Origin of the sequence: Candidimonas sp. SYP-B2681, assembly GCF_003971065.1 — a bacterium.
Classification (GTDB): Bacteria; Pseudomonadota; Gammaproteobacteria; order Burkholderiales; family Burkholderiaceae_B; genus Pollutimonas.
This window is the reverse complement of sequence record NZ_RYDV01000002.1, coordinates 115344-172172: the sequence shown is the minus strand read 5'-3', so window position 1 is coordinate 172172 and position 56829 is coordinate 115344. Positions and strand designations below refer to the sequence as shown.

Below are 56829 nucleotides of genomic sequence, written 5' to 3'. Positions count from 1 at the left end.
GTGGACAAGGCGGGCTTCAATTACGGCACTGTGTGGAATATGTTCAAGCGGATTACCGCTGGCAGTTCGCCTGATGAAAAAAAGTCGATTTTCAGCGGGACTGCCAAGCGCATTTATCGCATTTGATTGAGTTTGCGACCGTGATGCGCCCGTCTCAATTACCCGTCGTAGAAAGGTGCCGGCTGAACGTCGCATCAACGCCACGGCTGGTTCCGATGAATGAAACCAATGCTATTTAATAAAACTTTGTGGTATGATCGTGTCATGCTTATCGTTACGCGTGTTTAGAGCGCAAGAATAGACAGCCTGTCGAGAACCATAAGCGAACCCGTACATAAAAAGCACTTTGGAGGTTTACCCATGATTTACACACGCAGCGGTGCCGATGCGCTTGCGAAGCGCGTCGAGATTACGTCGCCAGGAACCGGCAACCAGCATTGGGGCACCGTGTTCTTTGGCCCGCGCTCGTCGTCGACCCAGGCACCCGGTCCGCAAGCCACCATGTCGGAACTTAACTGCAACGAAGCCATCGTTCCGCACTTTCATGGCGTGTCCATGTTCCAGCTGTTCATCGCCGGTTACGGAACCATTGGCAATCGTGGGCAGGAACTCAAGCCATTGACCGTCCAGTTCAAAGACCACCATACTGCTTACGGTCCTATTGTGGCGGGCCCGCTAGGGCTGACCTTCGTGGCCCTACGCATTTTCACCGCCAACTCCGAACCCATCTACCTAAGCGAGCCCAACTACCGCGAAAAGCTGAAACCCAGCAAACGCCGGAACCTCACATCCGAACCTGTGTCGTTTTCGATTGAACCCATTCTGAAGGCCCGTAAAGAAGTCATCTGGGAACCACTTCTCAAGGGCGACGACGAAATGCAAGCCCGGATTGTGCGCCTCGGCGCCAACATGAAGGTCAACGGGCCGGACCCCAAGGCGTCGGGTGGCTATTACATTTTCGTCGGCAATGGCAACGTGGTTCACGAAGGCGAAGTGCTACCAAAATGGTCGATGATCGTAGTCGAAAACAATGAGTCCGAATTCGTCATCCAGGCGGGCGACGAAGGCCTTGAAGCTTTAGTTCTCGAATACCCCAAGTCCGACCTCGACTAGATTGGCCGGCTTTAAATGGGTAAACAGGCCGTTGCATAGAAACTGAGGCTGGCATTGCGCCAGCCTCAGTTCGTTAATAATCCGCCATGCGGCCCGTATACCGGCCTGAAGACCGGGCGGGCACGTTCTAACCGGTCAAAATAATGACCCCACCATCCCCCCGTCTACACGCACTGTCGAACCGGTCACAAATCCGGCCTGCACGGACGCCAGAAATGCCACGACTGCGCAAAGCTCTTCTTGGTACCCCATCCTGCCGAGCACGGTCATCTTCTTACGGGCCTCGGCTTGCTCCGGCGTATAGGCGACCGCCCCCGTTCGATGTGGGGTTTCTATGAGCGCAGGCGCCACACAGTTGACAGTAACACCGCTGGTTCCAACCTCGTTGGCGAGGTGTTTCATATACGCCGTCACGCCCGCCCGAAAAACAGTAGACAGAGCATGATGCGGCATGGGCTGCGCGACAGAAGCGGAGGTGATGGCAATGATGCGGCCCCAGCCCGCCTTTTCCATGACGGGATGCACGCGCTGCGCGACCTGGATCGTGCTCCAGAGTTGCGTATTGAAGGACTCGAGCCATCGGGCTTCATCGGTTTCATTGACGGTCGAGCGTAATGGCGCGGGCGGCCGCCCCGAATTGAGGACAGCGATGTCGAGTGAATCGAATTCTTTTTCAATATTGGAGACGAGCCGATCAATATCGACCGCCTCTTTCATGTCTCCCGGAACTGCAAGCGCGCGTACCCCATAGTGTTGCTCGATTTCATCGGCCACCGACTGGAGCTTGTCTTGCGAACGCGCAAAAAGCACGATATTGGCGCCCTCCGCCGCCAGCGTGGACGCAATGTTTTTTCCCATGCCGCCACTCGACGCGGTGACCAAGGCTACTTTCCCTCTAATTCCAAGATCCATCGAAAAGCCCCATTAGTAAATCTTTACAAACAAAAGGGGCTATCGCGCCCCGGTTTCGCTACGGCGTTTACCAAGGCGTCATACTACGACGTCACCACAACTTCGTCGCCCACGACTTCAAAACTATGAGGCATATCGACCGAAGCCCACTCCATGTAGTCGACGACCTCCGAAAATCTGGGATCATCCGACTGCAACACCTCTGGTCGGTAGAGCTTGTCGAACCGCATCGGCAGAAATGAAACTTGCTGAATCCCGCCCTTCCCGACGGTCGCCTTGACAAGAAGACTTATGGTGCAGTCCTTACCATAGGGCATAAATGGGTATTCCGGATCCAAGTCCAAATGGTTTCTGACGGATCCGTGTGCCCATGCCGGTTCGCTCCAGGCCGGAGCGGCAAATGGTTTGGTCATCGCAAAGACGCCAATGCTGTAGAAAATCGCTTTTCCTTTATAGACCTCGATCGCTTTGGGTATGTGGGGTGCGTGGCCGACCACCATGTCGGCGCCGGCGTCTATCGCCGCATGCGCTACGGTCACCTGATAGTCCGATACGATGCGGGGAAGTCGTATCGCGCCAGAATGAAACGCAAGAATAATGACATCAACCTGGCTGCGCAAAAGTTTAATGTCTTCGACCAATCGAGCTAGCGCTTGTGCCTCGGGTTCTGTGCGAACGCGAACAGGAGCGTGCGGGCCGTGGCCTTCGAACGACGTGCGGACCTGAATATTATTGACGCCGGGCTTGTCTTCCGCCGCGTCGCTACCCACGGCGCCGACCGAGGTATAGCCAAGGTAAGCCACTTTGATGTCGTTTTTCTCGATAATCACAGGTTTGCGCGCTTCAGCCAGATTGCGGCCAGCGCCCGTCACTTGAATTCCCCGCGAATTGAACAGAGATATCGTTTCAAGCATCGCCTCTGGGCCGCAGTCGTAAGTGTGATTGTTAGCCATGGTCACACCGTCGAAGCCGCCATTGGTATACAAGTCAGCCATGATTACCGGCTGTGCCACCTGCGGCGCCGAGGTTTCAACATTAGTTCGGTCTGTATAGGTGCGCATGCAGTTCACAAAACGCATATCCGCGTTCTTTAAAATCGGAAGCACGAGTTCGGTATAGCGCTCTATGGGAACCCCCCTGTCTGGCCCGTGGGCTGGACCGCAGTCCCCTCCAATCAACACTGTCGCAAGATCAGCCATCTTCGTTTCCTTTTTTATGCAATTTGCTAAACACTGTTCCGACTGACGAAACTATGACTATTAGATGAAACTATTATACTATCATACGGGTACACGAAGAGTAAGCGTTCGCCAGCACGACGGCGCCCCTCGCAGTACAGCGCAACGATATCGGTGGTCATCAAGACGATTCCAATGGCGCCTGTGTTGTGTTTGTGTCAAGACAACGTAAAGATCACCCGGTAAACAGTCAATATGGAGATAGCATGATGGTAGCGTCTGATGAAAACGATGGTTGGACAGCAGGTAAACGGCTCGATGGCAAGACGGCAGTGGTAATAGGAGCGGGCCAAAGCCCCGGTCATGGGGTAGGGAACGGCCGCGCGGCCGCCATGCGGTTCGCACGGGAAGGCGCGCGGGTGCTTGTCGTCGATCGCCACATCGACTCGGCGGAAGAAACGGCAACGTTGATTCGTGACGAGGGATTCGACGCCGCCGCATTCGTGGCCGACGTGACGAACGAACAAACCTTGCACGCGGCAATGTCAGAGGCGAAGCGCCGCTGGGGCTCGCTCGATATTTTGCACAATAACGTCGGCGTAAGCCTCGGCGGCGGGGACTCCGACCTGATGGAGATCGACGAAGAACGGTTTGACTTCATTTGCCGGGTCAATTTGCGCGGCATCGTCTTTGCGTGCAAACATGCGGTGGCCATTATGCGTGAACAGCAGTCCGGCGTAATTGTAAATATCGCGTCTGCGGCCGGGCCAGGACTGTATCCCTACGTAGCATACAAAGCATCGAAAGCGGGCGTCATCGCGTTCACAGAACAGCTCGCACTGCAGAATGCTCGCTATGGCATCCGTGCGAACTCTATTCTGCCTGGCCTCATCGCCACCCCCATGGCGGTGGACACTCGCATGAATCGCGGAAACCTGTCGAGAGAGGATGTTGAGGCTGAACGCGTCGCCAAAGTGCCCCTGAAGCGCCAGGGCACCGGATGGGACGTTGCCAATGCCGCCCTGTTTCTGGCGTCGGACGAAGCCCAGTTTATTACAGGTGTTTCGTTACTGGTCGACGGCGGACGTATTTTGAATCGTATCTGACGATTGCAGACCTAACAGGGCGGGCCGTTGTATTCGGCCCGCCCTGCGTCACCTTACCTTGCGGTGTATAAAAGCTCGACTATTGCTTTGCAATTTTCAGATCGCTTACGAGCGCTGCGGTTTCCGCTGCCTCCTTATTTATATACCGCGTGAACTCTTCAGGCGACGCATTCCACAACTCGCCGCCATCGGCGCGAACACGATCGCGCACTTCAGCTGACTGCGTTGCATACTGAACCGCGTCCGAAAGACGCTGAACCACCGTGTCAGGAGTACCGGTAGGCGCCAGCAGCCCCACCCAGTAGTAATAAGAAAAATCCACCCCTTGCTCTTTGAAAGTCGGAACGTCAGGCGCGGCTGCCAGCCGTCTATCGCTGGTTACACCTAAGACGCGCAGTTTGCCCGACTGTATATAAGGGATGGCCCCTGCATAGCCGGACAGCATCATCGAGACACGCCCCGCCGCCACGTCGGGCATTGCTGCCGCCGATCCCTTGTAAGGAATGTGTATGGAATCCAATTTTTCGCCACGTAGGAACCTGGCCGCACTAAGATGAAGCGTACTTCCCGATCCGGCGGAACCGTACGAAAGCGTGCTCCCCTTGGCATGACTGATAAAGTCCTTGAGGTTCGCCGACTGTTGTTCACCACTGACAATCATGACCTTCGGCGCGCGCAGCATAGGCCCCACCCCGATGAAGTCCCGAGCCAAGTCAAATCCTGGATCAGCTTGCATTGCCGGCAAGGCGGTCAGAGTACTGGTATGGGCCAGCAAGGTATAACCGTCTGGCCGTGCTCTTTTCACGGCGCGCGTACCTATCAGCGAATTCGCGCCGGAGAGATTTTCGACGACGATCGGCTGACCGAGCTTTTCGCTCATTTTTTCGACTACAACCCGTGTCGCCAGGTCCAGTGCACCACCGGGCTCGGACGGTACGACCACCCGTATCTGTTTCGAGGGAAAGCTGTCCGCCCAAGCAGGGCTCGTCACATTGAGGGCAAGGCCCACCAGCCCATATAAAAATGTCTTCATAACCTTGTCTCCATAGATCTTATAAATCTTCCAATCACTAACGGTGGCACCTCACAATGCTCAATGCGGCTGCCACCGGCTGTACAAGTGTCGCTATTTACAACAGGAAAACCGCCTTCCCGGTTGTTTGCGTATCAAAGAGCTTGTAGGCTTCTTCCGCCTGATCCAGACGCCAATAGTCCGTAAACACGGCATCGACATCCACTTTTCTGTCGGCGATGAAACGAGCGCACTCTGACTGAATCACCGTCGAAAACGTCCAGGACCCCATGACAGTCGCCTGACGGCGCAACAGATCTGAACTGACGTCTATCTTTACGTCGCCCCCCTCGCCAACGAAACACGTCTTTCCCCAGGTTCTCAGGCAACGTATGGCTGCAATCCGACCTTGCGACGAACCAGAGCTATCCAAAGAGACGTCAGCGCCGTGGCCGTGCGTAAGTTGCTTGATAATGTCGATCTCATCCTCTTCTAGTGGATTGATGACATGGTCTGCCCCAAAGGCCGCGGCGCGTGCGAGCCGATCCGCGCTGATATCAAGCGCGATCACTCGTGCACCCATGGCTTTGGCCAATTGCGTACCCGCCAAGCCTACGGGGCCCTGGCCAAATATCGCGATCGTCTCAGTGCCCAAGAGTCCCAGGCGGCGCAATGCCCCGTACGCCGTGCCCGTACCGCACGAGATAGCGGCCCCGGCGGCGAATGACAGCTCGTCGGGCAGGGGCACAAGAGTCATGGCCGGCACCTTGAAGTACGGAGCATGTGAACCATGATCATTGTTGCCATAGGTACGACTGGGCACTTCCTGGCAGAGCTGCTGCCACCCTACGCGGCAGTGGTTGCACGTGGCGCAACCCGAGTAATGATGCACCATGACGCGATCACCAATACGGCCTAGCGACTCCGGTACACCAGCGCCAATAGCAGCAATAATTCCACTGGGTTCATGACCGGCGATGACCGGTCCGGACTGGTACTGGTGCTTGCCGCTCATGGGCGTGCCTTGCGGCCTGCGATAGTAATGCAGGTCGCTTCCGCACAATCCCGATGCCTTCATTTCGATCACCACCTCGCCGGGGCCAGGCGTCGGGTCAGGAAAATCGACAAACTCGGTTTGTCGGTCCCCGGGAAACGTCAACGCTAACATAACAATAAACTCCTCTTGCAACTTGTATGCGTACTCTGAAACTGCGTTTTTTAATAAAGACCTGCGGCGGCGGGCTCGCTTCCCATCTCGTCTCAGACGCGAACCGTTTTCTGCAGCACCGATTTCGATACCGTGTACGCGTCGAGACTCGTCAAGCCTCCTTCGCGACCAATACCGCTTTCTTTGGTTCCGCCAAAGGGCATATCTGCGCCCGGCGCGCCAAAATGGTTAATGGACAACACGCCGCAATCGAGCTCCCGGCTAATGCGCTCGGCGTCGTGCAACGAGTTGGTAAAGGCGTAAGCAGCCAAACCGACTGACAAACTATTGGACAGCGCCAGGGCCTCATCCAGGCTGGCCACCGACACACATGCCGCCAAGGGGCCGAATGGCTCTGAGGTCATTGCATCGGCCTCCAGCGGTACATCCGCCAGCACAGTAGGCGCGAAGAAGTATCCTTGCGTGCCGACACGAAAGCCCCCCGCCGCCACTCGCGCGCCGCGGCATTTTGCGTCCTGAACGAATCCTTCCATTGCGGCAAGGCGCCGCGCCGTGGCAACAGGCCCCATTTGAGTGGCAGGGTCGAGACCGTCTCCTACTTTGATCTCGTTGATTGCACTGGCAAACGCCGATACGAAATCGGCGTATACATTTTGGTGCACGATGAAACGCGAAGGAGAGGCGCATATCTGACCTGTAACCCGCGTTTTTGCGGTGGCTGCCATACGGCCTAGGTCGGCGGCATCGACGTCGTCGCCGATGAGTACCGGCGCGTGGCCACCGAGCTCCATCAAGACCGGCTTCATGGCCTCCGCAGCCAGTTTGGTCAACACTTTTCCAACTTGGACCGACCCGGTCAAAGTCACCATCCGGATCACCGGCGATGAAATCAACTGCGATGAGATGCGCGCAGGATCGCCAAAAACCAGATTCAATACACCGGCCGGCAATCCCGCGTCGACGAAGCACTGGACAAGGGCACACGCCGCTCCGGGCGTCTCTTCAGCCGCCTTGAGGACGATGGAGCAGCCGGCCGACAGAGCGGCGCTAGTCTTGCGTGCGGGGGAGCTGAGCGGGACATTCCAGGGCGTGAACGCCGCGACGGGGCCAATGGGCTGTCGCAGAATAAGCTTTTGCATCTGCGGCTCGGAAGGAACGATCGTTCCATAGTTGCGCAGAAGCTCGGCGGTGTCCCAATCGAAAAAGTTGGCGGAACGCTCAACCTCGGCCTTTGCCTGGGCCAGCGGCTTACCATTTTCAAGCGTAATGATGTGCGCGATTTGCTCGGCGCGCTCTCTCAGCAAGCCTGCGGCACGTCGGATTACCTGGACGCGTACTTCGGGTGGCGTATTACGCCAGACCTGGAAGCCGCGACTGGCTGCGGCGAGCGCGCTTGCCAGGTCCTCATCGGAAGCGCGCGGCAGGACGCCCAGCACCGTTTCGTCGCTGGGGTTCAAGACTTCCTGGTAAACCTCGCGATCATAAATCCATTGACCATTGATGAAGAGACCAATGTCTGGGTAAGAGGTGCATGCTGGTTTTTCTGCTAATACCGTATTTGAATGCAACATTTCTAGAACCTTAAATTGATAAGAAAAACGAGGTCTTCATCATATAACAATCATATTCCGATGAACAGTATGCATTCTAGTGTATGAAACTTACGAGACGTGAATCGAGGAACTACTCGAAAGGACCGCCGACGTCTACCGAACAGCTCTGGTGCTGTCCAATTCGGCAGGCCTGAAAAATGCGGCGCGCGCCGTCCATTAGCGTGTTCACTGCCTCATTCGTAATCTATGCATTGATTTACATGGTATAGAAACGGCGATACACAAACACACGGTCCTATCATAGCAGCCATCAAGCAAAAACGGCACACATTTCATCCATCGAAACGAAAATAGAAGCAGTGCTACTGCAATTCTGCTTTGAAACGGCAGCTGCCATTGAAGATTCGCCGCTGTCTGCATCTGTACCGAGAACTGGTAACTCCGGAGCGTTTCACCATTGCAGAGCAAACACGTTGCCGCATGAACTCAACCGCATAGATTTCAATGATCAAAACTAATTCCGAAAAATTGACATCTAGTGATGCGGTGGGTAGAATTTCGTTCAAGCAGCGCTCACAGTACCGGATCGAGGCGCGAGCGTAAAACCGTATCCAAAGGTCCACTTATAGAACCGCCTCAAATGGCAGGAGACTCCAGTATGTTGAAACCTATACGGCGCCTGACGCGCCTCTGTATATTTGGTCTTGCCGCCGCGACCACCTGTGCCATCGCACAGCCGGCAAGCTATCCCGAAAGACCAATACGACTGATCGTCGGTGTGCCGCCTGGTGGCGGGGCAGACATGATTGCGCGCTTACTTGCTGATAACCTTCAAGGCATGGTCGGGCAGCCCGTGATTGTCGAGAATCGACCCGGCGCGGCCGGCAACATAGCCGCCAGTGAGGTCGCGCGTGCCAAACCCGACGGTTATACATTGCTGTTGGCGAACTCAAGTCACGCAGTCAATTCGAGCCTCTACAAAAATCTGAGGTTCGATCCGCTAAAAGATTTCGCACCAATCTCGCAACTGACGGCAAACTACTTTTTTCTTACAGTTAAATCCGATCTACCAGTGAAGACGCTCGGCGAACTCGTACAGTATGCCAAGAGCCGCAAAGAGCCGTTATCGTACGCGTCGGCAGGCATTGGACAAGGAGCTCACTTGGGCATGGCGATGTTTCTGTCGCGCGCAGGCATAGAAGGAACCCACGTACCCTACGCCGGCATGGCCCCATCGGCTCAGGCGCTGTTGGGCGGGCATGTCGACATGGTGCTGCTGACTCCGCCTGCGGCACTGCCGCACGCCACTAGCGGCAAAATCCGCATGTTGGCCGCCACATCCCCAAAGCGGGTCGACTCGATGCCCGACTTGCCGACGTTTGCCGAATTGGGCTACCAAGGATTCGAGGTCAATAACTGGCAGGGCTTGCTGGCACCCACCGGTACCCCGCCAGAAATCATAGAAAAGTTGAACCGCGCTACAGCCGAAGCACTGAAAAAACCGGCGGTTGTAAAGCAACTCGAAACAAGTGGCACAGACGCGGTACCTTCCTCCCCCCAGGACTTCGGCAACTTCCTGAAAGCAGAAACCGAAAAATGGGCCGAAGTTGTCGTGCAGTCAGGCGCCAAGGTCGACTGACCCCGTTTAACTCCATAGAAAAGGAATACGACTATGACCGGGTTCGGTCTAGAGACTCGACACTATGCCGAGCCCATTGGTTTCATCGGGCTGGGAGCGATGGGCGGCCCCATCGTCGGGCACCTGCTGCGTCAAGGCCACGCCGTAGTGGTTCATGACCTGAACGTCGAAGCTGTGCTCGCGGCCGAACAGGCCGGCGCCCGCGTGGCGCCGGACCCGGTCTCGGTTGCTCAACAGGCCAAGCTGATTTTTGTCTGCCTGCCTTCACTTGAAGCGCTGCGCGCCGTACTACTGGGCGCTACAGGTATCGCGCGGTGCGAAGGCGCTCATGTAGTGGTTGACCTATCCACCACCGGCCCGGCATTTGCACGAGAAATCCGTGCCAAGCTCGACACCTACGGCGTCATGTATCTTGACGCTCCAATCACCGGCAATGTCACGACCGCGGGTAACGGTAAATTAGGAGTGATGTGCTCGGGCTCCGCTCAAGCATACGCTGTGGCCAATCCAGCACTGGCTGTGATCGCCAACTCGACGGTACTCTATCTGGGCGATGCGTCCGGCCGAGCGCAAACGCTCAAGCTGCTAAACAACCTGAACTCCGCTTCGGGCATGGCAGTGTCTTGCGAAGCATTCATAGTCGGAACCAAGGCTGGTCTAAGGCCGCGCACGATGCTGCAAGTCATCAATGCAGGCGAAGCCAGCACGAACGCAAGCCGAAACAAATTCGGCCCATCTGTCTTGCCGCGCCGCTTCAACTATGGCGCGCGCATGGCCATCACGGCCAAAGACATTTCGTTTATGGTGGCAGAAGCAGACCGTCTGGACGTCCCCGTGTGGATTGCAAAACCCGTTCAGCAGTTGTGGCGCTTCGCGGTATCGCAAGGGGGCGGCGATCGCGATGGCAGCTCATTAATTACTTACCTTGAGCCCTGGGCCGGCATAGAGGTGCGCGACATGGATGACACACACGACGCCTCGTTGAGCCCGGGGCCGGACGCTAAGACGCCAGAGTGCCAAATCCTTTGCGAGCCAGAGTATGGCGCCGTATTGGCAAGCCGGTTAAATGCTATGGGCGATGATGATGTCTCGATCGCTACATTGGCAGAAGCATTGACGCCGGCACACTGCAAGATTCGTGTGGTTGAGCCTGGCACGGACGTGGCAGAGCTGTGCGACGCCTTGGGTGCCCCGCGTTCTGAAGGCGAACTGATCATTAATACTTGCTGGTTACCCGCACACAAGGCTGAAAAACTGAGCCATTGTCTGCGCGCTCTGGGATGGAGGTTTGTCGATGCGCCAGCAGCGGGTCGAGTCAACGATATCGGAGAAGGCACCGGGTCGATAATCGTCAGCGGAATTCGCGACGAGGTAGCCACTGCCCTACCGCTGCTCCAAAAGCTCGGGAAACAAGTATTCCATGTTTCGGAACGGCCCGGCGATGCTCAACGAATGCGCCAGTTAGACGAGGCTATAGCCGCTGTACTGATGGCAGTTGCATGTGAAGCGTATATCGTTGGCGCACGTGCCGGCCTCGCGCCCGAGATCATGCCTCAGATTCTCGGAATCGAAACAGGACGCACCCTGGCAAGCGCTACCTTGTTTCCACAACAAGTCATGACACGCCGGTTTAACCATGGCAGACGCCTTGGCACGGCATTGCGTGCACTGACGCTAGTGTGCGACGACGCGGCACGGTTAGGAATCAGCCCCTTAGTGCTTGACTCGGCACGGTTACTCTATGGCATTGCGATTTCGCAGCTCGGGGAAAACGTCGATTTCACGAAGCTTGTTTGCCTTTCTGAACAGTGGACAGGCGTAAAAATTTGCGCAGGCGTGCCAGTAAACGCCATGCCAGTAAATGTGATGGCTGGAAATAACACATGAGTACAGACAAAGAATTCATCGGTAACACGCCGCGAGGACTCGAAGAACTGCGGCAATGGACATCACGCCGTTCCGAGGTTCCACTAGCACCCGAAATTCCGATAATCGATGCACACCACCACTTGTACGACGATGAACGCGGGCGGTATCTCACCCCCGAAATTGGCGCCGAGATTGCCTCGGGTCACAACGTTGTGGCTACGGTGTACTTACAACACTCGGCCGCTTACCGGACAGACGGCCCAGAGCACTTGCGACCCGTGGGCGAAGTTGAGTTCGCCGCCAGCATAGCGCGCCAAACTGCTGACGGACCAATCCGATTGTGTCAGGGCATCGTTGGTCACGCTAACCTGGCATTGGGCGACGACGTCTTGCCCGTGCTCGAGGCTTCAATCCAGGCCGGCGACAGTTATTTCAAGGGCGTCCGACACGGAACCACCTGGGACGCTGGCCGAGCGGGCGCCGGCCGCACATTCGGGCCAAGACACCTATTGTCGTCGCCCGACTTCCGTCAAGGCTTTGCACAACTTTCGAAGCTGAATCTGTCTTTTGATGCCTGGATATTCCATCCCCAGTTGCCCGAACTGGCTGATCTGCTACGCACGTTTCCCGATACCCCAGTGGTGCTGAACCACTGTGGCGGAATTCTTGGAGTCGCGCCACACACGGACCGCAGCGCTGTGTTTGATATCTGGCGCAAGCATATTCGCACGCTCGCGCAGTTTCCTAATTTAAGCGTAAAGCTTGGCGGCCTGGGAATGTTATATGGCGGCTGGCGCTTTCATCACGAAGCCGACCCGCCAGACTCTCAAACCCTCGCGAAGGCCTGGCAACCCTATATCGAGACCTGTGTCGAGGCATTCGGCCCAAGTCGCGCCATGTTCGAGAGCAACTTTCCGGTGGACAAGCAAAGCTGCGGCTATGGCGCGCTATGGAACGCGTTCAAACGTATTACCCAGTCGTATAGCGATAGTGAACGATCCGCGCTGTTTCACGGAACAGCGTCCAACTTCTACCGCTTGAGCGCCGTGCAGCGATAACGAAAGAGGCCGCATCGTCGCAGAGCCCTTCGAGGGCTCATCGCACATTACCTTCTGCCATGCTCGACGAGTTCCTAGACGCATCGTCAAGGCACAGCGCATCTACTATGCTGTGGACCTTCGAGAGGCGGTCCGATGTCCAGAGCACTTCCAACGCTGTCGCCGCACCTGTCGGGCCCCGCCAGCTCTCATACGCGTCGATGAACTTGACCTCCAGCTCGGTGTCCGACAAGGGATTCAATGCGTGCCCTCTCGGATAATCCGGCGAGCGACAGATCGACGCGCCATTGCGGCTCCGGATAGTCACGCGGGTGAGTAACTTGCTCGGGAACTGCCGAGTCAATTCTTCTGAGTTGGTAATCCGAACCTTCTGCATCAACTGCACCGTGGCAGGTACAGTAAGGCGAGAATCGGCATAGGCGGCGGACGAGAGTCTCCCTTCCAGCATCGCCACGGCGATCGTATATGGGAGACTGTGGTCTGCGGTTTCGCGTGTGGTGGGTGCCCGGCGCTGTGGGTCGGCACCCATCATCTGATAGGCCGCATCATAAGTCTCCACATGAATTTCCTCGATTTCATCGACGGAAACTTGTCGTCGCATATCGACCACTGCGTCCATCGCGCATTGGCCGTGGTAGCAAACCGGATGGAGTTTCAGATGCGTGTCGACGATGCGGGGCATACTACGCTCGCCGACCTGCCAGTCGAACGATCCTACAACATCGAATAGGCCGCCCTGTCCCTCGATCACAGCGGAGGGCCCGCTGACGCCCTGTTGCGCTAGCAAAGCTGCGAAGACGCCGTTGCGCGCACCGTTCGGGCCAGCGCAACCCTTCCACGTAAACAGCGCACCCTTGCGTACGTTGTATACGTGCAGATTTGGCGCCAGCGCCAGCGAAATAGCTTGGCCCATCTGAGCCTTATCGCAGTTCGACGAGCGTAGTTTGCATGAGTGTCGACGCCGTTTGATTGACGCAGCCGCATGCGCCGTATCAGCATATAACGAGCCGTTTGCGCAAATCGAAGGCAGCGACATAGCGCGCTAGCCTGAGCGTCGTCACATCAAGGGGCTATCAGTCAATGTTTTTCTCCTGATTCATAACGGCGGCCTTACTGTTAAATTAATATCTGAGTCCACATAAGTCTCACCTGTCGGAACCACTTCTGTTTTTTTGCTGTCGTCCGTGCGGTTCGAACTTGACTCTAGCGAGAACCGGTTTCACTGTCAACATTTTCGGAATCGATTTCGCTCATCAAAATAGACGATAGTTCTCAGTGGTCATGACCGCGTTCTGCTTCCGTATTCGGGCCACTACGGCCGTGGTGACCGTAGCGGCCGCACGCATCTGCCCCAATGCTTGAACTGCTATAGTTCGTGAAAATGCCGCCAAGTTCCTGACCACGATTAAGTAAAGCCAAGCGTAGTCCCTCCCTATGACACAAACCGAATCCATGAAGAGCAAACCTCGAGTCCAGGCTGGCGTTCAATCTGTTGAAAATGGTCTGGAACTCGTCCTTTTACTGGCAAAAAATCGCCGCGCCATGAAACTAACGGAAGTCGCCGCTAGAGTTGGCATTTCCCCAGCCAAGGCCCATCGCTACCTCGTGAGCTTCGTACGGGCCGGCTTTGTGACTCAAGACCTCGAGACGGGGCTGTACGGTTTAGGGCCAGTGGCGCTGGAGTTCAGTCTTGCGTGCCTCGCGACATTGGAACCTATCGAAATAGCCAGTAAAGAGGCGCGAATCCTATCCGCCGAAACGGGCTGTACGGTGTCGATCTGCGTATGGGGAAGCTTCGGACCCACTGTCGTCCGCTGGAACCAGCCCACCAACCCGGTAATGGTCAACGTCGGACTGGGATCCGTATATCCGCTTTATCATTCGGCAACCGGTAGAATTTTCGCAGCGTTCATGCCACCAGAGGTCATTCGAAAGTATGTTGCCAGCACCCCTGTAGGCAGCAGCGGAAAAAAAACTCCCGGCGAGACCGTCGAGGAAGTACGCAAACGCGGCATGTCGCGGTCATACGGGCAACACATAGAGGGGATGGCCTCTTTCTGTGCGCCGGTATTCGACGCCAACGGCGCGCTTGCACTCAGCATGACGATTCTGGGATACAAAGAAAGCTTCGATTATCGTTGGGACAGTCCGCTTGCATCAATGCTACGCGACACCGCGAATCGTTGCTCTAAGCAATTAGGTTATCAAATCGAACCGTCCCGCCAAGAAGCCCTGAACCGAGGCAACTAACTCGCCGTTAAATTGGCACCCCGTATTACAGTCCCCCATCGCTCGTATTCGTCAAGATAATACTTCTTGAATTCAGGCGGAGTTGTGGGTTTAGGCAGGTCTATGCCCAATGACTTTAACTGCGCTTTATAGCTGTCGCTCGAAACAACGTCGTGCACGACCTGATATAGGGCGTTCGCTATATTTTCGGGCAACCCCGGAGGCGCCAACACCGCACGCCAGACCTCCCCTGTTAGCGGCACACCTTGCTCGACGAAAGTAGGGACGTCAGGAAGGCTTTCCATCCGCTGCTCGCCCGTCGTGCCGAAGAACTTGACCTTACCGATATACTCGGCCATTCCGCTTACGCCGACAAATGCCATATCGACCTGCTTGCCGAGCACTGACATCATGACCGGAGACGTTCCGGAAAACGGAACATGCAACAGCCCTTTACCCTGAGCCAGGTTACCGAAGGCAATGGCCATAAGGTGTGGGCTTGCCCCCACACCGGGATTCGCACATGTAAGCTGCTGCTCCTTCATCAATCCCATCAACTCTTTTAAGTCCTGAGCCGGCAGGTCCGGCCGGCCGACTAAAGCGTACACGGACGTTCCGACGGGATAGATGGGAACGAACTTCGTTACGTCCACGCTGTTTTTGGCAATGTGCGGAAAAAGACTGACAGTGTCAGCGACGCCCAGAAGCAGTAACGAACCGTCTGCCGGACCCGAATAGACGTATCGGTTTGCAATAACCCCTGTGCCGCCTGGCTTGTTCTCTACCACGACAGGTTGCCCAAGACGCTCGCTCATGCCGGCGGCGACCAATCGCCCCAAAGAATCGGAACCGCCGCCCGGAGTGAAGGCGACGATTAATCGGATTGGCCCCTTAGGCTTCCAGGTCGACTCGGCCCGTACTGAGGGCACCGCCGCCATGGCGGCCATGCCGGCCATCGACGCGAGCATGGTTCTGCGCGTCATTCCCTTAGTCAGGTTTCGTGTGTTGCTCATGGTGTCTCCCCCCGTTTATTTAGTTTCATTTGTTGAAACTTATGCCATTTATAGGAAATTGAATCCTACGCCTGAATATTCATGAAGGCAAGCCCTTCGTCATCACTTGAGAGTTTCGCCGCGCAATAAAACGCATTGACAGCAGCCGTCCACAATTCTAATATACAAAAATGATTTATGGCATTCATAAATATCTCGCCGGCAACGCCTACGACGCTGGCGCTTTCACCAACGGAGATCATTAATGAAAATCGAGATCGACCCCAACAAATGCATCGGCGCGGGCCACTGTGTCGCCGCCGCCTCCGACCTGTTCACACAAAACGAAGACGACGGCCTGGTGGTTCTTTTGGTAAGCAGTCCATCGGCTGAACGTTTCGACGCCGCCAAAGAGGCGGCTGGTCTTTGTCCAACCTGCGCAATTACCATCCACGAAAATGAGTGATGTAAATTTCATAGCCAGTACAGACGTGCTTGTTCTGGGCGGCGGCCTTGCAGGCTCCCAATTGACTCAATCTCTACGCGAAGAGAAATTCGCCGGGTCCATCACGTTGGTATGCGACGAGAAGATCGCTCCGTATCACCGCCCGCCACTCTCCAAGGCCTATTTGGCCGGAAGCATCAAAGAACAGAACCTGTCCATCCGCGATTTACGGCACTACGACTTACGAGGCATTCAACCACTGCTGGATACCCATGCAGTCAAAGTCAACCGACAAGATAAAAGCGTTGTGTTATGCAATGGCCGGACCATCCATTACGACAAGCTCGTATTCGCGACGGGTGCGCGCAACAGGCATTTACTGCCCCGAGGCTCGGAAACCGAGATTTACTATTTGAGGACCTTGCACGATGCGCAGGCCCTAAAAACCAGGGTCGAGTGCGCGAATTCCGTCACGATCATCGGCGCAGGATTCCTCGGGCTCGAGGTAGCCCATTCCATTCGAGAAAAAGGGATTGAGGTTACGGTCATAGAGAAGGCGGACAGAGTTCTAGCCAGAACATCATCAGACGCCGTCTCGCGGGCCATGCACGACTTACATGCCGCCGCGGGCATTCGAATTATCTGCGGTCAGGGTATTAACGGTGTACGCACAGAGGCCGGCTATACGTCGATTGAACTGGAGTCTGGCGAGACCGTTTCTTCTGAATTCATTGTGGCGTGCATTGGCGTCGTCCCCAACACAGAGCTGGCTACCAGCGCGGGCCTGACTGTGGACAACGGCATTGTCGTCAATAGCCAACTTCAAGCCTCCGATCCTTCGGTTTACGCGCTGGGCGACTGCGCATTATTCCCATCGTCGTTCGATACCTATCATCGCATCGAGTCGGTACAAAATGCCATCGACCAGGCGAAATTCTTGGCCGGCCATTTAACTGGAAAGACTGACCATTCCGGATATCTGGCGACACCCTGGTTCTGGAGCGACCAAGGTGTACGACTTCAGATCGTTGGCCTCCCCTCCAGGGCGGAGAAATTCGAAACCCGGGGAGACGTGCCGGCAAACCGATTTTCCATTTATGGATTCAAGAATAACCAGCTCGTATCCGTGGAATCAATTGGAAGACCGTCTGACCATATGGCCGCACGAAAAATCCTCGCAGCGTCCTCGCCCTTTACACCTGAAATGCTACCGCCCAGCACGGGCCAATCCGTTTCACACGCGTCAGCAAGTGACCAGTCCCGGAGTTCAGAACCATGAGCCAACCTAAACCTACCTGCCCTTTTCATGGCGACGGCTCGCCAGATAACACAACATTATCCTTCCCAATGAAGCGGCGTCCCCTGGCGCCTCCGGTCGAATACGAACTCTTGCGTGAAAGCAATCCAATTGTCCGGACATCGCTTTACGATGACTCGCCTGCATGGCTGATAACCCGTTATGACGATGTCAGAGCATTACTCGGCCAGCCGAGCATGTCCAACAAACCTACGGACCCCGGCTATCCGATGGTGTCGGGATTCCGTCGATCGCTACTGCTCAGCGAGGATCCCGAGACCTATCCGATTCTGCGCATGGGCGCCGAAGACCACGGTCGCTTTCGTAGAATGCTGACCCGAGAGTTCTCGCACGCGAGCATTCAAAAACTGAAGCCGTTTATCGAGAACACGATAGACGAGCTGCTCGAGAAATTCGCAGACACGGGCAGCCCGTCCGACTTGGTGAAGAGCTTCGGCCTTCAGGTTCCAAGTGCGGTCATCGCACATATCCTAGGCATCCCGTTCGACGATGCCGAGTTCTTCCAGGACCGACGAAAAAGGAAGTCGAACATGGCCCTCCCTGCAGAGGAAGCAATACAGGCGAGCAATGAAATTCAAGATTACCTTGAGAATCTTGTCAACGAGAAAAAGCGAATCGCGGATTCTGGAAGCGACCTGATCTGCCGTCTACTTCGAGACCATGTCATTCCCAGCCACATGAGTCACAAGCAATGTCTAGGCACTTTACAGCTGTTACTCGAGGCAGGCCACGAGACCACCGGCAGCATGATCGCGCTAGGCACCCTTTCTCTGCTACTGAATCCAGAACAAAAAGACGCCCTGGTGGCAAATCCCGAATTGGTGCCGGGCGCTGTCGAAGAGATGCTTCGTTTTCACACCCCGACCCACCTCAGCGGTGTGCGCGCTGCGCTGCAAGACATCGAAATAAAAGATACACACATTCCTCAGGGGCATGGCGTCTTATGCATGCTCGGCGCAGCAAACCGGGACCCCGAAGCATTCCCCGATCCAGACGCGTTCGACATTAATCGTGACGCGCGCCATCACGTCGCGTTCAGTTATGGTATTCATCAATGCCTGGGCCAATTCCTGGCAAGACTCGAGCTACAAACCGTCTTCACCAAACTTTTCCAGCGCTTCCCCAATTTGCGTCTTGCGGTTCCGTTGGAAGAGCTTGAGTTTCGTTCCGAGAGCATTGTTTACGGCGTAAATGCGCTACCCGTGGAGTGGTGATATGAGTCTCAAGATAAACCATGCCGAGCCCCTCCTCACAGATCAAGTCGTATTGATCGTTGGCGCAGGCGCAGGAATCGGAAGGGCCGCGGCCTTCACCGCGGCCAGAGAAGGAGCCTTGCTGTCGGTAGCCGATATCAACATGGAAAATGCCAAGAGCACCGCCCTCCAGATCACCCAGGCGGGCGGCAAAGCAATTGCCATCAAAGTAGATATCGCAAGTCCCGATGAAGTTGATGCGATGGTCGCAGACACCGTCGCCCATTATGGCCGACTTGATCATGCACTGAACAATGCCGGCGTGACCCAGTGGCAATGCGGTGCCGAAGGAATGAAGGTCGGAGAGGCGTCGATCGAAGCGTTCGACCGTGTCGTCGGTGTCAACTTCCGAGGAACCTGGTTATCGATGCGCGCTGAGCTTGCGCAGATGGTCGAGCAAGGCGGCGGCACAATAGTAAACACCTCTTCAGTTACCGCAATGGTCGGAAGAAACGGTTCCGGAATCTATGCTGCAACCAAGCATGCGATCGTGGGGCTCAGCCGATCCGCTGCGATCGAGTACGCACAAGCAAATATTCGGGTCAACAGCTTATGCCCTGGCTTCACCAACACCGAGCTCGTGAAGTCATCCATTGCTCGACGAGGCGATGCCTTGCTTGAGTCCGTGCCTATGCGTCGCCTGGCCGAACCCGAGGAAATCGCCGAGATGGCAGTGTGGTTGATGTCAGATCGAGCACGCTACGTCACCGGAACCGAAATGGTCGTAGATGGCGGATTCATGGCAGGCTAGAAGCAAGTTCCGATAGAAGCCGACCCGCCAGGCTCTCAAACCCTTGCTGATGCCTGGCAACCCTATATCGAGACCTGTGTCGAGGCATTCGGCCCAAGTCGCGCCATGTTCCAGAGCAACTTTGCGGTGGCAAGCAAAGCTGCGGCTATGGCGCGTTATGGAATGCGTTCAAACGTATTACCCAGTCGTATAGCGATAGTGAAAGGTCCGCCCTATTCCATGACACAGCCTGCAACTTCTATCGATTGAACGCCACGCGTAGTTAGCCACCGACATATACGTGAGCCTCGGGCAGCGCTTCAGGCTGCGTCGACCAGATCGGGAAGGAAACGACCTTTGCGCAGCCTCGTCACCATCACGCTCTCAAACACACCGGCCTGATTGAGTGTTTCGCCCCCGACGAATGACTCCGCGTCCTGACGGCTGCTGGCATTAATAATGAATAGACTGCCAATCATGCGTTCTCCCGTGTCATCCATTTGCGGGCCAGAGAAAAAAATCTGTGGCGCATAGCTTTCCAGGTAACGCCGATGCTCCGGCAAGTGTTGCGCGCGTTTGGCCTCGTGGCCAGGTTTGTCTGTACAGTTAATCATCCACAGCATCGGTGGTCTCCGGAAATAGTAGCGTAAGCAACGAAGCCAACTGATTTCGGAGGCAATGCCGCACTGCATCAGCTAGACGGGGCGATTTTACTTCAGTTTCGACTATAGAAACCGATTCCTAGAACTCTCAACCGCCTTTTGCTTTCCATCACCGCCTTCAATAAGTCCAGCAACTCGTGCATCGGAACTGGTTTATGCAACTGACTTGTAAACCCAACAGCGGCCGCTCTCAAGCTGTGTCCGTAGCCCGACAAAGCGATCGCCGAGATATCCGCGTTACGTGCACTTTTTCGCAACCGCGCCAGAAGCTCGTACCCGTCCATGGTTGGCATGCCCACGTCCGAGACGAGAATATCGAAGTCTTTGGCGGCCAGATGCTCGAGCGCCATTTTCCCGTCGATGGCCGTTGTGACATCGGCTCCTTCCATTTCACACATCGTACCCAGCATTTCGAGAATCTCTTCCGAATCATTGACCAGCAACAGGCGCAATCCTTCCAGCGATGGAGTAGAGGGCAGCTTTGCCTGCTAGTGCAGATTGAATCCCCAAATGCCCTGAAGAATCTAGAAGCCATCGCCCAGCGTAGAGGGCGTGGATGGCGTATTCGTCGGACCGGTGGATTTATCTGCAAATATGGGTCACCCCGGCGACCACGGCCATAGGGATGTGCAACAGGCAATCGAAGATTCCATCGCGCATATCCTCGCTTGCGGCAAAGCACCCGGAATTCTCACTACCAATGACGATTTCGCTCGCCGCTATATCGAGCTAGGATGCCTGTTTACGGCGGTGGGAGTCGACATGGCGTTGTTGGCGCGCGGCGCAGAAGCGCTGGCAAAGCGATTCAAAGTTTGAACTGAGCGCCGTGGCCTGGCTCATGCCGCGGCGCTCGGCTTCGAAAGAACCGCGTGATATTGGCCCTTAAGTAGGAGACGATTTGCGGTTCGCTGTAGCGGGATTTCTTCATCGTTTTCTTAATCCCACTGAAGATAGGCAATCTATCTTTAACCTACGATGTATCCATCATCGCGGCGGCCAGCAGTCTCGCGCGCTCCAGGTCCACGATCGATGATGCGGCGAGTGCGCCGCGATCATGTATCGCATGTTTGGTACGCAAAATTTAAGGGCAATAACCCTTAATGTGGAGCTTGAACCGCGCATAATCGGGCTAACCCAATCAATGGTGCCTTGGCCCGCACGAATCATCTAAATGCTGCCCTGCCGAGGTGGCGTTGAATTTATCCGGCAGCACCACCACCGAACGTTTCAAGATAGGCAACCAGTTTGCGCTTAAAGTGCTTTGATGGCTTTGCCAAAAACGCCAAAAAGCGGCAATGTTAGGAGGTCGATCTGATAGCTTAGCGGAAGTTAACGAAATAGGCGATCGACAGAATTTATTCCCGTTCGACAGACTTTATTTCCTTTCGACAGACTTTATTCCCGCTCTTCACATTGAAGACTGGAAATAAAGTCTGTCGATTAATTTAGAGGGACCAGGCTCTTCGAAAATTTATGCAAAGTCTGTCGACATTCCTTTTTACGCCTTAGTACTTAGCAAGATTGAACGAAAGTCTGTCGAAGAAAGTTGGGACTGATGCTCTGCAAACCAGCTGCATAATCATTCCCTAAGTTAGATTCCAGGTATCCCTAGAGTTGGCGCACTTACGTTAATGCTGCCTGTGATTTTCACCCAGCCTCTAACTTGATTAAAATTCGAGGGTAGCGCCATCTTCCGGAATTCCGACGCGATCCTGTATGTTTTTCCCTCACGTATTCCCTTGGTTCTTTACTGCTTTGGAGCATGTGATCGATAGTATCCATGTGCGTAGCAACGATTGTTGCGTCCGGGGCAACCTGAGAGGCGCGCAGGACATCCTCCTTACCCATGATGATGGAGCCTTCATAGCCCTCATGGTCGCATATCCGGCATTGATGACGATGATTTGCGGATCGTATTGGGCCAGCGCCTGATCGACTTCATTGCGCCAGGTGGTGTCGCCGACAAGATACAGCATCTTGTGACCGGACGCTTTGAACACAACGCCCATGGCAGGGCCAAGAAATTTCGCCGCTTCAGGCAAAGTAAACATCTCATCGGTTCCGTGCTGTTCACCGGTCTTGCTCAGCGTCACTCCGCCGAACGCGGCCTTATCGGGCAGGACACGCAACTTCTGCAAAACGTTGGGTTCAGCAGCGCAGCTTTAGTGATCCCGGCCATGAAGTATGCAATGGCTAAGGCCAGTACATTGCCGCTTAGCATGGCGGCATAGCCTGCAGTACCGACGGCCATAGCGTCTCTGGCCGATAAAACGGAAGGCAACTTGACCGGCCACTCTCCCCGTACCCGGGCCCCTTGGGAATAGCCGCTATGGTGCGACTGAGTGAGTTCCCAGCCGTTCAACACGACACGCTCACCCGGCGGAAACGCGGGGTTGCCCGATGAAGAAACGACACCGGCGAGATCGTTTTCCGGAATCAATGGAAACGTTTGGATGACCGGGGCACGACTGGTGATGGCCAGGCCATCCTTGTGGTTAACCGTGGAATATTCCACATCGGCGGTGACATCACCAGGCATCAGTTCATCGTCAGTCGTTTCTTTCAACGGCGATCACAACAACTGATGTTTCTGCCCATAAAGCCTTAAAACCCATGCAAGTTCTCCTCACTTGGTTGCGTTGGTCTGAGGCGTCGATAAATACGCGCCGATCGCAGCAAGCTCACTATCGCTGATTTCCGTCTTTCGGAAGAACGGCATGATCGATATACCATTGCGGACGAACACCGAAACCAGTTCCGGCGACAGGTTCGTGCGCTCTTCCAGCGCACCGGGCATAGCCCCCTGATAACGTTGATCAAGCGCTTGTGTGCCAGGATGGCCTGGCCCCATGCCATGGCAACTCAGGCACCATTGATTGAAAAGTGATTTCCCGAGGTCTATTTGGGCCTGATCCTGGGCAGAGGCGCCAAGGGGCGTCAGCGCGATGGCGCCAGCCGCATAGAGCAAGAATAAATTCTTCATTACACGCCCTCCCTGTAACGTTTGGGCCAGATCCCTCCGCGGCCGGGGGCGATAATGCCGTTCGGGTCGACAGCGTCCTTAAGTTGGTTTTGGAAACGCAGAAGAGCGTTATCGTTGAAGGAATAGGTGCTCGCGACAAGATCCTGGAAAAGCGGGGCCGTGCGGTACTCGGTCCAGCCTTGATCTGCGCCAATTTTTACCAGTTGAATGAACTGTTCGTATGCCTGCTTGTTCACCTCTTTATTGCTACGCGAAATGAAAAAGGGGAACAGATAAATATAGGTCCGGTACTGCCATGTTTGCGGGACGTTCGTAGGTGCGATGGGCGCGCCTGTCAGATTGAGCTGCTTGGCGGCCTGGCAGAACACTTCATGACCTTTGATAAAAGCTTCACCACTGCGCGGTAGAATTGGCGCGAACCACGCGTGACCGTCGCCCGGATCAGGCACAGCTTCTGAGCGAGCACCGATTGAAAAAATAGACATGTTTGGGATGCCCACTGCAACTTTGTGACGCAGTTTTTCTGCGGTCGCCTTGTTCATGGGCAGGCCGTAGGATTCCAGTTCCTCAAACTTTACGCCTTTAATGCCGGCAAACTTGTCCTGTGCATATTCCCAGTTGGCGTATACCGTCTTCTTGGGGCCGTAGAAGTTTAAAGTGACGTTCCAGTACTCCAACCCTTGTCTGGCTGCGTAATCCTCGTACTCGGCCACGGATGCGCCTCCGGGCTGATTATTGAGCTTCATAAGCTCGGGCGTCGGCTTATAGACTTCCGGCTCCCACATCATGCACAGCGCATCCATCGGGCAGCTGTAGCGCGGATGGCCGATAAGGCCTTGGTCCTCCAGGTAATTGACGGTGTCAATCAGCGGAATAAGATCCCGGTATTTGGGCACTTTCACCATGCAAGACAGGAAATGCTCCGGCTGGGGCATCATCCAGAAACCCATTTTGGTGACAATACCGAAGTTAGATTGGGCAAACAGACCATCGACATAGGCGCCAAAGCCATACTTGTTTTCTCCCCAAGTTTCCGCCCCCGGTACGGCCGCCATGCCGGTACGCAAGAGTTCACCATTTGGTAGCACGACTTCCATGCCGCAGTGTGAGCCGAAGTGGTCGCGATAGTTGCCCCAGGTGTAGCCGACGCCGTGATCCAGGGCGTTACCCAGCGGACTTCCCCAGCCCGGATCCGGCACGTCCATCATGACGTTCAGGCCGCGTTCCTGAATATAGGTATACAGGTCAAAATACGAAACGCCGGGCTCTACGATGCAGAAGTTTCGCTTGTCATCGACTTCGAGGACCTTGTTCATCAGTTTCAGGTCGACGATAACGCTGCCGGTCATATTGGGCGCGGAGCCACCATAGCCCAGGTTCTTGCCAGTGGAGATCGCATATAGAGGCACCTTGAACCGGTTCGCCGCTTTTACAATCGCCTGTACTTGCTCAACGGTGGTCGGAGCAACGGCAGCGGACGCCACAAGCTCCTCTGGCTCGCCCCATTTGGGTGAATAAGCGTCCCGGTACAGGGCGACATCCCCTTCTTCGGTGAAAAGTTTGTCGTCGCCGACTATGCGGCGAAACGCTTCCAATGCTGAATTGAAATCTTGGGGGCTCACGCCCTCGGGATAGTTCATAGGGTTATTCCGTTAATTACGTTTTCGCCTGTCCGCGCTAACGCAGCGCTTTGGCGTGGGCCGATCACCCAGGTATACATGGGTCGAGTCGCATGCGTACCGACGGCACGGGGCGTCAGCAGCGATTTGGTGGCCGGCGACGCCGCGTGTTCGGGGCACTGTCCGATCACGCCAGCCATGCATTGGGCGTAGTCATACTTCTCAGCAGCGAGTGCTTCGTAGGTATGTAGCATCGAGGCAGGACCGGCGAGTACGTGGGCCACGCTGCCGTCGCCTTGTGGCTTGTGCTCTGCGCGGAATAGGACGCGCAGGCCATGATCCCAACCAAACCGCTCCAGTACAAATAGCGCGCCAGCGTGCGTCATGCCGGCAATAGCAATGGGCTTTTTGCGCCACTGCTCTGCCAAGCATTGTGTCCACAAGGTGGTGACATCGCCATCTATGGCATGCGTGGCGTGGCCCAGTTGTTTGGAAAGTGCTCCGAACTCAGCGCTTGCGAGATCAGCGGGCTCATAGACAACAGCATGCAGGCGCTGAGCGCCGTTGCCCGCTATATCTGCCAGACTGGAAGCCGAGCTTTGCAGTGAGGTTCCCGCCAATGCGAGACCGGAGGTGGCTAAAGCTCCCTGAAGAAAGCCTCTTCGTGTAGTCATCGTTCAGGCGCCTAGTTTAAGCTCGCCCTTCATGATGGACGCGTGGCCTGGGAACGAACAGAAATAGGTGTAAGACTCGCCCGCTTGCAACTTGCTGACGGGAAATGAAACCGAGGTGCTTTCGCCGCCGCCGATAATTTTGGTTGCCGCGATGACGCGCGCGTCATCAGGCTGGACATAATTGGCGGCTGCACCCGCCTTCATCCCATCAGCATTGATTGCGGTTTGGTCCTTGGTAAGACCCAACACGAAGTTGTGGCCCATCGCAGCGCTAGGAAGTTTGCCCACATGCTTCAGGGTGACCGTGAACTGCTCACAGCTTTGCGGTACTTCCATGGTCTTTACATCGAACTGCATGGCATCATTGGCTTCAATGGTCGCTTCGCATTCTGCAGCGAGCGCTGGAAGGGAGATGGTTGACAATATAGCGACGGCAAGTAGTTGGCGCTTCATACGTACTCCTGAATATTTGAAGGTTCCAAATGTGAAATGTTCGACTGGGTAGCAAGAGCAGCCGAATCAGTTTTCATAAGCTTTATGCACATAGGTGGTATACATTTGATACTATCAACATAATATGCATGTTAGAGTAGGTCTGCAAGAAGGCACTTTATTCTCAGTAAGGCACTTCGAGGTAACCAGGCATGAACGATGTACAAGAAACGCTGCGGCGACTGCAGGAATCCGCGGGAACGGCTAACGCCGAGTCCTCCGCAATTCGCAATGTGTTGGACAATCTGGGAGACAAGTGGAGCTTGCTGGTCGGTGTGGTGCTGGCGGAAAAACCGCATCGCTTTAATGAATTACGCAGACGCCTACCTGATATCTCCCAGCGAATGCTGACAGCGACATTGCGCAATCTCACTCGGGATGGCATCACCACGCGCACGGTGTATCCCACTCGCCCGCCTAGCGTGGAATACGCGTTGACGCCGGAGGGATACGCCTTTCTGAACGCGGTGACCCCATTGGTAAAGTGGGCAGTAAGCCATCATGCCTATATCTTGGAGGCTCGTCGTCGGAGTGACGAAAGTCAGGTACAGGACTGACCAGTCCTAATATTGATATGTATAGGTCAATTGCAAGATATTCAGGCCAGGATTCGGCTTTCGGACGCGAGGAGATCAAACAGGCCCCGAGCGGAGCGCTGCATGCTCTGGGTGCTCGACCCACCCTACAGCGGCTAAGTTTCGCGAGTCGTTGGGCATTGAATATCGAATGAAATCTAGCCCGCACGAGAAAGACTGAATTCGACCACAAGCTGCATACGAAATTCAGCAGGAGACTGAAAGGGGTGAGGCAGCATTGATACCGCCCCATTTATTTAGCCTTCATTACCAATGACTAGAAAAAATGTTATCCAAAGCGGCCGCAATATCGTTTGATTAGTGTGCTTTTTGCAAAAAGTTATGCGCAAACTAGCCAGTCTTAGAAAAGGCAGACTTTATTTCTGCTTATCAGCGACAGCGCAGCAGAGTACCTCACTCCACCGTCACACTCTTAGCCAGGTTCCTCGGCTTATCCACATCCGTCCCTCGTGCACACGCCGTGTGATACGCCAGCAATTGCAGCGGAATCGTGTGCAGTATCGGCGACAGTTTCCCGTAATGCTCGGGCATGCGAATTACATGTATGCCTTCGCTACTCCCTATCTTCGTATCCGAATCCGCAAACACATATAGCTCACCGCCTCGGGCGTGAACTTCCTGCATGTTCGACTTCAACTTTTCGAGCAACTCATCGCGCGGAGCGATGGTGACGACCGGCATGGCCTCCGTCACCAAGGCCAGAGGCCCGTGTTTCAGTTCGCCGGCGGGATAGGCTTCGGCGTGGATATAGCTGATTTCTTTTAGCTTTAGAGCGCCTTCCAGGGCGATGGGGTAATGCATGCCGCGACCCAGAAATAGGGCGTTTTCCTTGGTGGCGAAGCGGTCAGCCCACGCCATGATTTGTGGCTCCAGGGCCAGCACGGCGCCGATGGCAACGGGCAGGTGACGCAGGGCTTTCAGCGCTTCAGCTTCTTGCTGGTCGCTTAAGCGTTTCTTGATCTGTGCAAGCGCTAGGGTCAGCAAGAACAAGGCGGTGAGCTGGGTCGTAAACGCCTTGGTCGATGCCACGCCTATTTCGACGCCGGCGCGGGTGATGTAGGCCAGTTTGCATTCGCGCACCATGGCGCTGGTGGCCACGTTGCAGATGGTCAGCGTGTGGTCCATGCCCAGGCCGCGCGCATGCTTCAAGGCGGCCAGCGTGTCGGCGGTTTCGCCGGATTGGGAAATGGTCACGACCAGGGTGCGCGGGTTGGGCACGCTCTCGCGGTAGCGGTATTCGCTGGCGATTTCGACGTTGACGGGGATTTTCGCCATGGATTCGATCCAGTAGCGCGCGGTCAGGCCGGCGTAGTAGCTGGTTCCGCATGCCAGAATCAATACGTTGTCGATGTCGTTGAATACCTTATAGGCCTCATCGCCGAACAGCTCGGGGGTGATGCTTTCAATATCCTGCAAGGTGTCACCGACGGCGCGCGGCTGTTCGAAAATTTCTTTCTGCATGTAATGGCGATAGGGGCCCAGTTCGGCAGCCCCGGTATGCACTTGTACGGTATGGACCTTGCGGTCTACCGCGCGGCCATCAATATCGGTAATCCACACGCGAGAAAGCTGCAGGTCGACGACATCGCCGTCTTCCAGGTAGATGATTTGATCCGTGGTTCCGGCAAGGGCCAGGGCATCGGACGCTAGAAAATTCTCGTTCTCGCCACGGCCCACGACCAGGGGTGAGCCATGACGCGCACCCACGACCCGGTGAGGCTCGTCGCGGCAAAACACAGCAATGGCGTAGGCGCCGGTTAGGCGGCGTATTGTCTGCTGAACAGATTCAAGCAAATCGCCCGCATACAAGTGGTCGATCAGGTGCGCAACCACTTCGGTATCGGTCTGGCTTTCAAAAATGTAGCCGACGCCCTGCAGCTCGGTGCGCAGTTCTTCGTAGTTTTCGATAATGCCGTTGTGCACGAGGGCAATGCGCGCGGAGCCTTTATTCTGGCCAGAAAAATGCGGGTGGGCATTGTGCGTGACCGGTCCGCCGTGGGTGGCCCAGCGGGTGTGGGCAATGCCGGTAAACCCAGTGATGCTTTCTTTGGTGACCTGCGCTTGAAGCTCTGCCACGCGGTCGGTGCTGCGTGCGCGGCGCAAATCGCCGTCAGCATGCACTGCAACGCCGCAGGAGTCGTAGCCACGGTATTCAAGTCGCTTCAGCCCTTCAAGAAGAATAGGGGTAATGTCGCGTTGCGCTACTGCGCCAACAATTCCGCACATAGATAAGCTCCAACCAGGGTGAAAGATAGCCTATTGTGCGCAACATGCAAGGAAATTAGATTTCTTTTTTAAGCTTAATATGGTATTTTATTTCTTTACCTACGAGCAACGAAATTTAATTTCATTAAAATGGCAATAAAATTGAAATGAACGCCATACAATCCGATATGCCGCTGGACGATCTCGATCTTCGCATCCTCGATCAGATCCAAACCGATAGTTCACTGACCAACCACGATTTGGCGAAGCGTGTCCATGCTTCGCCGCCCACCTGCTTGCGCCGGGTCAGACGCATGGTGGACGAAGGCATTATCGAGAAGCAGGTGGCGATTTTGAACCCCGAAAAGCTGGGTAGTGGCTTGACCGCAATCGTAGAAATTACACTCGACGTGCAGGCGGCAGAATACCTTGACGCCTTCGAAGCCAGCCTTATGCAGGACGTCGCGATCCTGCAATGCTATCGGGTATCGCCGGGACCGGACTTTATCGTTATTGCGCAAGTGGCCGACATGCCCGCTTATCACGCCTTGGCGCACCGGGCGTTTACTGCCAAAGCGAACGTTCGCAACGTGCGTACGTTTTTTTCCGTCCATCGCAGCAAATTTGAAACACGTATCACCTTGCCCAGCGAGCGCACAAAGGTGTAGACCACACGCAATTAGAGAACTACTTAGCTGGGCTCAGCAACGATTCATATTGCGCTAAATACCGCTTGGCCATCATCGCTGCATCATGTTCGCGCAATACGTATTCACTGGCGTTTTTCACCATGCTGGCGCTAAGAGCCCGATCGTTCAGAACCCGGTCTATTCCCAAGGCCAGCGCTTGATCGTCACCGACTTTGCACAATACGCCGCGACCGTCGGCAAGGCTTTCCTTCAAGCCGCCCGCGTCGGTTGATACGACCGGAACCGAATACAGAAACGCGTCCAGCACGCTGGTGCCGAGCGCTTCCTGGCGTGAGCTCAAGACAAATACATCCATCAAGCGGTACAGGTCTTCAACACCCGATTGAAATCCTGCAAATATATAGTGGCTTTCCAAACCCAGTTCGCGCACCAGTTGGTGAGCCTGCGCTTCGGCGCTGCCCCCTGCCCCCAGATGCAGAAATACAAAGTCGCTGCGTGTCTGGCGTAAACGGTGCACGGCGCGTATCAACGTACAGGGATCTTTTTCAATAGTCAGGGCCGCGGCAGTGGCCAATACGCGTTTACCGCTTAAATCGAACTGCCTGCTGAATGCGTTGAGGTGATCCTGGTCCAACGGCTTGGCCTCGATAGCGCTGGGTATGATGCTTACCTTAATCCCCAAGCGTCGGGGCTCATCGGCTGCAGCCTGGCTGATTGCCACCAGGGCATCCGCCTTGGACCATTTCCAGGCGGTTTGCCGCTCGCGCCGCAAGACTGGAAAAGCCGTACGCCTGGTGAATACGATGCAAGACCCAAGGAAAGGCTTAAGCAGGGCCAGCCAAGTCATCATGTTGGCGGTCTGGGCGTGCAAGATATCAAAATTGCGGCCCTGGCGGACCAGAAAGCCGCACAGCGATGCCACGTTGGACTGTTCGTGCACGGTAAAGCCGTCGGCGGCGGCACATCGCGCCAGTTCGCCGCCACGTCGGGCTAGCAGGGATACCTGGTGCCCGGCACGGCGAAATTGTTGCATGCAAAGCAAGGTCTGCCGTTCACCGCCACGCCAACCGCGCTCGAAATTCATCTGCAGAATATGCATGATGGGTTAGAGCTCCAGGTCGACGGCCGGGTTAAGCTGGCGCGCGACATTAATCGCCACCGCAATCAAGGCACAGACAATGGCAACGCAGACGCCTAGCGTCGCGCCGTTACTGGCGCTGATATTGAACGCCACCGCGACTAATGCCGTACCAAAACTTTGTCCGAAAACGCGAGTCGTGGCTTGCATGCCGCCTGCGGCTCCACTGCGATGCCGCGGTGTTCCGGCCAATAAAGCCCGATTATTCGGAGTTTGGAAGAAACCAAACCCCACCCCGGCCAACAGCATGGCGGCCATCAGCCAAACGAAAGCGGCGTCAATTGGCAGCATAATCACCCAGAACATGCCTGCCGCAATACCGAATGCACCGAGTCCGCACAGCACGGCAATGGAATAGCGACTCGATAAATATCCAGCAACCGGCGCCATCACGGCAACACCGACCGACCACGCCCCAAGCAAGATGCCGACTTCGGCGTAAGAAAAATGCAGGACCTGTTTGAAATAAAAAGGTAACGATACAAACGCCGACATCTGCGCCGCAAATGAGAATCCGGACGCCGCCACCGCGTAAGCGATAGGGGTGATACGCAATAAATCGATGGGCACGATCGGCGCCACCTGACCACGCGATCGTCGCACCAATGCCCAACCGGCAAGCCCCGCCAATATCAGGCACAAGGCGGATAACACAGGATCTTTTACCAGGGCGTCGAGCCCTATGATCGACAGGCCGAATAGCGGTATGCTTAGTGCGCAAGCCAGCCAATCGAAGCGCGCGTTATTGCGCGGCACCTCGGGCAGGAAACGAATACAAAAATAGGTAGCAATGCCAATCGGAATATTGACAACGAATATCCATTGCCATGAAGCGACCTGCAGAATGAAAGCGCCCATCGTCGGGCCCACCACTGCCATGAGCCCTACCACCATGGCGTTCATGCTGATACCCATGCCAAGCTTGTTAAGCGGGTAAATGTTGCGAACCAGGCCGCCAAACAAACACATCAGCATCGCCGAACCCAGGCCTTGTGCCACGCGGGCCAGGGTCAAACTGACAAGAGAGTTGGACAGTACCGCCGCGACGGACGAGAGCAGGAACAGTGTCAGCCCCCACGCGAACATACGGCGGAAACCGATACGTTCGGCCACCGCAGACAAGGGCAATAAGGACACCACCACCGTAAGGTTGTAGGCGATAGACACCCAAACGACCGCGCCAGGGTCAATGGCCAGCTGTTGGGCAATTGCGGGCAAGGCGACATTGACCATGCTGGCATCCAGCACAGTAATGGTGATGGCCAGCATTACCCCCATAACTGCCCAATAACGTTGGGGAGCGTCCAGTCCGTCCGGCAGGTTGGCCGACTTATTACCCGTTGCGGTTTTTTTTGTCACGACTACGATTTTTTAATTGGGCGCAGCCAGCCCTCGATGGTTTTTTGGGAGGGACGGGAAATAGTTAGTTGTCCCGCGGGCGCATCTTTGGTCAAGGTAGTGCCCGCGCCAAGCGTCGCGCCCTGACCAACGCGCACCGGAGCGACCAACTGCGAGTCGGAACCGATGAAGGCATCATCTTCAATAATCGTCTGGAACTTATTCACGCCGTCGTAATTACACGTGATGGTGCCAGCGCCAATATTGACCCGCTCGCCTATTTGCGCATCACCTATATAAGCAAGGTGATTGGCCTTGGAGCCCTGCCCCAGACGGCTTTTCTTGATCTCGACAAAGTTGCCAACATGGGCCTGCGAACCGATATCGGCCCCTGGGCGTAAACGGGCATACGGCCCTATACGCGCCTGATCGGCAATCTTCGCTTCATGTATATGGCTAAACGCTTCAACCTGGGTTCCCGCGCCCATTACCGCGTCTTTGATGACGCAATGCGGCCCGATGCGCACACCGTCGGCGAGCTCGACCCGGCCTTCAAACACGCAGCCTACATCGATGAAGACGTCGCGTCCGCACACCAGCGAACCACGCAAATCAAAGCGGGCGGGGTCGACGATCGTTACGCCCGCTTCCAGCAGCCTGCGCGCCTGTTCGCCTTGCCAGTGGCGTTCCAGCTGGGCCTGTTGAATGCGGCTGTTGACGCCCAGCGTTTCCCATAAGGCCGATGGTTGCGCGGCGTGAACAGGTAAACCATCTTGCACAGACAAACTGACCACATCGGTCAGATAATATTCGCCTTGGGCATTGTTGTTATCGATGCGCGACAGCCAGTCTTTCAGATTGCCAGTGGGAGCCACCAGAATACCGGTGTTGACTTCAGCAATGGCATGTTCGTCCGGCGAAGCATCTTTGTGTTCGACGATGCGTATGACTTCGCCCTGCTGGTTGCGAACAATGCGGCCATAGCCGGTCGGGTCAGCCAGCGTCTCGGTGAGCACCGCCATGCCCTGCTCGCGCGCGTTCAGCAACCGCTGCAGTGTCTCGGTTTGAACCAGAGGCACATCGCCATACAACACCAGGGTGGCGTCTCCGCCGCTTGTGCCTGCGACCAGAAGCGGAGCCGCCATTTGCACCGCATGGGCAGTTCCTTGTTGGGGAACTTGTAGCGCGAAGTGGATATCGGCTTGATCGGCGAAGGCATCTTTGACGCGTTCCGCGCCATGGCCAACTACAACAATGATGCGGTCAGGATTTAGCCGCCGTGCGTTTTCAAGTACGTGTGCCAGCATTGGTTTGCCTGCTAGCGGATGCAACACTTTAGGCAGGTCGGACTGCATGCGTTTGCCCAGTCCGGCTGCCAGAATAACAATATTCAGCATGTATTATCTTGGGTTGGTGAGTAAAAATTCATGGTTTGCGCGATGCGGATGTGCGCTTTCGCGGCGCGGCTTTCTTTGCCGCATGCTTTGCAGCAGAAGGCGCTGATTCTGCCGTCTTTTTCGACGCTGCTTTAGGCGTAAATTTCCCTAGCGTGGAGTCGGCAGAGCTGCCTGTGGCCCCCTTTAGCGCGGCGGCCTTCGCGGCGTCCGCCCCTTGCAAACTGGCCGTGGTTGCCTGGGCGAGACTATCGAATTGCTTCTGCACCATATCCCACCAGCCCTGCGCGGCAGTAGCGGCGTTGGCGGCCATGGCTTCGCTGGCCGCCTTCGCCTGGCTGGCCAAGTCTTCCGCACTGGTGCCTTGTTGTGCCTTGTCTGTCTTGGCGCCTGCTTTCGACGTCGATGCGGCTTCTTGCTTGTTGTCCGTGGCTGGCTTGAAAGCCTGCATGCCGAGAACTGCTTCAAGCGGTGACAACCCCTTGGACTCTGATCCGGCCGAAGCCATCGAAGCGGCCGAGGTCACGAACGATTTCAGTGTGCTAATAGTAGAGCGCTGAACCTCAAGGCCTTGAATCGTGCCAGATAGCATGGACAGATTCATGCGCAACCAATTTTCCACGGCGCGCAAATCGTTGATGCGCCGTTCCAGGTCTTCGACCGACATGGGGGCAGCCATGGAGGTTTGATTGAATCCGCCCGAACTGGCCAGACCATCCCACGCCTTGCGCATCATTTCCATACTGGCGAGCAGCGGATTCTGAGCGATTTCGCCACTTTGACCAAAACCGGGCAAGACAAAGGGATTGTCGTTTTTAGTAACCATGGCGGCTCCTTGAGCTCAAAAGTGGAAGGCTCGGTGCTAGCATTGCCATTCACCGGCCGAAGTTAACGCTAGCTTAAACTGAAGTGGTGCCGCCGTCTAATATGGTCTATTGCCTACTATTACAGCAGCAACCCTTCGCGCATCCGTTTCTGCAGCCCCTCCAGAATGACGAGTTCGGCCTCACGCGTAAACTCGCTCGCTTCGACCATGGCCCAAAGCTCGCTGATATTCACCAGCTTGATTTCGCTGACTTCGCCGTCCAGGTTCTGCGGCTTTACCGACTGGGCCAGTACGCAATCGCTGACAAGTACATCTTCGACCTGATAGCCTTCGGGCAATCGCCGATGCATGCGTAGAATAATGCGCAAAGGTGACCGATATTCGAGGTCGTCGGGAAGAAGTCCGGCTTCCTCGTTGCTTTCCCGCAACAGGGAAGCATCCAGGTTTTCGCCCGCACCCGCCAGCCCTCCTACTAGCGTATCCCACATGCCCGGGTCGGTCGATTTGTTCAGTGCACGCCGCGCAATCCACAGCTGTCCGTCGGGCGACCATGCATTCAAATGCACCGCCTTGGTCAATAATCCTAAAGGTCGCACCGCTGCACGCTCGATCACCGCCAGGCGCTGCCCCTCGCCAATCACATCCAGCAGTTCATCACGCCAGCCGCGCAGACATCCCGTGTCTTTGAGTGAAATCGCCAATTGCGCTAATACGCTATTTAGTGACATACGCTGACGCGCCGCAGCCGTTATGTGGACCGCTTCAGGCTCTATACAGATGCCGGGCAAGCCTTCCAGATGTGCTGTTGCTTTTGCAGTAATCCAGCCCGCAACTTTTCCGGCCACGGTCAGGGGGCGTGACCCACCGGGAGGCAGTTGCTGAATTCTTTTTGCAAGTTGTTGATAACGTGCGCTTATGGCAGGCGCGAGGTCGGGGGGCTGTGAATCTTTCATGGAATAATTGTAGTGGAAGCCGGCCCGCCCATGCGTCAAAGCCCTACACCACTCTCATAAGAATGACGCCATATCAGCACATAGTAAGCTCTTGTCGCTATAATTCCGCGATCAAAGGTAATTCGAGCAGGCATTGCCCCAGCGTTCGGTATTTTAAGCCTGCCATTCAATAATTATGTGTTCATCCGGTGTTTTCCCGATCAGCTTGTTTGATCAAAGTCAACATTTGGTCGGAACACGTCGTATTTCGAGGTCAGTATGAAGAAGTTGAGAGGGTTACTGGGGACTGGCGCAACGCTAATGGCAGCAGCAGCTGGTGCGCAGGTCAAGGACATGCCGGGAGGCCCACGGGTCAATCAGCTGAACCTCCACGAGGGGGTGACACAGATTGCACAAGAGATCATGTGGATTCACTGGATGCTGCTGATCATCTGTGCTGTGATTTTTGTGGGCGTATTTGGAGTAATGTTTTACTCCATTTTTATGCACCGCAAGTCGCGCGGTGCGGTACCGGCCAAATTCCATGAACACGTGGGTATCGAAGTCGCCTGGACTGTAATCCCTTTCATTATCGTCATCGCCATGGCGCTTCCGGCCACGCGTACTGTCGTGGCCATGAAAGACACCAGCAGCTCCGACCTTACTATCAAGGTAACCGGCTACCAATGGAAATGGGGTTACGAATACATCGATGGCCCCGCCCAGGGCGTCAAGTTCCTGTCGAATTTGTCTACGCCTCGCGAACAGATCGTCGGGACCGCGCCTCGCACCGATCTCTACTTGATGGAAGTCGATAAGCACGTGGTCGTTCCCGTTAACAAGAAAGTACGCATCGTGCTTACGGCCAACGACGTTATCCACTCATGGATGATTCCTGAATTCGGCGTCAAGCAAGACGCGATGCCAGGTTTCTTGCGCGACACTTGGTTCCGTGCCGAAAAAATTGGCACGTACCGCGGTCAGTGCGCGGAACTTTGCGGCAAGGATCACGCTTTCATGCCTATCGTCGTTGATGTCGTATCCCAGGCCGACTACGAAAAGTGGGCCGCGAACGAACAGAAGGCCTTGGCTTCTGCTGCCGACGACCCCAACAAAAAGTGGACCAAAGATGAACTCGTAGCCCGCGGCGAACAGGTTTACACTGCAAACTGTGTTGCCTGTCACCAGGCAAATGGCAAGGGCATTCCCGGTACCTTCCCCCCAATGGACACCAGCCCGGCGGTACTAGGGCCAATGAAGGTTCAGATCCTTACGGTGCTCAATGGTCATCCGGGCACCGCCATGGCAGCCTTCCGTGATCAGTTGAACGATGTCCAAATCGCGGCCGTTGCTACCTATACACGCAATGCCTGGAGCAATGCTGGCAAAGGTACCGATCCGGTTGTTCAACCTGCCGACGTCAAGGCCTTGCGCTAAACCACTGGCACATTTAATTTAAATTTGAATGTTTTTTCACCGGACGGCGGTTTCACCGCCCCGGTTGAGTAGGAAGGAGTCCACAATGAGCAGCGTTACTGCCGACCACGTCCCAGCCAGTCACGGGCACGACGATCACGACCACCGGCCACACGGCTGGCGGCGCTGGCTGTTTGCCACCAACCACAAAGATATCGGTACGATGTACCTGCTATTTTCGTTTTGCATGCTGCTAGAAGGCGGTGTGCTGGCGTTATTGGTGCGTACAGAACTTTTCTCGCCTGGCCTGCAGTTTTTCCAGCCTGAATTGTTCAATCAGTTCACCACCATGCACGGCCTGATCATGATTTTCGGCGCCATCATGCCTGCGTTTGTTGGCTTCGCCAACTGGATGATCCCGCTGCAAATCGGCGCATCCGATATGGCTTTCGCCCGCATGAATAACTTCAGCTTCTGGTTGTTGCCGATTGGCGCCATCCTGATGACAAGTTCATTCTTTGTACCGGGCGGCGCCAATGCTGCCGGATGGACCATGTATGCGCCGTTGTCGCTGCAAATGGGCCCGGGCATGGACTTCACGATTTTTGCTGTACACATTCTGGGCGCATCGTCCATTATGGGCGCCATCAATATCGTGGTCACCATCCTGAACATGCGCGCTCCAGGCATGACCTTGATGAAGATGCCTTTGTTCTGCTGGACATGGCTAATCACCGCCTACCTGCTTATCGCCGTCATGCCTGTGCTGGCCGCTGCGGTAACCATGTTGCTGACTGACCGCCACTTCGGCACCAGCTTCTTCAATGCCGCCGCCGGGGGCGACCCGGTCTTGTATCAGCACGTATTCTGGTTCTTCGGCCACCCCGAGGTCTACATCATGATTCTGCCGGCGTTTGGTATCGTGTCGGCCGTGGTTCCTGCTTTCGCCCGTAAACAGTTGTTCGGCTACGCCTCGATGGTGTATGCCACTGCCGCCATTGCCATCCTCTCCTTCCTGGTATGGGCGCACCACATGTTTGCCACCGGTATGCCGGTTACGGGTCAGCTGTACTTTATGTACGCCACCATGCTCATTTCGATTCCAACCGGCGTGAAGGTTTTCAACTGGGTTGCCACCATGTGGCGCGGTTCCATGACCTTCGAAACGCCCATGCTGTTTGCGATCGGGTTCATCTTCGTGTTCACGATCGGCGGCTTCACGGGCCTTATTCTGGCTGTGGCGCCTATCGACATTGCTGTGCATGACACTTACTATGTTATTGCTCACTTCCACTACGTGATGGTGGCGGGTTCCTTGTTCGGCATGTTTGCAGGCGCCTACTACTGGATGCCCAAATGGACAGGCCGCATGTACAACGAAAAACTCGGCAAGCTGCACTTCTGGTCCAGCATGATCTCGTTCAACGTTACGTTTTTCCCGATGCACTTCCTTGGACTGGCCGGAATGCCACGTCGCTATGCTGACTATGCGGCGCAGTTCACCGACTTCAACCAAATCGCCACCATAGGTGCCTTCTGGTTCGGTCTGTCACAACTGATATTCCTGTTCCTCATCCTTAAGTCCTATGCCGGTCATGGTGAGCCAGCTCCGGCCAAGCCGTGGGAAGGCGCAACGGGTCTGGAATGGACTGTGCCCTCACCTGCACCCTTCCACACCTTTGTCGTCCCACCAGTCGTTAAATAAGGCAGAGCCCATGACACCCGAACAACGCCGGAAGAACCGCTACACCACCATCGCGCTGATCATCATCGTGGTAGCCATCATGGTGTGGACCTTCTGGCGTGGCGGGTCGCTGGGAAGCTAGGCTTTATGACCAAAGACATCCAAGAGCTTTCGCGACGGAAACTGAATTTCTTCCAAACACTCAAGGCGGTTGCCTGGGGGTTTTTCGGAGTCCGCAAGGGTAAGGGATACAACGAAGATATTTCGAAGCTCAATCCCGTGCACCTTATATTGGCCGGCATACTGGCTGCTATCGTGTTCGTTGTAGGCTTGGTAATGGTTGCCCGCTGGCTTATTTCCTACTTGACCTAATAATGTTTAATTCAATAATTCGCATCAGGAGAACACCATGAGTGCAAGTGACTTGGCTCACGGCAAAGAGGCACCCTATTACTACGTGCCCGCCAATTCAGTCCATCCGGTTCGCGCAAGTTTTTCCTTGCTGCTGACCCTTTTGGGCGCAGCCCTATGGATCAACAGCTACGAAGCGGGCTTCTGGCTATTCATCGTGGGCATTCTTGGCCTGTTCGTCGTGCTTTACGGCTGGTTCGGTGACGCCATCCGTGAATCGGAAAGCGGCATGAATAACGAGCGTGTCGACCACTCTTACCGCTGGAGCATGGCCTGGTTCATTTTCTCGGAAGTCATGTTCTTTGCGGCGTTCTTCGGCGCGCTTTGGTACACCCGCGAAGTCACCACGCCATGGTTAAGTAACCTGGATCACCAGACCCTGTTGTGGCCCAACTTTTCCGGTACCTGGCCTAACCTGGGCCCAGCTGGAGTTGTCCCTGAATTTAAAACCGTAGGCCCCTTCTGGTTACCAACAATCAACACAGCCTTACTGCTCTCGTCGGGCCTGACGCTTACCATTGCCCACCATGCATTGCGCGCAAGCCATCGCGGCAAGACGATTTTCTGGCTGGCTCTTACAGTTATTCTGGGCTTTACCTTCGTAGCCTGCCAAGCTTACGAATACCACCATGCCTACAATGATCTGAACCTGCGTTTTGACTCGGGTGCATACGGTTCGTTGTTCTATATGCTTACCGGCTTTCACGGCTTCCACGTGATTCTCGGCGCAACCTTCCTGACCGTTATTCTGTTCCGCCTGATCAAGGGGCACTTTACTGCCACGCATCACTTTGGCTTTGAAGGCGCCGCATGGTACTGGCACTTTGTGGACGTCGTCTGGCTGGGACTGTACATGTTCGTGTACTGGTTCTAAGCCTGTAAGGCATTCAGGGAAAAGGCTGGCCTTGCCGGCCTTTTTTCTGCAACACGCCAAGGCAGGCTACTCCAGCAGCGCCGTAGCCACCGCGTGATTCGCTGCTTGCCCTTAATGTGCGGCAATGCCCGTGCTTTGTATCCAGCCCATATAGTGGGCAAACAACACGAACAGAAACAAGGCTATTGACAGGCCGATGCGCACTGTCAATGCGTTCACAGTACGATTGGTCCCGCCTTTGTCGCGCATAAGATAGAAAAGGGCAGAGGCAAGACTTCCGACTATACCCAGGAAAGCCAGGATTACTACAAAACGCATTTTGGGCTCCGGTGAAACTGGAATTATTGCAGACATGGCACGCTCTCACACACCTCATCGCACACTTTTGGCCCTGATTTTACTGGGCTTGATGGAGATCGCGTTCCTGTCGCTGGGCAATTGGCAGCTTGATCGCGCCGCGCAGCGCGAATCGATCAAAGCGGCCATCGACACAGGGCGCAGCACCCCGCCATTGCGACTGCAGTCCGACACTGCGGCTAAACACCTTGTGCCATGGCGACCCGCCATTGCACATGGCGTCTGGCTGCATAAATTCACTGTACTCCTGGAAAACCGAAACTACCAAGGGCGCCCAGGATACTGGGTCGCCACGCCACTGCTTATCGATCAGGGCGCCAATACCGCGGTCCTGGTACTGCGCGGATGGTTACCCCGGCCCATGCGGCCCAACGAAGCCTTGGCCGATGTCCCCGCACCGGCCGGGGAACAAACTATTAATGGCGAACTGCTGGAACGCGTGCCGCGGCTATTTGAGCTTTGGTCCTGGTCGGACAAAGGCGCGACGGAATTGCCCGCTACCTTGCCGGATCCGGCCAAACCATTGCCCAAGCTGCAGAACCTGGACCTGTCCGATTACGGCCGCGCAACAGGTCTAACCTTAGTGCCGGCTGTCCTGGCAGAACAGGCGGTCGGCGCCGGCCCGTCTGGCGCCACGTCGAAGCCCGGCCAGTTGCTCCAGGAATGGCCGGAGCCATCGCTGGACGCCGATAAGAATCGCGGCTACGCGCTTCAGTGGTTCGGCTTCGCCACCATCGCTGCGGGCGCGTGGCTAGTTATTGCATGGCGCGCCTTGCGCCGAAAGAATCAGTCCAAGACCTTGTAAGGAAATATTGTGGTCAGCCCTACCCCTGTTACGCCGAAAAAACCTTCCCCGTCGCGATCCAGAACTCCCCTGTTCCTGATTCTGGCGGTGTGTCTCGCACCGCTGATCTTTGCTTTGCTGGCCTATTATGTCCCCGCACTAGGCTTGCGTCCGCAAGAAGCCACGAACTATGGCACCCTGATACAACCTCAACGGGCCATGCCCGACACGGCTGCCCTGCCTTTGGCGACACTGGACGGCAAGCCTTTTGACCTGAACAGCCTGCATGGCAAGTGGCTGCTGGTTAGTGCCGATGAAGCAGCATGCCCTGAATCCTGCGTAAAGAAATTATTCATCCTGCGTAATTCACACGCAAGCCAAGGAAAGAATGTCGAGCGCCTGGCACGGGTCTGGTTCGTCACCGACAATGGCGAAGTTCCACCCGTCATCCTCGACGCCTATCAGGGCACCCATATACTGCGTGCTAATCCCGAACAGCTTGCGGCCTACCTTGCACCCAATGCCACCGCGGCAGAGCGCGAAGCCGCCTTGAAGGCCCCTATGTGGATCATCGATCCCTTAGGCAACCTGATGATGGAATTCCCCGCCGATGCCGACCCCATATCGGTCCGTAATGACATCAGTAAGCTGATACGCAACTCGAGAATTGGTTAGTCAACAATGTTGGAACGCATCACCTCGCGGTACCGGAAACTGGTCTTTGCCACCTGGTTTCTGACGTTGGATCTGATCATGTTCGGCGCATTTGTGCGCTTGACCGATTCCGGGCTTGGATGTCCGGATTGGCCCGGCTGCTACGGAAAAATTACTCCAATAGGGGCAAGCGGGCATATCGAACAGGCCTTGCAGGCGATGCCCTACGGCGCCGTCAGTTTCTCCAAAGCCTGGATCGAAATGATTCACCGATACGTGGGCTCGATACTTGGCATGATGATCATCGGCATTGTCTATCTGGCATGGCGTTATCGCCGCCAGCTCGGCAACACGCCGCGCCTGGCCATCGTGACACTGATCGCCGTTTGCATTCAGGGCGCTTTCGGAGCCTGGACTGTCACGCACCAGCTCATGCCTATCGTGGTAACCAGCCACTTGCTGGGGGGCATGATATTGCTGGCATTGATGACATGGCTTGCCGCAAGGGAAAAATCCCACGAACCGTTACGTCCGCAAGCCAGACGCTGGCGTCCTTGGATGGCCGCAGGGGTGGTGTTGTTATTTATGCAGATAGCGTTGGGCGGCTGGGTCAGTACCAATTATGCCGCGCTTGCCTGCATGGACTTCCCAACCTGCCACGGCGAATGGATTCCCCCCATGGACTTCGAAAACGGATACTCGCTCATCCGTGGACTTGGCATCCTGGCTTCAGGCGAAATGATCTCGCAATACGCCTTGACGGCCATACACTGGGTGCACAGGAACTTCGCTTTTGTGGTGTTTGCGTATCTGGGTATACTGGGCTGGAAAATGCTGGCGGAGCCCGGTCTACGCGGTCCCGCCCAACTGGTATTAGGCTTGTTGGTCGCCCAATTGCTAACCGGCCTGACCACCATATTCTTCCAATGGCCCCTACTAATTGCCGTGCTGCATAACGGCGGCGCCGCCGGCCTGGTTCTGGCCAGTGTCACTCTTCTGGTGCGCCTATCGCGCGACTATAGGTCTAAAATACTGGCATGACTACTGTTCCCGTTCCAACGCAGACGATCTTCCGACAGTACCTGGTTTTAACCAAACCTCGTGTCACTCAACTGGCGGTGTTTTGCGCTGTCATCGGCATGTTTCTGGCGAGCCCAGGCGTACCGGATCCGACGAAGGTGGTTGCAGGCACTGTCGGTATATGGTTGCTGGCAGCGGCGGCCTTCGCCGTAAACTGCCTGATCGAACAGGAAATCGATGCGCGCATGCTGCGCACCGCAAGGCGCGGCACGGCGCGCGGCACCATCAGCAATCTGCAGGTCATCGTATTGTCTGGGCTGCTGGGCGGCCTGGGCATGGCGGTTTTGTACACCTTCGTCAATCCCCTGACCATGTGGCTGACCTTTGCCACGTTTGTGGGCTACGCCATCGTGTACACCATTATCCTGAAGCCTCGCACCCCGCAAAATATCGTTATTGGCGGTCTGTCGGGCGCCATGCCGCCTGCCTTGGGCTGGGCAGCCATCGCCAATTCAGTTCCCGCCGAAGCTTGGGTGCTCGTGCTTATCATCTTCATCTGGACGCCGCCTCATTTTTGGGCGCTCGCCTTGTATCGCAATAACGATTATGCCAAGTCAGGCCTGCCTATGCTGCCTGTTACCCATGGCCAATCGTTCACGCGTCTGCATATACTGTTGTATAGCTTTGTACTGTTTGCCGCGACGCTGTTGCCGTTCGTTGTACGCATGAGCGGCATGCTCTATCTGGCCTGTGCGGTGGTGCTTAGCGGCATATTCATATCGTATGCCTGGCGCCTGTACAAAGAATATTCTGACGAGCTTTCACGCAAGCTGTTTCGCTTTTCGATCTTGTATTTGGCCTTGCTTTTTGCAGCGCTGCTACTTGATCATTGGGTCGCATTACTCTGATCCACCACTCAGGATTTTTCATGTCGGTTTTTTCAAGCAAACGTCGTGTTCTCCTGGCCGCCTCGACCGCGGCCGTCGTGTCTTCATTCCTGGCAGGCTGCAAGGAAAAAGCCTTGGCCTTCCGGGGCTCCGATATCAACGGCACACGCCTCGGAAAAGATCTCGAACTGCAGGATGGCAGCGGAAAAGTACGCGGGCTTGCCGACTACAAAGGCAAGGTCGCCCTGGTATTTTTTGGTTATACCCAATGTCCCGACGTCTGCCCCACAGCCATGGCAGAATTGTCGCAAACGATGGAGTTGCTGGGTCCCGATGCCGCCAAAGTGCAGGTAATCATGATCAGTGTCGATCCCGCCCGCGACACTCCTGAAGTTCTGTCGGCCTATGTGCAGGCGTTTAACCCCAGCTTCGTGGGCCTGACCGGTACCCCCGAACAGTTAAACAAAACCGCCAAATCGTTTAAGGCGTACTACGCCAAATCGTCAGGTGGCACCGCCGAGCAATACGGCATGGATCACGCTTCGTCATTTTACGTTCTTGATCAAGACGGCGAAGCACGCGTCCTGATCGCCGGAAATGCCAAAGCCGCTGACATCGCCGCCGATATCCGGCTTTTGCTGTAAACGGCGCTTACGCTGGAACCGCTGGCCTCAAGAGGGCTTGGGCCTAAGGTCAGGCAATGCTTCATGCTGGCGCTCGCCTGACTGAAATTCGCGCCATACTTCCAGCGCGCGCAGACGCTGCTTGATGATCAAGTCGATTTTTGCGCGCAACACGGGGTCGCGTTCGCGCAAATCGTTGAAGTCGCTCTCCAACAACATCAGCAAACGGCTATAGCCCAGCGACGTCACCTTGGCTTCGAATTCGGTTCCAGTGCTTAACGCCATTTCGCCAAATATTTCGCCCGTACCCAGCTCCACGGTGGTGTTGTCCGGCAGATGTATCGTCACCGCGCCTGACGCCACGAAATACATCACGCGGCTTCTGCCTAATTGCATATTGATTTCATGGTCAGGGACAGCCAGGCGCGGTTTCAATACCTTGCTGATAGATTGCAGGGTCTCAGCTGACGCGCCTTCGAACATTGGCACACGCTTGATTAATTCGTCGGCGCTGATAGCAATATCGAGGGCCGGAGGTTTCTCAATATGGCTCCAACGTTGTTCAATCTGCTTTACCAGGTCGGAATACATCTCGCCCGTGATCAGAAATTGCGACAACATATCCCGGTAACGCGATCGCTCCAAAGCACGTGCCATGCGCCCGAGATAGGCTTCCTGGAGCCAGTGAGCAAATTTGGGATACTGCAAATTCATCGCCTGCAGGGCAGACTCCAGCAGCACCAGGCGATGGAGATGCGCTTCGATAATGCTTGCGGTGGCCTCGGACCCCAGCAATGGCTGTATTTCTTTTTCTGCAAACCGGATCAAATGCTCAATGACCGATCGCTTGCTCATCAAGTTCGTGAACCGTTTGGCCAACTCTCTTGCAAGCCAACCCTGGACACCGAACAGATAGTGCAGCCGCAACGACATCCGAAAGGCAGGCGAATAGCGTAAATCGGCCGCGATGGCCGCTTCGAAACCAGCCAGCCCACCTGATCGTACGGCATCGCCCATGCGTTCGGCGCGGGCCAGTAGCGACTCGGCGGTGCGCCAGTCCACCAGTTGAGCTTTCAGGGTATCGAAAAACATTTCCTCTTCGCGGGCTGCGACCATGGCCAAGCCCACATATACCTTTTGATCGTGGGACAAACGGTTGACCTCGCCGACGTCCACGCTGGCCTGACTTGCATCGAAGACGGCATGCACCCGCTTGCGGACATCTTCGCCAATATGTTCATTCCGGGCGATGTCATCCGTCTTGTCGCGCAGGTCCTCGAGCGCGACCACCAAGGCTTGATTGCGCAAGGTTCTGTCAAAAGAGGAAAGCTCGTTCAGTCGCAGACGGCCTATGAGTGGCCGCAAACTAATGCCATTGACGAACAACGTCATCAAGACAAAGCCGGTCGTGACAACGGCCACGAACTGCCGCGCCTCGTAGGGCACGTTGTCCTGTTCAGTCACGGCCAGCGCCAAGGCCAGCGACACGGCGCCGCGCAGGCCACCCCACCACATTACGACGCGGTAAGCTCGACTGACCTTGGTGCCGAAACGGGTCAGGCCCAAGACGGGCACGACACCAAACACCATCACGGCGCGCGCCGCCAGCGTTACGATAAAGACAAGCAAAATCAGCAACACCTCCGTCGACGTAATTTCAGCCATCATGCGCGGAATCAACATGGCGGCGAACACAAAAATAAGGGAGTTTGCCCAGAAGCCAAATTGCGCCCAGGATGCGGACAGTTGCTCGAAAGTCGTCGGCGACATTCGTGTGCGGCCGGTGGAGCCTACCACCAGCCCGGCGATGACCGTTGCCACCACGCCCGAAACGCCCAGATAATGCTCGGATATATAGAAGGCCAGATAGGCCAGCGCCACCGTCAGGGTGATTTCCGCCGTCGGCCAGCCACGCAGCCAGATGAACAGGCTGCTGGCAACACGCGCCATGAGAAAACCCACTGCCGCACCGCCCACAAAACTGGCCACAAAGCTGGAAAAGACCCGACCCGCCGAGAGTTCGACGCCGCCATACAGAGCGGTAAGCAGCACAGAATACAGAGCGATCGAGGCAGCATCATTAAATAGCGACTCACCTTCGACCAGAGTCGTCAGCCGCTTAGGTGCTCCGACCTCGCGGAATACGCCCACTACAGCAATAGGGTCCGTTGTGGCCACAATCGCGCCCAGCAGCAGGCAGACCACAAGTCCGTAGCCTGACGCGGCATCCAAAGAAAACCCGACCGCCAGCGTGCAAACGACTACCGCGACAATAGCCATCATCAGGATAGGCCCGATGTCGTCGAGCAAGCGCCGCACGTTGAGGGCTAACGCCGTCTCGAACAATAGAACGGGAAGAAAGACGAAAAGAAACGTTTCGGAAGAGACTTCAAAATGCTGCAGCGAGTCCAGAAAATCGGACATGACCAAAGGAGCCCAGCTATGGACATGTATCACCAGGCCAAGAGCAAAGCCGACGATGGCGAGCAATATTGAGTAAGGCAGCCGGAGGCGTCCGGCAAGTGCCGGCATGAAAGACAGCAGGGCCAGCAAGCCGGCCAAGCCAAACACGACATGCCCTATTTGCATGTTACTTCCCTTGCGACACCACACTCCGCCCTGCAAGGATATCGCTTTTTCGCCCGATTTTTTTAATCCCGTCGGGATTTTTTTTGTTCTTGGGAAAGGAATAGTGGGACGCAGCCATGATACTGTGCGCTGCGGTCAAAGGTTTAAAGCGCGTCGCGGACGAAAAAATGGGACACCTGAAGAGGTGTCCCATAAACATCCGCTTCAAAAGGGAGGGGAAGAGGAGAAGCCGAAGCGGACGATAGACGGACGGCTCGCGCATCGCAGTGCAAACCTATTGCCTATTTTGGTTAGTACGTAGTGCCGATGATAAGTTCGCGAGATGCGAAATAAACCGTGTAAAAGTTTATGTCGATATCGGCGACTAAGCCAAGGCAGTCCGCAATTTCTTGAATGCCGCCGATTCAATCTGACGAATGCGCTCGGCCGACACGCCAAACTCGGCCGCCAGCTCGTGCAAGGTTGCACCACCATCGTCTTGCAGCCAACGCGCCTGTACTATGCGCCGTGAGCGCGGGTCAAGGCTGTCGACAGCATCGGTCAACCCGGCCCCCTGTAAGGAGTCGAGAGCACGACGCTCAAGAATACGCGACGGTTCTTGCTGCCCTTCGTCAGACAAATAAGCGATAGGCGCATAGTGGTCGTCGTCATCGCCGGGCGACTCGAGCGCCATTTCCCGGCCCGACATGCGAACTTCCATTTCGCTGACGTCTTCCGGGCGAACGTTGAGTTCGCGGGCAATGGTGTTGACCTGTTCGGGATCAAGGGTCTGGCCATCGGGACGCATACGGCGCAGATTGAAGAACAGTTTGCGCTGCGCCTTGGTGGTGGCCACTTTCACCATGCGCCAGTTGCGCACAATGTACTCGTGTATTTCGGCCTTGATCCAGTGAACGGCGAAGGACACCAAGCGCACCCCGCGTTCCGGGTCGAAGCGCTTGACGGCTTTCATGAGCCCCACATTACCTTCCTGGATAAGGTCTGCATGAGCCAGGCCGTAACCGAGATACTGTCGGGCGATCGAGACGACAAGCCGCAAATGCGACGTAATTAACTGCCGGGCTGCATCGAGATCGGATTCATCGCGCAAACGTTTGCCCAAAGCCAGCTCTTGCTCATGCGTGAGCATAGGCAGACGATTGACGGCACTAATATAGGCCTCGATCGTGCCCAAAGCACCAGGATTGGAAATAGCCATCGCCAACTGTTGGTTGGACAAGGCTAAGGAATGCGTACTATGAGTCATCGGATGAACAGTCCTCGCTTAAAACGATATAGTCTTATATTAGCACTCTGGTTAGCAGAGTGCTAATGCCGGAAGCGAAATTTCGAGAATTCGCAATATAGAGGCAAAAAGGGCTTAAAAGTTCAACGTTTTACGGCTTTCTTACTGTTTTAGAAACCAAAAACGCGAGTAGCATACCGCGTAAGTCGCCGTAGCCGTCTAGAATACGGTAACAAAATTCAAACATTCACAGCATACTTCTTTTTAGATTTTCTACCACCGGAGAACCCCATGCCGTTTAGAACGATAGCCGTCGCCGCAATGCTGCTTGGCGCCATTGGTGCCACCCCCGTATTGGCCCAAGTCAAAGTAGGCGTTGTGACATCAGCTACCGGCCCCACGGCCATGGTCGGCATCCCGCAGAAGAATACGGTACCTTTGCTGCCAAAAAAAATAGGCGATTTGACGGTAGAGTACATTTCGCTGGATGACACCAGCGATCCGACGCAGTCGGTCACGATCTTCAAAAAGCTTATCACTGAAGAAAAGGTCGATGCGATTATTGGCCCTACTGGGTCGCCCAACGCCATGGCGGTAATCCAGTTCGTCGCCGAATCGGGTACCCCCATGCTGTCGCCGGTCGGCACTGCCTCGGTTATTCTGCCCATGACACCCGAGAAAAAATGGGTGTTCAAAACCACACAGAACGACGACCTTATCGCCAAGGCCATTGTCGGACATATGGCGGGAACCGGGGTCAAGACCGCAGGATTCATCGGCTTTAACGATGCTTATGGCGAGAACTGGCTGAAGGTCTTCAGTAGCCTGGCGGCAGCAAACAATATCAAGCTCGTATCGGTCGAACGGTATCAGCGGTCGGACAGCTCGGTTACCGGTCAGGCACTAAAAGTACTGGCCTCAAAGCCAGACGCGGTCCTGATTGCCGGCACCGGCACAGCCGCCGTACTGCCCCAGGCGACGCTTGCCAAGCAAGGCTATAAAGGCCAGTTCTACCAGACTCACGGCGCCGCTTTACCCGCTTTCTTGAAACTGGGCGGTAAAGACGTGGAAGGCACTATCTTGGCGGCCGGGTTGATGCTGGTGCTGCCAGAAATCGCCGACAGCAATCCCTCGAAGAAGATAGCGCAAGATTACATTACCCGCTACACCGCAATGCATGGCACCCCGCCTGCTACCTTCGGGGCTAATGTACTTGATGCAGGCCTGTTGCTCGAGCAAGCCGTTCCTGCGGCAGCCAAACACGCCAAGCCCGGCACACCGGAATTCCGCAGCGCCTTGCGCGATGCCCTGGAAAAAACACATGAGTTAGTGGGCACTCAGGGCGTATACAACATGAGCCCCGAAGACCATAGTGGCTTCGATGACCGAGGTCGTGAATTGATTACTGTCAAAGACGGTCAGTGGCGCTTGCTGAAGTAACTTCTGGTCGCCGACGTACCTTTATCGGAGCACGGCGCCACGGCGCCTGTTCCGGTCTGCAGTGCTATGGCAATGCCAGGCCCTGAAGGTTTGCCACCTGCCGATACGCATGGCCGGCCAACGCAATATCCTCCAGGCCGACCCCTACCGACTTGTAGATGAAGACGTCGTCTTCCGATTGGCGGCATAGGTGTGCGCCCGCCAACACGTGCGCAAGTTCCACCACCTTTTCACCGACTGCTGCTTCAGGGCACGCGAGGATTAAATCGCCCGCCTCTACCAGAGACTGTTGCCGCCATTCGATAACGATGGCTTTCGCCTTGGCCATGGTGACATCGTCGAGCTCGCGAGTGGTGGGCAAGCTGGACCCAATCGCTGCCACAAACACGCCCGGGCGCAATAGCTCGCCAGAAAACAGCGGCGTAGTCGAGCGCGACGCCGTCACCAAAATATCGGCACTGGCTGCCGTTTCATCGGCCGCAGCCATCCGAACTTTTGTCCCGGATGCGGATGTCAGCCGATGGCCTGTATCGGGCGCTGCGTACGGGTCGCAAACAAGAATCTCCTCAAGGCCGAATTCGCGGGTCAGTTGAACGGCATGTTCGGTCCCCTGGACACCGGCGCCAAACAATCCCATGGTTTTTGCCGAGCGACGTGCCAGTTTTTTCGCGAGTAACACGGTGCATGCCGCAGTTCGTATACGGGTCAAGGCACCCGCGTCAAACGTGGCCAAGGGTCGCCCATCTTGCGCTGAGAACAGCAAGATCACGAAGGAGAACTGACCCTTTATCGTGGTATAGATCTTTGCTCCGGCAACACCCTGATCTGGAATGACTGCGCCTAAGGTAGAAAGCTTGACGCCGTCGGCCTCGGTTCGAATGCGTTGCTGCATCGAGGCGCCGCCGTCGGCGTAACTTAAAAAGGCGGCATGCAATACTTTTTGCGCATCGCTTGCTGTCACGACGGCGTTCACCATCTCGTCAGAGATATGCAACATAAAGGAACTTCCTTGTGGTTCTACCAAGCGACCTTGATGTTTCCCATAACAAACGTTTGGCACGCCATGCGATACCCTTTTTCAAAGTCTTCGGGCTTCAAGTGCTTCCGCTCTTTCGGTTTGATCTTGTCCGTGTTTTCGATGCCTTCTACGATGTGGCACTTGCAGGTACCGCAAAGGCCGCCCCCGCACTTGAATGGGATGCCGCCTCGTTCCTTGATCGACACACGAAGCAAATTACTGTTCTCGGGCGCCGCGGCGACCAAGCCGCCATTGTTAATGAAGGTGATTTCAACCATGATTAGATTTTTCCTGTAGCGCGATCATTATCGCAGCGCACCATCGTCGCCTCCTGGCCGCCGAACTGTGCCAGATGGTTCAGTTCAACGCGTGCCTGTTCAATCGTTTCGAATTTCTCGAGAAACTTGGAAGGCACGTTATTGACGACATGGGGCGGGTCGTCTTCGGTAATACGAATCCGGATATCGCTGTCTAATTTGACGAGCTGGTAGATAGCCTTGATTTTTCCGCAATATCGATACTCGTACGATTCGATCACCCTTGCCTCGGGGCCGACCTCGCTACGATACTTACCGGGTTTGCTGACTAGAATCACATACATAAGCTGGCCTCTTTGCTCTTTATTTAGCCGCCGGCGCAATATCCTGCGTCAACTCAATGTCATGGCTCAGCCATAGCTGACAAACCAGCCGATATCCCTGCTCGATACGTTCGCCCAGTTGTTTCTTTTCTTTCCAGTTAGCCGGAGGCAAGTGCTCAGCACCCGAAATAACCCGGCACGCACAGGTAGCGCATTTGCCCATTCCGCACTGATACTTCAGATTGGGATAGGGAAATTGTTTGATGCCAGCGCGCACGACCAGATTGGTGTTGTCGTTGACAACCTCGGTATACGTCTGTCCGGCTTTGTGGAAAACGACGGTAGGCATTCTGTAAACTCACGGCGGAATTCTAGAGATAAGAGCGCAAAGGCCTGCCTTCGCGACGCCAACGATAAGTGAACACGCATATGCAATACAACTTATCGCTCGATAGTGAATATTGTATACCATCCATTCAGGCATGGCCCCTAGGGTATGTCCCCAGTAGCGTCAAACATTCGTCGTTGACCGCAGGCGAACAGGCGCGGGGGACCGCGAGTCCTTAAAGAGAGCCCGGGGAGGATCAAAAATAATGATCTATATCAATGACGTAGTTCTATCGTGGCACCATAATCGAACTACATGAACACCACTTTGAAATCTGCCCTAAAGGGAAATGCTGAAGGGCTGCCCTGCGAAATGGTATACTTTAATCAGGATGCAATCGGTATAAACCATGAACGACGATCTTACCCACTACAGAAATACACCCGTTGGTGAGCAACTACTCGCGCACGTTGAGGGTCGCACCTTATTGCGCCACAGCATTCCTCTGTTCCCGTTTCCGATCAGAGCCTTGTTCGCAAAGAAACGTTCTTGCCACAACAACGCCCAGCACACTAGGCGCGAGGATTCCGCGTACCACGCAGGCTAAAAGATAGAATAAGAACCAAATTCAGGTCACCAAAGCCACTGGTGTCTGGAAGGTGAAACTGTCGGAGTAGAGATAGTCCAGACTTGCACCTTTTCCTGCGAACAAGGATTTTGCTTCGACGACCATGGTGGGTGAGCCACACAAATACACCGCATGCTCGGATAAGTCGTCAAAGTCGTCGATAACAGCATGCTGCACATGGCCCCGACGTCCTTGCCAATCTGCCGAGGGGCGCGAAAGCACTGGCACAAAATTGAATTCGTAAAGGCGCCCTTTCCAGGATTCGATCTCGTGGCTGAGGTACAAGTCTTTTTCGGTGCGCATACCCCAATAAAGAGACACCGGCGGACAATCGTCGTTATCCAGCAATGATTCCAGGATAGCTTTAATGGGCGCCAATCCCGTGCCTGTCGCCACCATGATCAATGGCCGCCAATCGTCTTCGTGATAGCAGAACGTTCCCAATGGAATTTCTATGCGTAGCGGCGTCTGCGGCTGCATGGCACGCAATTGTTCGTTGGTGAAGTAGCCGCCCTGGATTCGCCGGATGTGAAAGTCGACCATATTGTCTGGCAAATGTGCCGACGCCATTGAAAAGCTACGGGTGCTCCCGTCTTGGAGCAAGATATTCATATACTGACCTGGGCGGTAATCGAGCAGCAACTGCTCGGGTAATTGCAGAGTCAAATGAGTAATGTCTGCCGTCAGGGGCTCTATGCTTTTCACACGCGCCTGGACGACGGCTGCGGGTGCGAATTCCATGCCTTTAGCCGCAGGACTGATGACAACATCGGCATTGGGGCGAGCCTGGCATGCCAACGCATACCCTTCTGCGTGCTCTTCCTCGGTTAGCGCCATAGGAAATTCATCGTAGCGAACGGAACCTTCGAGCAGCTTTATACGGCACGTGCCACAACCGCCAAACTGGCATTCGTGCGCCATATTGACATCGGCACGCATGGCTGCTTCCAAAATGGATTCATCGGCGCCGACCTCGAAGGCGACATCGGTTTCCGCAATACGAACATGGTATGGCATGACTCGTCCTCCTGTTGCTTGCATGCCAGTCGACTTAACGGCCAGCATGCATGCCGGCAAAACTCACTTTTTGATATCGGCCTGTACCAGAACCTTCATGCCCTTATCGGCCAGCGCGTCGGCTAGGGCTTGAAGCCCGGCCAGGCCTGCCTTGGTGTCCTGCTCGCCATTGCCGCCGCTTAAGCCAATGCCGCCAATGACTTCATCATTGACCACGATAGGGAAACCGCCCACGAAGGCCGCAAACTTGCCCTCGAAACTAAGCTGAATGCCAAACGCTTCGTTGCCAGGCAATGCAGGACCATTAGGTGGAGTGGTGAACAGGTGCGTCGAGCGCTTGTGTCCGGCTGCCGTAAATGCCTTGTTCCAGGCTATTTGAGGCCCGGTTATGCGTGCACCATTCATGCGTTCCAGGATGATGGGGAAACCCCCTTCATCGACAACGCAAATCGTTTCGAGCACGCCAATTTCTTTGGATTTGGCAACCGCTGCGTCCACCATCAGACGAGCTTCTTCGACTTCCAAACGAACGATATTCTTCATTACGATCTCACCTTGAATTCAAAAATTGTGGGCTCTAGAGCCTGTCCGATTAACCTTAGCCCGCCCTGTAAACGGTCTTGGTCTGTGTATAGAACTCGAGCCCCACACGCCCCGACTCCCTGAACGTCGATGTACTGGAACGCTTCAAGCCGCCAAATGGCGCATTCATCAAATTCCCGGTGGTTGTCCGGTTGATTTTCACCGTGCCGGACTGTATGTCGTTTGCAAAGCGATGGGCGTATACCGCATTCGTCGTGGCGATGGCTGCCGACAGTCCATATTCCGTGTCATTCGCTTTTGCGATGGCGTCGTCGTAGTCGGCCACTTCGATAATGGCGATCACGGGACCAAATATTTCTTCCCGGGCAATACGCATATCTTGAGTAACGTCGGTGAACACGGCAGGACTGACGTAATAGCCATGGTCGAAGTCTTCGCCCATCAAGCGGTCCCCGCCAATCAAGTGTGTCGCTTCAGCCTTGCCCACCTCGATATACGACAGGACGTTATCCAACTGGGCGCGCGTCGCCAGTGGGCCGAGATCGAACCCCGATTTCATGCCGTTACCCACCTTCAACGCCTTGATCTTGGCGATCAGCTTGTCAGTAAAGACTTGTTTGATCCGCGATTCGACCAATACGCGGCTGGTGCCTGTGCAGGCCTGGCCGCTTAGCGAAAAGCCGCCTTTGATGACCAAGTCGACGGCCTTGTCCAGATCGGCATCGGCCAAAACGATCAGCGGATTCTTGCCCCCTAGCTCCATTTGAGTGCGGGTGGTCATATCGACGGAACGATGAATGGCTTCGCCTGCCGCGGTCGACCCCGTAAAGGATATGGCCCGGACCGCAGACGATTCGGTAATGGTCTTGCCGACGGCCGAGGCCCGCCCGGTGATGAAGTTCAGCACGCCAGGAGGGATGCCTGCCTCGACAAAGGCTTCAGCTAGCCGATAGCCACTTAGGGGCGCGTCGGTAGACGGCTTGAAAACAACGGTATTACCCATGATCAGCGCAGGCGCAATTTTTCGCGACGGAATGGAAATCGGAAAATTCCACGGCGAAATCACGGTAACCACGCCCAGCGGCTCGCGCTGGGTATAGACGATCATGTCAGGATCATCTTGCTGAAAGGTCTCGCCGGTGAAGGTTTGCCCTTCCACGGCATAGAAACGCAACGTTTGAGCCGAACGAAGGACTTCGTCGCGGCTAAGGCTTAACGCTTTGCCTTCTTCTCGGGTAAGTTCTTGCGCGATGCGATCTGCATGGGCCTCAAGGTAATCAGCCGCCGTCATCAATATCTTCGCGCGCTTGGCCACCGGCGTGCTCTTCCAACCATGAAAGGCGTCTTGGGCGGCTTTTACCGCCAAGGCCGCGTCGTCAGCACTGGAGTCCTGGAAATTGCCGACGATATCGCGCGTATCGGCTGGACTCGTGTTCGGGTATGTTTTGCCAGTGACGCTTGCCGCCCACTTGCCGTCGATATGGTTTAGAAATATTTGGTCTTTTAAATCGTGCACTGTCGGGCTTCCTTCAATACGGGCGATAACGTGCCCGGCAAGAAACCGCTAAAGCGGCAAGCTTGCCGGTAAGTCGTGAAATCAAGCAACCAGTTCCAGCTCTTGCAAGGCAATTTCTTTTTGCACGTAATCGGTATACAAGGCGGTGGTATACAGCAAGCGCATTTCGGCGCCGATTTGGCAAATTTTCAGGCAACGCTGTTGCAATTCCACCGTGTTGGCGTGCTCAAGCACGATTTGATAGCCACGCTCGCCGTGAATCTCGTCGGAAACAATATGCAGGTCGAAGAATTCGACTTCCTCGTCGCTGAAACCGTACTTTTCGCGCAAGGTAGGCGTTTGCTTGCGGTAAATGGAAGGCACTTGCGATTCAAGCCCCACCACCAGGCCGGCGACCGCAACGATAGGGTCTTCGCGCATGGCAACGGCGTAACACCACGACTGCAAAGCGCGTGTCGTGGGTGACATATTATCGGGGCTGACAACACGCTCGCGCGTGGTGCCGCAGGCTTCGGCAAATCGGATCAGCAGATCGGTGTGGCGATCACCGCCGATTTCTTCTTCGTACATATTCGCCAGAAGAAAGTCTTTAGCTTCCGTGTATTGATCGGGAGTGCGCGCATAGACGTAGGCCAGATAATCGGCGAATGGCCCAACGTAGTGATAGTGGTTTTCCGCCCAGCGTGCCAGATGTTCGCGGCTTAGCTTGCCGCTTGCCCAAGCGATGCTGAAAGGCGATGCATTGGCACTGTTGCCTTTGATGGCCGTCTCCAGCGCCGTGCGAAACTCGTCTCGGTTCATTAACTCAGCCATGATCTATCCTTTTTAGAGAGCACGCATGCGTGCATGACACCGCGTCTGGCGGCATAGGGTCGAATCGACATCTTACATTGCATATTGTATACCGTCGTTAGGGCAGTGATACTAGGGAAAACCCCGGCCACCTCTTACGTACCTATGGAAACACCGTCTTTCCGAGGGTCGGCGGCGCCGTGCAGCAGACCGTCCGCATCGCGCAACACTGCATGCGCACCGCCGAAATCGCTGCGACCGCCCAATTCGCCTGCCGCCGTAGCGGGAAATCTATAGCCAGCCTGCCGTAAAACGGCTTCTATAGGCGCTGGCATACCTTTCTCGATCGCCAAGGTGCCCCCCGCTTCAAGCCGCCAACGAGGCGCATCGATTGCCCACTGCAACGCCTGGTCCCACGCCAGCACACGGCTAAGAATCTGGATTTGGCCCTGCGGCTGCATCAGCCCGCCCACCACACCCATGCCTAAGAAAAACTTCCCGTTTCGGGTGCAAGCTCCTGGGACAACGGTGTGATAGGGCCTTTTCCCGGGGGCGACGCCATTGATATGCCCTGGGGCGGAAAAGCCAAAGCCACGGTTCTGCAGTACAAAACCACCGCCCGGCACGACGATGCCCGAACCAAACCGTTTGAAAATGCTCGACATAAGCGTTATTGCCAGGCCATCTGCATCGACAACGACAGTGCAGACGGTATTGCCTGCAGGGTCGCATACGGTTTCGCTGGCGCGATGCATGGCTCGTTCAGTGGCTTCGATGATCTGCATGAAACCTGCGGGATCGTCAGGATCCAGACTTAGCCCGCTAAGCCCATTTAGCGCATGCAATACCGCTACGCCATGTGTGTTTGGCGGACACTGATACACCTGCGTAGTGCAAAACGTCGTTGAAACCGGCTCGCAATAATTGCCGCTATGCTTGGCGAAATCGCTTACGTCCAGGACACCGCCCATCGCCTGTACCGCGTCGGCTGCGGCGCGAGCCACGGTACCCTGATAGAAAGCTTCATCGCCTTCGTTAGCGATACGGCGCAACACCGCGGCGAGCTGCGGGTTTTGAAAACGGGCGCCGGGTGCCGGGCTGTTTCCTGCTTTATATAATGCGGCGCAGTGAGGATCCTTGTGCAAGACGCCATCGAAAAGAGCCCACTCCCTGGCCGCGACGGGCGCTACCGGAAAGCCTTCTTGCGCCAACGTTATGGCAGCATCAAAGAGCCGGGCCCACTCCACCCGGCCGTAGCGCGCGTGAAGATCATGCCAACCTCGCACAGCGCCTGGCGTCGTTATTGACAGAGGATGGCGCTCGGGGATCCTGCTGCCTGCAAAGCCCTCCACCAGGTCG

At 55.5% G+C, this 56829-nt stretch carries 57 protein-coding genes (2 of these 57 running past the window's edge); 24 read left to right on the top strand and 33 right to left on the bottom strand.

What is annotated here, in order from left to right:
• Positions 1-126, top strand: partial view of an amidohydrolase gene (locus EKL30_RS05430; RefSeq protein WP_126706188.1) — the end only. It extends 921 nt beyond the left edge of the window; only the last 126 of its 1047 coding nucleotides appear in the window; its start codon lies off the left edge, out of view; the stop codon is at positions 124-126.
• A gap of 234 nt (positions 127-360) precedes the next feature.
• Entirely contained in the window at positions 361-1113 is a 753-nt protein-coding gene (locus EKL30_RS05425; protein WP_233582826.1) for a hypothetical protein, read from the top strand.
• Between the two features lie 135 nt (positions 1114-1248).
• Here the strand turns inward: EKL30_RS05425 and EKL30_RS05420 are convergent, their stop codons facing one another.
• Complete coding sequence (locus EKL30_RS05420) at positions 1249-1971, bottom strand: SDR family oxidoreductase (protein ID WP_233582824.1); 723 nt, start codon at positions 1969-1971, stop codon at positions 1249-1251.
• 137 nt (positions 1972-2108) lie between these two features.
• Positions 2109-3224 carry a CapA family protein gene (locus EKL30_RS05415; protein WP_126706186.1) on the bottom strand — a complete coding sequence of 372 codons (1116 nt, stop codon included), beginning with the start codon at positions 3222-3224 and terminating at the stop codon, positions 2109-2111.
• A gap of 245 nt (positions 3225-3469) precedes the next feature.
• Between EKL30_RS05415 and EKL30_RS05410 the strand changes: the two genes are divergently transcribed.
• Positions 3470-4309, top strand: coding sequence for an SDR family NAD(P)-dependent oxidoreductase (locus tag EKL30_RS05410; RefSeq protein WP_233582823.1), 840 nt, complete (start codon positions 3470-3472; stop codon positions 4307-4309).
• Between the two features lie 79 nt (positions 4310-4388).
• Here the strand turns inward: EKL30_RS05410 and EKL30_RS05405 are convergent, their stop codons facing one another.
• From EKL30_RS05405 to EKL30_RS05395, 3 genes are all read right to left on the bottom strand, one after another.
• Complete coding sequence (locus tag EKL30_RS05405; RefSeq protein WP_126706185.1) at positions 4389-5342, bottom strand: tripartite tricarboxylate transporter substrate binding protein; 954 nt, start codon at positions 5340-5342, stop codon at positions 4389-4391.
• A 97-nt stretch (positions 5343-5439) separates the two neighbouring features.
• Positions 5440-6489, bottom strand: a complete 1050-nt coding sequence (locus EKL30_RS05400) for a zinc-binding dehydrogenase (RefSeq protein WP_126706184.1) — start codon at positions 6487-6489, stop codon at positions 5440-5442.
• A 92-nt stretch (positions 6490-6581) separates the two neighbouring features.
• Positions 6582-8060, bottom strand: coding sequence for an NAD-dependent succinate-semialdehyde dehydrogenase (locus EKL30_RS05395; protein WP_126706183.1), 1479 nt, complete (start codon positions 8058-8060; stop codon positions 6582-6584).
• Positions 8061-8700: 640 nt separating this feature from the next.
• Between EKL30_RS05395 and EKL30_RS05390 the strand changes: the two genes are divergently transcribed.
• The 3 genes from EKL30_RS05390 to EKL30_RS05380 are packed head-to-tail and all read left to right on the top strand — an operon-like array spanning position 8701 to position 12608.
• Positions 8701-9681, top strand: a complete 981-nt coding sequence (locus EKL30_RS05390) for a tripartite tricarboxylate transporter substrate binding protein (protein WP_158618396.1) — start codon at positions 8701-8703, stop codon at positions 9679-9681.
• A 33-nt stretch (positions 9682-9714) separates the two neighbouring features.
• The gene (locus EKL30_RS05385; protein ID WP_126706181.1) at positions 9715-11568 is read left to right on the top strand and encodes an NAD(P)-binding domain-containing protein; all 1854 of its coding nucleotides are present in this window, start codon (positions 9715-9717) and stop codon (positions 11566-11568) included.
• A complete protein-coding gene (locus tag EKL30_RS05380) occupies positions 11565-12608 on the top strand; it encodes an amidohydrolase (RefSeq protein WP_126706180.1) in 1044 nt (347 codons plus the stop codon). The genes EKL30_RS05385 and EKL30_RS05380 overlap by 4 nt, the downstream gene beginning before the upstream one ends.
• A gap of 37 nt (positions 12609-12645) precedes the next feature.
• Here EKL30_RS05380 and EKL30_RS05375 read toward each other — a convergent pair whose 3' ends face one another.
• Positions 12646-13644 (bottom strand): MmgE/PrpD family protein, encoded by a 999-nt coding sequence (locus EKL30_RS05375; RefSeq protein ID WP_126706179.1) that lies wholly within the window; start codon positions 13642-13644, stop codon positions 12646-12648.
• 398 nt (positions 13645-14042) lie between these two features.
• Between EKL30_RS05375 and EKL30_RS05370 the strand changes: the two genes are divergently transcribed.
• Entirely contained in the window at positions 14043-14858 is an 816-nt protein-coding gene (locus EKL30_RS05370) for an IclR family transcriptional regulator (protein WP_126706178.1), read from the top strand.
• Here the strand turns inward: EKL30_RS05370 and EKL30_RS05365 are convergent.
• Positions 14855-15850 (bottom strand): tripartite tricarboxylate transporter substrate binding protein, encoded by a 996-nt coding sequence (locus tag EKL30_RS05365; RefSeq protein WP_126706177.1) that lies wholly within the window; start codon positions 15848-15850, stop codon positions 14855-14857. The two genes, EKL30_RS05370 and EKL30_RS05365, sit on opposite strands and share 4 nt — an antisense overlap.
• Before the next feature lie 244 nt (positions 15851-16094).
• Between EKL30_RS05365 and EKL30_RS05360 the strand changes: the two genes are divergently transcribed.
• From EKL30_RS05360 to EKL30_RS05345, 4 genes are read left to right on the top strand one after another with little or no spacing between them, the layout of a single operon-like run.
• The gene (locus EKL30_RS05360; RefSeq protein ID WP_126706176.1) at positions 16095-16295 is read left to right on the top strand and encodes a ferredoxin; all 201 of its coding nucleotides are present in this window, start codon (positions 16095-16097) and stop codon (positions 16293-16295) included.
• Positions 16288-17553: an NAD(P)/FAD-dependent oxidoreductase gene (locus EKL30_RS05355; RefSeq protein WP_126706175.1), complete on the top strand. Its 1266-nt coding sequence runs from the start codon at positions 16288-16290 to the stop codon at positions 17551-17553. The genes EKL30_RS05360 and EKL30_RS05355 overlap by 8 nt, the downstream gene beginning before the upstream one ends.
• The gene (locus EKL30_RS05350) at positions 17550-18806 is read left to right on the top strand and encodes a cytochrome P450 (protein WP_126706174.1); all 1257 of its coding nucleotides are present in this window, start codon (positions 17550-17552) and stop codon (positions 18804-18806) included. Before EKL30_RS05355 ends, EKL30_RS05350 begins: the two co-directional genes overlap by 4 nt.
• 1 nt (position 18807) lies before the next feature.
• Complete coding sequence (locus tag EKL30_RS05345) at positions 18808-19596, top strand: SDR family NAD(P)-dependent oxidoreductase (RefSeq protein ID WP_126706173.1); 789 nt, start codon at positions 18808-18810, stop codon at positions 19594-19596.
• A 299-nt stretch (positions 19597-19895) separates the two neighbouring features.
• Here the strand turns inward: EKL30_RS05345 and EKL30_RS05340 are convergent, their stop codons facing one another.
• Both EKL30_RS05340 and EKL30_RS05335 read right to left on the bottom strand, forming a co-directional pair.
• Positions 19896-20198, bottom strand: coding sequence for a YciI family protein (locus EKL30_RS05340; protein WP_126706172.1), 303 nt, complete (start codon positions 20196-20198; stop codon positions 19896-19898).
• Between the two features lie 92 nt (positions 20199-20290).
• The gene (locus tag EKL30_RS05335; protein WP_233582821.1) at positions 20291-20680 is read right to left on the bottom strand and encodes a response regulator; all 390 of its coding nucleotides are present in this window, start codon (positions 20678-20680) and stop codon (positions 20291-20293) included.
• Between the two features lie 109 nt (positions 20681-20789).
• Here EKL30_RS05335 and EKL30_RS05330 point away from each other — a divergent pair, with 109 nt between their 5' ends.
• Positions 20790-21053: an aldolase/citrate lyase family protein gene (locus EKL30_RS05330; protein ID WP_370246222.1), complete on the top strand. Its 264-nt coding sequence runs from the start codon at positions 20790-20792 to the stop codon at positions 21051-21053.
• 911 nt (positions 21054-21964) lie between these two features.
• Here EKL30_RS05330 and EKL30_RS05325 read toward each other — a convergent pair.
• From EKL30_RS05325 to azu, 6 genes are read right to left on the bottom strand one after another with little or no spacing between them, the layout of a single operon-like run.
• Complete coding sequence (locus EKL30_RS05325; RefSeq protein ID WP_126706170.1) at positions 21965-22288, bottom strand: hypothetical protein; 324 nt, start codon at positions 22286-22288, stop codon at positions 21965-21967.
• Between the two features lie 38 nt (positions 22289-22326).
• Positions 22327-22803: a hypothetical protein gene (locus tag EKL30_RS05320; RefSeq protein ID WP_126706169.1), complete on the bottom strand. Its 477-nt coding sequence runs from the start codon at positions 22801-22803 to the stop codon at positions 22327-22329.
• Between the two features lie 60 nt (positions 22804-22863).
• Positions 22864-23220 (bottom strand): cytochrome c, encoded by a 357-nt coding sequence (locus EKL30_RS05315; RefSeq protein WP_126706168.1) that lies wholly within the window; start codon positions 23218-23220, stop codon positions 22864-22866.
• Positions 23220-24860: an FAD-dependent oxidoreductase gene (locus tag EKL30_RS05310; RefSeq protein ID WP_126706167.1), complete on the bottom strand. Its 1641-nt coding sequence runs from the start codon at positions 24858-24860 to the stop codon at positions 23220-23222. Before EKL30_RS05310 ends, EKL30_RS05315 begins: the two co-directional genes overlap by 1 nt.
• The gene (locus EKL30_RS05305; RefSeq protein WP_126706166.1) at positions 24857-25513 is read right to left on the bottom strand and encodes a twin-arginine translocation signal domain-containing protein; all 657 of its coding nucleotides are present in this window, start codon (positions 25511-25513) and stop codon (positions 24857-24859) included. The genes EKL30_RS05310 and EKL30_RS05305 overlap by 4 nt, the downstream gene beginning before the upstream one ends.
• Positions 25514-25516: 3 nt before the next feature.
• A complete protein-coding gene (azu, locus tag EKL30_RS05300; RefSeq protein ID WP_126706165.1) occupies positions 25517-25966 on the bottom strand; it encodes an azurin in 450 nt (149 codons plus the stop codon).
• 191 nt (positions 25967-26157) lie between these two features.
• On the opposite strand from azu, the gene EKL30_RS05295 reads away from it, so the two are divergent.
• A complete protein-coding gene (locus tag EKL30_RS05295; RefSeq protein ID WP_126706164.1) occupies positions 26158-26562 on the top strand; it encodes a helix-turn-helix domain-containing protein in 405 nt (134 codons plus the stop codon).
• A gap of 432 nt (positions 26563-26994) precedes the next feature.
• Here EKL30_RS05295 and glmS read toward each other — a convergent pair whose 3' ends face one another.
• Positions 26995-28827, bottom strand: coding sequence for a glutamine--fructose-6-phosphate transaminase (isomerizing) (gene glmS, locus EKL30_RS05290; RefSeq protein ID WP_126706163.1), 1833 nt, complete (start codon positions 28825-28827; stop codon positions 26995-26997).
• A 146-nt stretch (positions 28828-28973) separates the two neighbouring features.
• Between glmS and EKL30_RS05285 the strand changes: the two genes are divergently transcribed.
• Positions 28974-29474: an Lrp/AsnC family transcriptional regulator gene (locus EKL30_RS05285; RefSeq protein WP_126706162.1), complete on the top strand. Its 501-nt coding sequence runs from the start codon at positions 28974-28976 to the stop codon at positions 29472-29474.
• A gap of 19 nt (positions 29475-29493) precedes the next feature.
• On the opposite strand, the gene EKL30_RS05280 is transcribed toward EKL30_RS05285, so the two are convergent.
• The 5 genes from EKL30_RS05280 to EKL30_RS05260 form a co-directional block, all read right to left on the bottom strand.
• On the bottom strand, positions 29494-30555 hold the full coding sequence (locus EKL30_RS05280) for a glycosyltransferase family 4 protein (protein ID WP_126706161.1): 1062 nt from the start codon (positions 30553-30555) through the stop codon (positions 29494-29496).
• A 6-nt stretch (positions 30556-30561) separates the two neighbouring features.
• The gene (locus tag EKL30_RS05275; protein ID WP_370246234.1) at positions 30562-31962 is read right to left on the bottom strand and encodes an MFS transporter; all 1401 of its coding nucleotides are present in this window, start codon (positions 31960-31962) and stop codon (positions 30562-30564) included.
• On the bottom strand, positions 31956-33329 hold the full coding sequence (gene glmU, locus EKL30_RS05270; RefSeq protein WP_126706160.1) for a bifunctional UDP-N-acetylglucosamine diphosphorylase/glucosamine-1-phosphate N-acetyltransferase GlmU: 1374 nt from the start codon (positions 33327-33329) through the stop codon (positions 31956-31958). The genes EKL30_RS05275 and glmU overlap by 7 nt, the downstream gene beginning before the upstream one ends.
• Positions 33330-33357: 28 nt before the next feature.
• Positions 33358-34152 (bottom strand): PhaM family polyhydroxyalkanoate granule multifunctional regulatory protein, encoded by a 795-nt coding sequence (locus EKL30_RS05265; protein ID WP_126706159.1) that lies wholly within the window; start codon positions 34150-34152, stop codon positions 33358-33360.
• 119 nt (positions 34153-34271) lie between these two features.
• Positions 34272-35105, bottom strand: a complete 834-nt coding sequence (locus EKL30_RS05260) for an NUDIX hydrolase family protein (RefSeq protein WP_126706158.1) — start codon at positions 35103-35105, stop codon at positions 34272-34274.
• Between the two features lie 258 nt (positions 35106-35363).
• Between EKL30_RS05260 and coxB the strand changes: the two genes are divergently transcribed.
• From coxB to EKL30_RS05240, 4 genes are all read left to right on the top strand, one after another.
• Positions 35364-36521, top strand: a complete 1158-nt coding sequence (coxB, locus tag EKL30_RS05255; RefSeq protein ID WP_126706157.1) for a cytochrome c oxidase subunit II — start codon at positions 35364-35366, stop codon at positions 36519-36521.
• Between the two features lie 85 nt (positions 36522-36606).
• Complete coding sequence (gene ctaD / locus EKL30_RS05250; RefSeq protein ID WP_126706156.1) at positions 36607-38205, top strand: cytochrome c oxidase subunit I; 1599 nt, start codon at positions 36607-36609, stop codon at positions 38203-38205.
• Positions 38206-38331: 126 nt separating this feature from the next.
• Complete coding sequence (locus tag EKL30_RS05245) at positions 38332-38556, top strand: DUF2970 domain-containing protein (RefSeq protein WP_126706155.1); 225 nt, start codon at positions 38332-38334, stop codon at positions 38554-38556.
• Between the two features lie 37 nt (positions 38557-38593).
• Positions 38594-39469, top strand: coding sequence for a cytochrome c oxidase subunit 3 (locus EKL30_RS05240; protein ID WP_126706154.1), 876 nt, complete (start codon positions 38594-38596; stop codon positions 39467-39469).
• A 111-nt stretch (positions 39470-39580) separates the two neighbouring features.
• On the opposite strand, the gene EKL30_RS05235 is transcribed toward EKL30_RS05240, so the two are convergent.
• Positions 39581-39787 carry a twin transmembrane helix small protein gene (locus tag EKL30_RS05235; RefSeq protein WP_126706153.1) on the bottom strand — a complete coding sequence of 69 codons (207 nt, stop codon included), beginning with the start codon at positions 39785-39787 and terminating at the stop codon, positions 39581-39583.
• 34 nt (positions 39788-39821) lie between these two features.
• Here EKL30_RS05235 and EKL30_RS05230 point away from each other — a divergent pair, with 34 nt between their 5' ends.
• From EKL30_RS05230 to EKL30_RS05210, 5 genes are read left to right on the top strand one after another with little or no spacing between them, the layout of a single operon-like run.
• Positions 39822-40631, top strand: a complete 810-nt coding sequence (locus EKL30_RS05230) for an SURF1 family protein (RefSeq protein ID WP_126706152.1) — start codon at positions 39822-39824, stop codon at positions 40629-40631.
• A gap of 9 nt (positions 40632-40640) precedes the next feature.
• Entirely contained in the window at positions 40641-41285 is a 645-nt protein-coding gene (locus EKL30_RS05225; RefSeq protein WP_126706151.1) for a hypothetical protein, read from the top strand.
• A 9-nt stretch (positions 41286-41294) separates the two neighbouring features.
• The gene (locus tag EKL30_RS05220) at positions 41295-42305 is read left to right on the top strand and encodes a heme A synthase (RefSeq protein WP_126706532.1); all 1011 of its coding nucleotides are present in this window, start codon (positions 41295-41297) and stop codon (positions 42303-42305) included.
• Positions 42302-43192 (top strand): heme o synthase, encoded by an 891-nt coding sequence (gene cyoE / locus EKL30_RS05215; protein WP_126706150.1) that lies wholly within the window; start codon positions 42302-42304, stop codon positions 43190-43192. The genes EKL30_RS05220 and cyoE overlap by 4 nt, the downstream gene beginning before the upstream one ends.
• A 20-nt stretch (positions 43193-43212) precedes the next feature.
• The gene (locus EKL30_RS05210; protein ID WP_126706149.1) at positions 43213-43815 is read left to right on the top strand and encodes an SCO family protein; all 603 of its coding nucleotides are present in this window, start codon (positions 43213-43215) and stop codon (positions 43813-43815) included.
• A gap of 27 nt (positions 43816-43842) precedes the next feature.
• On the opposite strand, the gene EKL30_RS05205 is transcribed toward EKL30_RS05210, so the two are convergent.
• Together EKL30_RS05205 and rpoH are read right to left on the bottom strand one after the other, a co-directional pair.
• A complete protein-coding gene (locus EKL30_RS05205) occupies positions 43843-46383 on the bottom strand; it encodes a cation:proton antiporter (protein ID WP_126706148.1) in 2541 nt (846 codons plus the stop codon).
• A 364-nt stretch (positions 46384-46747) separates the two neighbouring features.
• Positions 46748-47629, bottom strand: a complete 882-nt coding sequence (gene rpoH, locus EKL30_RS05200; protein ID WP_126706147.1) for an RNA polymerase sigma factor RpoH — start codon at positions 47627-47629, stop codon at positions 46748-46750.
• Between the two features lie 270 nt (positions 47630-47899).
• Here rpoH and EKL30_RS05195 point away from each other — a divergent pair, with 270 nt between their 5' ends.
• On the top strand, positions 47900-49048 hold the full coding sequence (locus EKL30_RS05195) for an ABC transporter substrate-binding protein (RefSeq protein WP_126706146.1): 1149 nt from the start codon (positions 47900-47902) through the stop codon (positions 49046-49048).
• Between the two features lie 64 nt (positions 49049-49112).
• Here EKL30_RS05195 and EKL30_RS05190 read toward each other — a convergent pair whose 3' ends face one another.
• The 9 genes from EKL30_RS05190 to EKL30_RS05145 form a co-directional block, all read right to left on the bottom strand.
• Positions 49113-50045 carry an ornithine cyclodeaminase family protein gene (locus EKL30_RS05190; protein ID WP_126706145.1) on the bottom strand — a complete coding sequence of 311 codons (933 nt, stop codon included), beginning with the start codon at positions 50043-50045 and terminating at the stop codon, positions 49113-49115.
• A gap of 20 nt (positions 50046-50065) precedes the next feature.
• A complete protein-coding gene (locus tag EKL30_RS05185) occupies positions 50066-50344 on the bottom strand; it encodes a 2Fe-2S iron-sulfur cluster-binding protein (RefSeq protein ID WP_126706144.1) in 279 nt (92 codons plus the stop codon).
• A 2-nt stretch (positions 50345-50346) separates the two neighbouring features.
• Positions 50347-50667 carry a ferredoxin gene (locus EKL30_RS05180; RefSeq protein WP_126706143.1) on the bottom strand — a complete coding sequence of 107 codons (321 nt, stop codon included), beginning with the start codon at positions 50665-50667 and terminating at the stop codon, positions 50347-50349.
• Between the two features lie 19 nt (positions 50668-50686).
• Entirely contained in the window at positions 50687-50995 is a 309-nt protein-coding gene (locus tag EKL30_RS05175; protein WP_126706142.1) for a 2Fe-2S iron-sulfur cluster-binding protein, read from the bottom strand.
• Positions 50996-51602: 607 nt separating this feature from the next.
• Positions 51603-52619, bottom strand: a complete 1017-nt coding sequence (locus tag EKL30_RS05165; protein ID WP_126706140.1) for a 2Fe-2S iron-sulfur cluster-binding protein — start codon at positions 52617-52619, stop codon at positions 51603-51605.
• A gap of 63 nt (positions 52620-52682) precedes the next feature.
• Positions 52683-53162 carry a heme-binding protein gene (locus tag EKL30_RS05160; RefSeq protein WP_126706139.1) on the bottom strand — a complete coding sequence of 160 codons (480 nt, stop codon included), beginning with the start codon at positions 53160-53162 and terminating at the stop codon, positions 52683-52685.
• A 55-nt stretch (positions 53163-53217) separates the two neighbouring features.
• Entirely contained in the window at positions 53218-54678 is a 1461-nt protein-coding gene (locus tag EKL30_RS05155; RefSeq protein WP_126706138.1) for an aldehyde dehydrogenase family protein, read from the bottom strand.
• A gap of 81 nt (positions 54679-54759) precedes the next feature.
• Positions 54760-55491, bottom strand: coding sequence for a TenA family transcriptional regulator (locus EKL30_RS05150; protein ID WP_126706137.1), 732 nt, complete (start codon positions 55489-55491; stop codon positions 54760-54762).
• Between the two features lie 134 nt (positions 55492-55625).
• A protein-coding gene (locus EKL30_RS05145; RefSeq protein ID WP_126706136.1) for a gamma-glutamyltransferase family protein crosses the window boundary here: on the bottom strand, positions 55626-56829 show its 3' portion. Its footprint extends 257 nt past the window's final position; the window shows 1204 of its 1461 coding nt (coding positions 258-1461); its start codon lies off the right edge, out of view — the gene reads right to left on this strand; it ends in the stop codon at positions 55626-55628.

Excerpts from the sequence above, each read along its gene's own strand:
- EKL30_RS05425 (WP_233582826.1), top strand. The coding sequence starts at position 361 with ATGATTTACACACGCAGCGGTGCCGATGCGCTTGCGAAGCGCGTCGAG.
- EKL30_RS05420 (WP_233582824.1), bottom strand. The coding sequence starts at position 1,971 with ATGGGAAAAAACATTGCGTCCACGCTGGCGGCGGAGGGCGCCAATATC.
- EKL30_RS05415 (WP_126706186.1), bottom strand. The coding sequence starts at position 3,224 with ATGGCTGATCTTGCGACAGTGTTGATTGGAGGGGACTGCGGTCCAGCC.
- EKL30_RS05410 (WP_233582823.1), top strand. The coding sequence starts at position 3,470 with ATGATGGTAGCGTCTGATGAAAACGATGGTTGGACAGCAGGTAAACGG.
- EKL30_RS05405 (WP_126706185.1), bottom strand. The coding sequence starts at position 5,342 with ATGAAGACATTTTTATATGGGCTGGTGGGCCTTGCCCTCAATGTGACG.
- EKL30_RS05400 (WP_126706184.1), bottom strand. The coding sequence starts at position 6,489 with ATGTTAGCGTTGACGTTTCCCGGGGACCGACAAACCGAGTTTGTCGAT.
- EKL30_RS05395 (WP_126706183.1), bottom strand. The coding sequence starts at position 8,060 with ATGTTGCATTCAAATACGGTATTAGCAGAAAAACCAGCATGCACCTCT.
- EKL30_RS05390 (WP_158618396.1), top strand. The coding sequence starts at position 8,701 with ATGTTGAAACCTATACGGCGCCTGACGCGCCTCTGTATATTTGGTCTT.
- EKL30_RS05385 (WP_126706181.1), top strand. The coding sequence starts at position 9,715 with ATGACCGGGTTCGGTCTAGAGACTCGACACTATGCCGAGCCCATTGGT.
- EKL30_RS05380 (WP_126706180.1), top strand. The coding sequence starts at position 11,565 with ATGAGTACAGACAAAGAATTCATCGGTAACACGCCGCGAGGACTCGAA.
- EKL30_RS05375 (WP_126706179.1), bottom strand. The coding sequence starts at position 13,644 with ATGTCGCTGCCTTCGATTTGCGCAAACGGCTCGTTATATGCTGATACG.
- EKL30_RS05370 (WP_126706178.1), top strand. The coding sequence starts at position 14,043 with ATGACACAAACCGAATCCATGAAGAGCAAACCTCGAGTCCAGGCTGGC.
- EKL30_RS05365 (WP_126706177.1), bottom strand. The coding sequence starts at position 15,850 with ATGAGCAACACACGAAACCTGACTAAGGGAATGACGCGCAGAACCATG.
- EKL30_RS05360 (WP_126706176.1), top strand. The coding sequence starts at position 16,095 with ATGAAAATCGAGATCGACCCCAACAAATGCATCGGCGCGGGCCACTGT.
- EKL30_RS05355 (WP_126706175.1), top strand. The coding sequence starts at position 16,288 with ATGAGTGATGTAAATTTCATAGCCAGTACAGACGTGCTTGTTCTGGGC.
- EKL30_RS05350 (WP_126706174.1), top strand. The coding sequence starts at position 17,550 with ATGAGCCAACCTAAACCTACCTGCCCTTTTCATGGCGACGGCTCGCCA.
- EKL30_RS05345 (WP_126706173.1), top strand. The coding sequence starts at position 18,808 with ATGAGTCTCAAGATAAACCATGCCGAGCCCCTCCTCACAGATCAAGTC.
- EKL30_RS05340 (WP_126706172.1), bottom strand. The coding sequence starts at position 20,198 with ATGCTGTGGATGATTAACTGTACAGACAAACCTGGCCACGAGGCCAAA.
- EKL30_RS05325 (WP_126706170.1), bottom strand. The coding sequence starts at position 22,288 with ATGTTTACTTTGCCTGAAGCGGCGAAATTTCTTGGCCCTGCCATGGGC.
- EKL30_RS05315 (WP_126706168.1), bottom strand. The coding sequence starts at position 23,220 with ATGAAGAATTTATTCTTGCTCTATGCGGCTGGCGCCATCGCGCTGACG.
- EKL30_RS05310 (WP_126706167.1), bottom strand. The coding sequence starts at position 24,860 with ATGAACTATCCCGAGGGCGTGAGCCCCCAAGATTTCAATTCAGCATTG.
- EKL30_RS05305 (WP_126706166.1), bottom strand. The coding sequence starts at position 25,513 with ATGACTACACGAAGAGGCTTTCTTCAGGGAGCTTTAGCCACCTCCGGT.
- azu (WP_126706165.1), bottom strand. The coding sequence starts at position 25,966 with ATGAAGCGCCAACTACTTGCCGTCGCTATATTGTCAACCATCTCCCTT.
- EKL30_RS05295 (WP_126706164.1), top strand. The coding sequence starts at position 26,158 with ATGAACGATGTACAAGAAACGCTGCGGCGACTGCAGGAATCCGCGGGA.
- glmS (WP_126706163.1), bottom strand. The coding sequence starts at position 28,827 with ATGTGCGGAATTGTTGGCGCAGTAGCGCAACGCGACATTACCCCTATT.
- EKL30_RS05285 (WP_126706162.1), top strand. The coding sequence starts at position 28,974 with ATGAACGCCATACAATCCGATATGCCGCTGGACGATCTCGATCTTCGC.
- EKL30_RS05280 (WP_126706161.1), bottom strand. The coding sequence starts at position 30,555 with ATGCATATTCTGCAGATGAATTTCGAGCGCGGTTGGCGTGGCGGTGAA.
- glmU (WP_126706160.1), bottom strand. The coding sequence starts at position 33,329 with ATGCTGAATATTGTTATTCTGGCAGCCGGACTGGGCAAACGCATGCAG.
- EKL30_RS05265 (WP_126706159.1), bottom strand. The coding sequence starts at position 34,152 with ATGGTTACTAAAAACGACAATCCCTTTGTCTTGCCCGGTTTTGGTCAA.
- EKL30_RS05260 (WP_126706158.1), bottom strand. The coding sequence starts at position 35,105 with ATGAAAGATTCACAGCCCCCCGACCTCGCGCCTGCCATAAGCGCACGT.
- coxB (WP_126706157.1), top strand. The coding sequence starts at position 35,364 with ATGAAGAAGTTGAGAGGGTTACTGGGGACTGGCGCAACGCTAATGGCA.
- ctaD (WP_126706156.1), top strand. The coding sequence starts at position 36,607 with ATGAGCAGCGTTACTGCCGACCACGTCCCAGCCAGTCACGGGCACGAC.
- EKL30_RS05245 (WP_126706155.1), top strand. The coding sequence starts at position 38,332 with ATGACCAAAGACATCCAAGAGCTTTCGCGACGGAAACTGAATTTCTTC.
- EKL30_RS05240 (WP_126706154.1), top strand. The coding sequence starts at position 38,594 with ATGAGTGCAAGTGACTTGGCTCACGGCAAAGAGGCACCCTATTACTAC.
- EKL30_RS05235 (WP_126706153.1), bottom strand. The coding sequence starts at position 39,787 with ATGCGTTTTGTAGTAATCCTGGCTTTCCTGGGTATAGTCGGAAGTCTT.
- EKL30_RS05230 (WP_126706152.1), top strand. The coding sequence starts at position 39,822 with ATGGCACGCTCTCACACACCTCATCGCACACTTTTGGCCCTGATTTTA.
- cyoE (WP_126706150.1), top strand. The coding sequence starts at position 42,302 with ATGACTACTGTTCCCGTTCCAACGCAGACGATCTTCCGACAGTACCTG.
- EKL30_RS05210 (WP_126706149.1), top strand. The coding sequence starts at position 43,213 with ATGTCGGTTTTTTCAAGCAAACGTCGTGTTCTCCTGGCCGCCTCGACC.
- EKL30_RS05205 (WP_126706148.1), bottom strand. The coding sequence starts at position 46,383 with ATGCAAATAGGGCATGTCGTGTTTGGCTTGGCCGGCTTGCTGGCCCTG.
- rpoH (WP_126706147.1), bottom strand. The coding sequence starts at position 47,629 with ATGACTCATAGTACGCATTCCTTAGCCTTGTCCAACCAACAGTTGGCG.
- EKL30_RS05195 (WP_126706146.1), top strand. The coding sequence starts at position 47,900 with ATGCCGTTTAGAACGATAGCCGTCGCCGCAATGCTGCTTGGCGCCATT.
- EKL30_RS05190 (WP_126706145.1), bottom strand. The coding sequence starts at position 50,045 with ATGTTGCATATCTCTGACGAGATGGTGAACGCCGTCGTGACAGCAAGC.
- EKL30_RS05185 (WP_126706144.1), bottom strand. The coding sequence starts at position 50,344 with ATGGTTGAAATCACCTTCATTAACAATGGCGGCTTGGTCGCCGCGGCG.
- EKL30_RS05180 (WP_126706143.1), bottom strand. The coding sequence starts at position 50,667 with ATGTATGTGATTCTAGTCAGCAAACCCGGTAAGTATCGTAGCGAGGTC.
- EKL30_RS05175 (WP_126706142.1), bottom strand. The coding sequence starts at position 50,995 with ATGCCTACCGTCGTTTTCCACAAAGCCGGACAGACGTATACCGAGGTT.
- EKL30_RS05165 (WP_126706140.1), bottom strand. The coding sequence starts at position 52,619 with ATGCCATACCATGTTCGTATTGCGGAAACCGATGTCGCCTTCGAGGTC.
- EKL30_RS05160 (WP_126706139.1), bottom strand. The coding sequence starts at position 53,162 with ATGAAGAATATCGTTCGTTTGGAAGTCGAAGAAGCTCGTCTGATGGTG.
- EKL30_RS05150 (WP_126706137.1), bottom strand. The coding sequence starts at position 55,491 with ATGGCTGAGTTAATGAACCGAGACGAGTTTCGCACGGCGCTGGAGACG.